Genomic DNA, 57,671 nt, shown 5'->3' with positions numbered 1-57,671 from the left:
TTGACCGGAATGAGATGAACGGGGTTCCGGATCCCGCTCATCACCGGGTTGTGACGTTCCGCGCACACCGTCCGACCGGCCTCGGGCCCGCGTCCCCGGGGTGGGGTCGCGGGCCCGTGAGCACTGGCAGGCACTGGCAGGCACTGGCGGAGACGCCGGCGAAGGCGCTGGCAACGGCACCGACGGCGCCCCTGTCGGAGGATCCGGAGGAGATCAGCCCTCGTCGGTGGCCGCGGCCTTCCCGACGGCGGTCTTCTTGGCCGCCGTCTTCTTCGCCGCGGTCGCCTTCGTCGCCGTTGCCTTCGTCGCGGTCTTCTTGGCGGCGGTCTTCTTCGCGGTCGCGGTCTTGGTGGCCGCGGTCTTGGTCGCCGTCGCCTTCTTGGCGGTCGTCTTCTTGGCCGGGGCCTTCTTCGCCGTCTTCTTCACCGGCCCGCGCGCCCGCTTCTCGGCGAGCAGCTCGTAGCCGCGCTCCGGCGTGATGGTCTCGACCTCGTCGTCCTTGCGGAGCGTGGCGTTGGTCTCGCCGTCGGTCACGTACGGTCCGAAGCGGCCGTCCTTGACAACGACGGGGCGCTCGCTGACCGGGTCGGTGCCCAGCTCCTTGAGCGGCGGGGCGGCGGCGGCCCGGCCGCGCTGCTTGGGCTGGGCGTAGATGGCCAGGGCCTCCTCCAGGGTGACCGTGAACATCTGCTCCTCACTGGTGAGCGAGCGGGAGTCGGTGCCGCGCTTGAGGTACGGACCGTAGCGGCCGTTCTGCGCGGTGATCTCCACGCCCTCGGCGTCGGCGCCGACCACACGCGGCAGCGAGAGCAGCCGCAGCGCGTCCTCCAGGGTGACGGCGTCCAGCGACATCGTCTTCAGCAGCGAGGCGGTGCGCGGCTTGACCGCGTTCTTGCCGGTCTTGGGCGTGCCCTCGGGCAGGATCTCGGTCACGTAGGGCCCGTAGCGGCCGTCCTTGGCGACCAGCATGTTGCCGCTGACCGGGTCCGGGCCGAGCTCGAAGTCGCCGCTGGGCTTGGCCAGCAGTTCCTCGGCCAGCTCGACGGTGAGCTCGTCCGGCGGCAGGTCGTCGGGGATGTCGGCGCGCTGGCCGGGCTCGCCCTCGACGTCGGAGGCGCGCTCGACGTACGGGCCGTAGCGGCCGACCCGCAGGGTGATGCCGTCGCCGATCCGGAACGAGCTGATCTCCCGGGCGTCGATCGCGCCGAGGTCGGTGACCAGTTCCTTCAGGCCGCCCAGGTGGTCGCCGTCGCCGTTGCCGGCCTCGGCGGCGCCGCCGGTCGCGTGGCCGTCGCCCTCGCCGAAGTAGAAGCGCTTCAGCCACGGCACGGACTTGGCCTCGCCGGCCGCGATCCGGTCGAGGTCGTCCTCCATCTTGGCGGTGAAGTCGTAGTCGACCAGCCGGCCGAAGTGCTTCTCCAGGAGGTTGACCACGGCGAAGGAGAGGAAGGACGGGACGAGCGCCGTCCCCTTCTTGAACACGTACCGGCGCTGGATGATCGTGTCGATGATCGACGCGTAGGTGGAGGGGCGACCGATCTCCCGGTCCTCCAGCTCCTTGACCAGCGAGGCCTCGGTGTAGCGCGCCGGCGGCTTGGTGGCGTGGCCCTCGGGGGTGAGCTGCTCGGCGGCCAGCGGGTCGCCCTCGACGACCTGCGGCAGCCGGCGCTCGCGGTCGTCCAGCTCGGCGTTCGGGTCGTCCGCGCCCTCGACGTAGGCCTTGAGGAAGCCGTGGAAGGTGATGATCTTGCCGGAGGCGGAGAACTCGACGTCACGGCCGTCCGCGGACGCGCCGCCGACTTTGACGGTCACCGACTGGCCGACCGCGTCCTTCATCTGGGAGGCGACGGTGCGCATCCAGATCAGCTCGTAGAGCCGGAAGTCGTCGCCGGTCAGGCCGGTCTCGGCGGGGGTACGGAAGCGGTCGCCGGAGGGGCGGACGGCCTCGTGCGCCTCCTGCGCGTTCTTGACCTTGCTGGCGTAGGTGCGCGGGGCGTCCGGCAGGTAGTCGGCGCCGTACAGCTGGGTGACCTGCGCGCGGGCGGCGGAGATCGCGGTCTCCGACAGCGTGGTGGAGTCGGTGCGCATATAGGTGATGAAGCCGTTCTCGTACAGCTTCTGGGCCACCTGCATGGTCCGCTTGGCGCCGAAGCCCAGCTTGCGGCTGGCCTCCTGCTGGAGCGTGGTGGTGCGGAACGGCGCGTACGGCGAGCGGCGGTAGGGCTTGGACTCGACGCTGCGGACGCTGAACGCGGTCTGCTCCAGGGCGGCGGCCAGCTGCCGGGCGGCCTGCTCGTCCAGGTGCAGCGTGTTGGCGCTGCCGGCCTTCAGCCGGCCGTCCGAGCCGAAGTCGCGGCCGGTGGCGATCCGCTTGCCGTCCACCGAGGAGAGCCGGGCGCCGAGGGTCTCCGGGTTGGCCGCGTCGGCCGGGGTGCGGCCGGTGCCGAAGGTGCCGACCAGGTCCCAGTACGAGGCGGTGCGGAAGGCGATCCGCTCGCGCTCGCGCTCGACCACCAGCCGGGTCGCGACGGACTGCACCCGGCCCGCCGACAGCTTCGGCATGACCTTCTTCCACAGCACCGGCGAGACCTCGAAGCCGTAGAGGCGGTCGAGGATGCGGCGGGTCTCCTGGGCGTCGACCAGGCGCTGGTTGAGCTCGCGCGGGTTGGCCACCGCCTCCTGGATCGCCGTCTTGGTGATCTCGTGGAAGACCATCCGGTGCACCGGCACCTTGGGCTTGAGCACCTGCTGGAGGTGCCACGCGATGGCCTCGCCCTCGCGGTCCTCATCGGTGGCGAGGAAGAGCTCGTCGGACTCCGCGAGCAGCGACTTCAACTTGCTGACCTGGGACTTCTTGTCCGCGTTGACCACGTAGATGGGGGCGAAGTCGTGGTCGACGTCCACCCCGAGGCGGCGCACCTCGCCGGTGTACTTGTCCGGGACCTCCGCCGCGGTGCTGGGGAGGTCGCGGATGTGCCCGACGCTCGCCTCGACGATGTAGCCGGGGCCCAGGTAGCCCTTGATCGTCTTCGCCTTGGCCGGCGACTCGACAATGACGAGTCGCTGTCCGTGCGCGGTCTCGCTGCTCGGGGACACCTTCGCTCTTCTCTCCCGGTCCTTATGTGGGCTGGTCGGCGCCGGCAGCACGGGCTGCGCTCCGCCCGACCCCTCCACCGTCCCGGGGCTGCCGCTGTACGACGACCCCACCAGCGGAGTGTGACCGTACCCCGGCCACCCTTGTCAAACGGAAGGATCCCGCGTTTTCACTTTGCCGGGCTCACCGACGCCACTCGAACGGTAACCCGATGACGGAGGTTCGCGCCCCGTGGAGGGGGGCTTCGGCGGGTTCCGGAGGATGGAATGACGGATTTCAAAATCTGTCAACGGAATATCGACGGCCCTGCGGAGGGCCGCGGCGGGGCCTCCCCAGAGCGCTGGCCACCGGTTCCCGGCGAGCCCGACCGGGGTCGGGCGTACGCCCCGGATTCAGCCGTTGACCACCGCGAGCAGCCCGGCGCCCGCCGCCAGACAGCCCATGCCGAGCACGCTCCACAGCAGGTCGGCGACGGCGGCCCGGCGGACCTCCCCGGCCGCCAGCACCACCCGGCTCGGGCGGCGCGGGTCGTAGCAGATCCGCACCGGGGCGCCCGGAGTGAAGCGGTCCGGACGGCGCAGCGGGGTGTGTCCGCGCGGACGGGTGAGCACCAGTTCGGCGATCCGGCCCGCCCCGGCTCCTTCGACCGGGGGCAGGACGGAGAAGGAGAGCAGCGGGGCGCTGTCGAGCTGGCCGTGCGCCTCGTCCTCGGCCACGACCGTGGCCACCGCCGACGCCCCCGAACGGCGGACCCGGTGGCGCAGGCGCACCTCGGCGGCGCACCAGAGCAGCAGCACGCCACCGAAGAGGGCGAGCACCACCCCGCCCACCGTCGCCGTCGTCGTGTCCACTCCTGGCCCCCGGCTCCCCAGCTCTGTCCACAGCCTGTGGACAGAGACTCGCAGCAGGGGGCCAACGCGCGGCGGCCGACCGGAGACCGCCGGACGAACCGGGGGGCACGGGAAGGTGAACCGGCGCCGACCGCCCCCGCCAGGTGCGCCGGGTCAGGTGCACCACCCCGAGGGCGCCGGGTCAGGTGCGCCGGGTCAGGTGCGCCGGGTCAGGTGCGCCGGGTCAGGTGCGCCGGGTCAGGTGCGCCGGGTCAGGTGCGCCGGGTCAGCCTGCCGGGCGGATGAACCCCTGCTCGGTCAGCAGCCGCAGCGACTCGGGCACCCGATCCCGCAGGACCACCCGGTCCTCGCCGAGCAACTGCGCGATGGCGTCCACGATCTCGCCCGCCGACAGCGAACCGTCACAGACCCCGACGAAACCGGCACCCACCGTGTCCACCTTGGTGGCCCGCCGCATGCCCCGGTTGTGACGCAGGATCACGTGCTCCGGGTCCTCCGCGCCCGGCTCGCCGACCTGCTCCTGGACCACCTCGTCGGCCAGCACGTAACGGGTCGCGAGCAGGCCCGCGTCGTCGTGCGAACGCAGGAAGTCCTGCCGGTCGAACCACTCCTCGATGTGCGGGCCCAGCGGCTGCTCCACCGGGTGCGGCCACTCCTCCACCCGGACGGTCGGACGCTCCGCGCCGCTCGCCCGCAGGGTGATCCAGCCCATGCCGATGCCCTCGACCCGGCCCGCCTCGAAGGCGTCCAGCCACTCGCCGTACCGGGCCTGGTAGTCGCCGCCCGGACCGCGGTGATCGCCGCCGTCCCGCAGCCACAACTCGGCGTACTGGGCGACGTCCTGGACCTCCCGCTGGACGATCCAGGCGTCCAGCCCGGTGCCCGCCACCCAGCCGGCCAGCCGCTCGTGCCAGTCCTCGCCCTTGACGTGCTGCCAGTTGGCGAGCAACTGGCAGTAGCCGCCCGGCTCCAGGTGGTCGGCGGCCGAGCGGACCAGGCTGCGGCACAGGTCGTCGCCGGCCATGCCGCCGTCGCGGTAGGTGAACCGGCCGGCCGGCGAGATCACGAACGGCGGGTTGGAGACGATCAGGTCGAACCGGCGCTCCCCGACCGGCTCGAAGAGGCTGCCGGCGAGCGCCTCCCGCCGCTCGAAACCGGACAGTGCGAGGGTCAGCTCGGAGAAGCGCAGCGCGCGAGGGTTCAGGTCGGTGGCGGTCACCTGCCCGGCGTGCCGGGCCGCGTGCAGCGCCTGCACGCCGGAACCCGAACCGAGGTCCAGCGCGGACCGGACCGGACGGCGCACGGTGATGTTGGCCAGCGTCGTCGACGCGCCGCCGACCCCGAGCACCAGGTCCTTGCGGGCCACCCCGTGCGCGGTCTCGCCGGATCCGATGCCGCCCGCGCCACCCACCGCGCAGCCCAGGTCGGACACCACCCAGGCGTCCGAACTGTCCATCCCGGCCACTTCGTTGGCGTACGGCCGGACGTCCACCGTCGCCCTTACCAGTTCACCGTCGGAGCGCAGCCAGCCGTCGGCCAGGCAGTCCTCGACCGGCAGCGCGGCCGCGGCCGCCCGGTACGGCACCGGCTGCTGGAGCAGGAACAGCCGGACCAGCGTCTCCAGCGGGCTGCCGCCCCTGGTCGCCCGCAGCGCCGGCACGGCCTCGCTACGGGCCAACGCCGCATAGCCGGTGGGCCCGAGCAGGTCGAGGCAGCCATCGGCGGTGAACGAGGCGGCGAGCAGCGCCTCACGCAACTTGGCGAGGCGGGTCTGGTCGAGAACGGGGCTACTGATCACCCCGCCATTGTCCCCCGCCCCGGACCGGGCGGCCGCCGGGTCCGGGGCGGGTCGAGGGGGTCGGGGGCGGGTCCGGGGCGGGTCGGGGGCGGGGTCGGGCACCCTCCGGACCGGCGTCGGAGGGTCCGGCCCGACGGGCCCCGGGCTCAGCTCGTGCTGGGCACGGGGGTGGTCGGGGTGGTCGGCGGGGCGGCGGGCGGGCTCGCCGGGGTGGTGTCGGTGCCCGCGGAGGGGGCGGTCGACGGGCTCGCGCCGTCCGTCGCGCCGGGCGCGGGCGTCCCGCCGGGCGCCCCGGCGCTCGGGGTGGCGGACGCGCCGCCCGGGGCCGCGGCGGCGGGCTTGCAACCGTCCTGCTTGGCCATGGCCGCACCGAGGTCGCCGCGCTGCAGCTTGCCCTGCGCCTGCGTGGACAGCGAGGCCAGCTGCTGGATCTGGTCCGAGATGCTGCGCAGGCCGTCCGCGAACTTCGACTGGTCGGTGTTGGTCACGGCGTCCAGCTTCTTCTGGATGTCCTGATAGCCGTCGGCCGCCTTGGTCAACTCGGCGACGGCGTCCTTCTGCAGGTTCGCGCCGTCCTTCACCTTGGGCACCCCGGCCGCGGTGATGGCCGCCGCGATGTCCTGGTTGGTCTTGGCCAGCCGCCCGATGTCCGTCGAGAGCCGCTTCTGCAGCTCGGTCGGGGTCTCGCCGGTCTTCACCTGGGCGGTGTCGGCGAGCGCGGCCTGCGCCTGGACGATCGGGTCCTTGGCCGAGCCGCAGACGTTCGACGCCCAGGACTCCAGCTGCTTGCCGTTGTCGTCGCCGCAGCCGACGGCACCGAACGCGAGCAGCGCGCCGAGGACGGGTACGGCCAGCAGTCGCTTGTTCACCGGGAGAGGCCTTTCGGTTTCGGTCGTCTTCGGTCGTCGAACCTACACGGCCGATGTCCGCCGACTGGCGCCCGGTTCCCGGACCTCGGGTTGTCCCCACCGGGTGCCCGGCCCCGCTCAGGCGCGCTCGACGCGGATCGGGCGGTTCGGATAGCCGGGCCGGGCCGGGCCGGACGGCGCGCGGCACGCTGACCGGCGTGCCGAAGCAGACCTCTTCGCCCCAGGTGCTCACCGAGGAGCTGATCGGCAGCTTGGCCCGGAGCGCCTTCCTTGTCACGACAGGTCCGATCACCGATCGGACCCGGTCGTGCCGGAAGCAACGAACCGCCAGGTTCAACAACGTGTCAACGCGTCCCGGAGGACTGGACCGACACCCGGACCACCCGGGGCGCACGAGGCACCCCGAAGGTCGGGGCCCTCAGACCACCACGGACTCGACCGAGACCGGCCAGCTCATCCGGATCAGGCCGCCGTCCGTGCCGTTGGTGACCTCCAGGTCCTCGACCAGGCCGGTGATCACCGCGAGGCCGAGGGTGTCCTCGTCCGGGTCCGCCTCCTCGGCGGCGCCGGGGGTCGGGACGGCGGCAGGGCCGGCCTCGTCCTCGACCTCGATGAGGAAACGCTTCTCCTGGTCGGTCAACGCGACCCGGACCGTGCCGCCGATGCCGCCGCGCTGGTGCAGGCCGACCGCGCGGGAGCAGGCCTCACCGACCGCGAGCCGTACCTCGTCGAGCACCGACTCGTCGACCCCGGCCCGTCTCGCGACGGCCGCGGCGACCAGCCGGGCCGTTCGCACGTGCTCCGGAAGCGCGCTGAATCGAAGTTCGACGGTTGCCATCTCTCCCCTTCGGGGTGCTCCGACCGGGGCCGACGATGCGGCCCCTGCGGGCCGGCGGAACCGGCCCCGGGGCGGCCGGGGAAGCACCGGGGCCCGCAGGCCCCGGCACCCCGGACGCGTGGGACGAACGGGCCGGCCTCCACGGGCACGGGCCGGCCCGGCCGCGTCAGTCGGTCGCGTTGACCGCGTCGTCCACCGAGGTGTGGATCGGGAAGACCTTGGTCAGGCCGGTGATGCGGAAAATCTTCAGGATGCGCTCCTGGTTGCAGACCAGGCGCAGCGAGCCCTCGTGGGCACGCACCCGCTTCAGACCGCCCACCAGCACACCGAGGCCGGTCGAGTCGAGGAAGTCAACGCCTTCCATGTCGACGACGAGGTGGTACTTGCCGTCGTTGACGAGCTCGACCAGCTGCTCCCGCAGCTTCGGGGCGGTGTACACATCGATCTCGCCGCCAACCTCGACGACCGTACGATCGCCGACTGAACGGGTCGACAGGGACAGGTCCACGGAACCTCCAGCACCTTGCCTTGCTACGTCATGTGCGATCCTCGGCCGGCCGGCCGCCACCGCATGGTCGCGAGCCCGGGCGCGCCCAGCCACACGTGGCAAGCCTCGGCGCTGCGACCCACGGCCATCCGGCCGTCACGGCCACATTCAACCACCTGCGACCATGCCCGCACGATGGCTTACGACGATTCTCCGTCACGCCGGTGACACACTGGGTCCTCATGCCGCCCCGACACAGCCTGCCCGAGGCACTGCTCACGACCCTGTCCACCAGCCGGGGGCGGTCCGACCGGCTCACCCATACGGAGCACCTTCCCGCCCGACCTGCACGTTATGCGCCGTGGCCCGAGTCGATCCGGCCCGAGATCGTGGCCGCCGCGCTCGCCGTCGGCGTGGAGCAGCCCTGGGCGCACCAGGCAGAAGCGATGAAACTGGCCAAAAGCGGTCAGACTGTGGTGATCGCCACAGGGACCGCCTCGGGCAAGTCGCTCGGCTACCTGGCCCCGGTCCTCAGCGACCTGCTGGAGGGCACCGAGGCCCGCAACGGCCGCGGCGCCACCGCGCTCTACCTCGCCCCGACCAAGGCGCTCGCCGCCGACCAGCGCCGCCGGGCCGCCGAACTAGCCCCGCCCCGGGTCCGACCCGCCCTCTACGACGGCGACACCCCGCCCGAGGAACGCGAGTGGGTCCGCCAGTACGCCTCGTACGTGCTCACCAACCCGGACATGCTGCACCGCGGCATCCTGCCCGCCCACGCCCGCTGGGCCTCCTTCCTCAAGGTGCTGCGCTACGTGGTCGTCGACGAGTGCCACAGCTACCGGGGCGTGTTCGGCTCACACGTCGCCCAGGTCCTCCGGCGGCTGCGCCGCGTCTGCGCCCGATACGGTTCGTCACCCACCTTCCTGCTCGCCTCCGCCACCACCGCCGACCCGGCCGCCACCGCCGAGCGTCTGACCGGCCTGCCCGCCCGGGCGGTCACCGAGGACGCCTCGCCGCGCGGGCCGATGGTCTTCGGCCTCTGGGAGCCGCCGCTGACCGAGAACGTCGGCGAACACGGCGCGCCCGTCCGCCGCACGGCCACCGCCGAGGCCGCGCACCTGCTGACCGACCTGGTCGAGCGCCAGACCCGCACCGTCGTCTTCGTCCGCTCCCGCCGGGCCGCCGAACTCGTCGCCCTCCAGACCCAGGACCAGCTCGGCCGACCGCTCGCCGACCGGGTGGCCGCCTACCGCGGCGGATACCTCGCCGACGAACGCCGGGCCCTGGAACGCGCGCTGCACACCGGCCGACTGCTCGGACTCGCCTCCACCTCCGCCCTCGAACTCGGCGTCGACGTCTCCGGCCTCGACGCCGTCCTGATGGCCGGCTACCCCGGCACCCGGGCCTCGCTCTGGCAGCAGGCCGGGCGGGCGGGCCGCGAGGCCCAGGGCGCGCTGGCCATCCTGATCGCCCGGGACGACCCGCTGGACACCTACCTGGTGCACCACCCGGAGGCGCTGTTCGCGGCGCCCGTCGAAGCCACCGTGCTCGACCCGGACAACCCCCACGTGCTCGCGCCGCACCTGTGCGCGGCAGCCGCCGAACTCCCGCTCACCGACGCCGACCTGGAGCTGTTCGGCCCCTCCACCGCACCGCTGCTGCTCGTCCTGGAACGGCGCGGCCTGCTGCGCCGGCGCAGCGACGGCTCCTGGTACTGGACCCGCCGCGAACGCGCGGCCGACGCCGTCGACCTGCGCGGCAGCGGCGGCAGCCCGGTGCAGATCGTCGAGGCCGACACCGGCCGACTGCTCGGCACGGTGGACGCCGCGGCCGCCCACACCACCGTCCACACCGGGGCCGTCCACCTGCACCAGGGCCGCACCTTCCTGGTCCGGGAACTCGACCTGGAGAACTCGGTCGCCCTGGTCGAGCCGGCCGACCCGCCGTACACCACGGCCGCCCGCGACATCACCTCCATCTCCGTGCTCGACACCGACACCACCGTTGCCTGGGGCGAGGGCCGGCTCAGCTTCGGTTCGGTGGAGGTGGTCAACCAGGTGGTCGGCTACCTCCGGAAGCGGATCTCCACCGGGGAGGTCATGGGCGAGAGCAAGCTCGACCTGCCGCCCCGCACGCTGCGCACCCGCGCGGTCTGGTGGTCCGTCACCGAGGACCAGCTGCTGGACGCGGACCTTCCGCTCGACCAGTTGCCCGGCGCCGCCCACGCCGCCGAACACGCCTCTATCGGCCTGCTGCCGCTGTTCGCCACCTGCGACCGCTGGGACATCGGCGGCGTCTCCGTCCCGCTACACCCCGACACCAAACTGCCCACCGTGTTCGTCTACGACGGCCACCCGGGCGGGGCCGGCTTCGCCGAACGCGGCTTCCAGCGGGCCGTCGAGTGGCTGACGGCCACGCGCGAGGCGATCGCCTCCTGCGAGTGCGAGCGCGGCTGCCCGTCCTGCGTCCAGTCACCCAAGTGCGGCAACGGGAACGAACCGCTGGACAAGGCCGCGGCCGTCCAACTGCTGGACGTCCTGCTGGACGGCGCCCCCAGGACGGCAGGCTCCGGGGAAGCAGGCTCCGGGACGGCAGGCTCCGGGACGGCGGACCCCTCAGCAGGCCCCTCCACAGGCCCCTCAGCGAGCTCCGAAGCGGACCACGGGACGGACTCCGAGAAGGACTAGGAGACGAACTCCGGGGCGAAGCCCGAGCCGAGCGCGGACGCTGGGCCGCCGACCGGCTCATGAGCCCGCCGCCGACCCGCCGGTCGGCCCGCCGAGGCCGTCCTCGGCGGCGGTGACCGCGGCCCGCACCGGCCCGGCCCGCGCCCTCGCCCGCGCCGGACCGACCGGCAGACGCGCCGGCAGCCCACTGACCGTCACCTCGGCCACCACCTCGACGGCGTCCCCCGTCCGGTCCACCGTGCAGGACACCAGGCCGGCGCCCTGCGCGGCGGCGATCCCCTCGGCCCGCCCGCACCCGCCGTCCGGGTCCAGCAGCAGCCGGTCCGCAGCCGCGAGCGCCGCCAGGTCGGCGGCCGACTCGGCCCGGTGCCGCGCGGCGACCACCGCTCCGACCGCGATCGTCCCGGCGAAGACCGCCGTGCCGAGCATCGCCAGGGCGAGCAGCCAGACCGTCGCCGAACCGGCGTCCGGCCCGCGCCCGCCGACGGCGGCCACCCGGGCGGTACGCGTTCTCGCCCACCGCCGCGCCCTTGACCGCACCCCGGTCAGGCCGGCCATGAACCACCACCTCCCGCGATTCCCACGAGGGTGTCCTCCCGCGCCGCCACCGCGGTCGCGCCCAGCCGTACCGCGAACAGCCCGCCGAGCCTGCCCGGCGCCCCGCACGGCGCGTCCACCTCCACCCGCACCACCTCTGCCGCCATCACCACCCGTACCTGAGCCCCCGGCGGCGCGGCCGCGCGGGCGAGTTCGGCGGCGTCCGCCTCCCCGCGTGCGGCCGCCCTGGCCCCGACCCGGGCCGCGTCCACACAGCGGATCTGCGCGGCCGCCGCCAGCACGCCCCAGATCAGCATCGCCGCGAGCAGGACGAGCGCTGGCAGGGCCACCGCGGTCTCCGCCGTGACGAAGCCCGCATCGCCGCGCCGGCCCGGCCGCAGCGACCACGCCCGCCCACCACCACGTGCCGCCGCCAGGCCGGGGTGAGCCCTCGGCCTCACGCCATCCGCCCGGAGGCGGTGCGCGGCGGCGTCGGGGTGCGTGCACCGAACGGCGGCGGAGGGGCAGGACGCGGTGGGGGCACATCCCGGCCGAAGGCCGGGGGCCGCCGGGCGGCCTACGGCAACGCGACGAGACCCGCTCCCCAACGCCGCCGCGCAGGCGGGAGTTCGTGGACGGTCGCTAGGTCGCATGAAGCGCCCGTTCCAGTGAATCGGTCAGCGCCCCCATGATGGTCGCGCTGGTCACCACCTTGTACAGCCCGGCCGCGAGGGCACACGCGGCCAAGGTGCCGACGGCATATTCCGCCGTGGTCATCCCGGCGTCCGACCGGCCCCGGCTCCGGGCCATCCCGCGCATCCGGCGGGCCGCCCAGCGGCTCCTGCGCCGCCATACCCCGGGCGCGTGCCGGAGCGCGAGCCCGCTGCCGGGCCTCGTTGCGATCACTGCGGTCATGAATCTCTCCTGTCTCCGAAATACGAAATACCGATGCCCCCGCCGTACCGATGCCCCCGGTGCCGTCTACGCGGCTGCCGCCGACGCCGCTGCCCACGGATCCGCCGCCGATCCGCTTGGCGCGGCCCTCGTTCACCCGCCCTGGGCGAAGCGGGTGGTGAGGCCGATGACGACCGGCACCACGCCGATCAGGACGAAGGCCGGGAGGAAGCAGAGTCCGAGCGGAGCGGTGGCGAGCACCCCCGCCCGGCGGACCCGGGCGTGGGCCGCCCGGGCTGCCGCCGTCCGCCGCCCCTGCGCGAGCCCGATCAAGGGCCCGGCCGCCGGAGCCCCGCCGAGGCTCGTCCGGACCAGGCAGCGCGCCAGCGGGGCCAGCGACGGGTGCTGCTCGCCCAGACGGCTCCAGCACAGTTCCGGCGGTGCGCCCAGGGCCAGTTCGGCACCGATCGCGACCAGCCGGGGCCCCATCGGTGCCCCCACGCTCCGGCCGACCGCCGACACCGCTGCCGAGGGTGAGGCCGCCGAACCGAGGCAGGCCGCCAACAGCTCCGCACTCAGCGGGAGTTGCCTGGTCAGCAGTTCCTCCTCCAGGACCGCCCGCCGCTCCGTCGGGGACCGCACCCGGGCCGACCACCGGTGCACACCCGCCGCAAGCAGCGCCCCGACGACCACCCCGACGGCGCCGCCGAGCAGCACCGCCGCGCCGGCCCCGGAGCCCACCGCCAGGGCCACGGGCCGCCACCGCCCGCCACCGCCGCCGCCACCACCACCACCACCACCACCACCACCACCACCAGAAGCCGACGCCCCCACCCCCGCCCCCGGCGACACCCGCGCCAACACCCGGCCGAGCGCCCGCCGCTGTCGCGCCCACCCGCACACCAGCACCACGCCGGCCACCACCACCGGAGCCCCGACGACCACCCACCCGACTCCCCGATTCACCCCGACACCACCTCCGCCCGTGTCCGCACCCGCGCCCGTACCCGTGAGAGCCCGCAGCTCCCGCCGCCACCAGTGCCCCGCACCCCGGCAGCCCGCCGGGGCGCCTCCAAGGCGCCCTGGGCCGCCGCCCGGACGATGCGCGCTGTCCAGAGCACGCCCAGCCCCTCCAGTGCCGCCCCCGCAGCGAGGCACCCCAGCCCGGCCGGCGTGTGCAGCAGGACGCCCACCGGCCGGGCCCCGAGCGCCGCCCCCAGCAGCAACCCGGCGGCCGGCAGAGCGGCCAGGACGGCGATCGTGGTCCGCGGGCCCGCCAGCTCCCCAGCGATCTCCTCCGCCAGCGCCCGCTCGCCGCGCAACGCCTCCGCCACCCGGTCCAGCGCGACGGCCAGCCCCGACCCGCTGTCGGACGCGACCCGCCAGCAGGCCGCGATCGCCGACGCGCCGCTCCCGCCCGGCAGTTCGGCGAGCAGGTGCAGCGCGGCGGGCACGTCCCCGCCGTACCGGCCCGCCGCGAGCCGCGCCACCGGCTCCTCGCCGAGCCTGCGCAGCCCGTCCGGGTCGGCCGCGAGGCGGGCCGTGACCAGGTGCAACGCCTGCTCCGGCGTCGCCCCGCTGCGCAACTCCCCTGCCAGCCCTGCGCAGAGCTCCACCACGGAGGCCGCCCGCCGCCCGGCCTCCACCGTCACGCGCCGCCGCAGCCGCCACCGCCGCAGCGGCAGTACGGCCAGCCCGGCGGCGAGCACCGGCAGCGGCGAGGAGGTCGCTTGCCCGACGGCCAACCCCGCGGGCAGGAGCAACAGTTCGGTCGCCCGCCAGTCGGACGGTCGCGACCGAGCGCGCCCCGCAGTCACCGCCGGCGGGCCCGGCACCGGAACGGGCGGGGGCCCGCTGCCGGCCAGCACCAGCCTGTACCGCCGCCCACCCGGCAGCTGCTCCTGCACCGCACGCCACGCAGCGAGGGCCACCAGGCACAGCACCAATGCCCAGCAGAAAGAACTCTGATCACCCATCACGTCAGGAACCTCCCGGTCGTCGGTCTTTCCTGTTCCACGCCCCGAGCAGCGTCAGGGCGCCCGCCGCACACCCGCCCAGCAGCAGGACGAACGCAAGTTCCACCGCCCGCGCCCCCGCACCCGCCAACCCGGCCACCGCCGCCGTCACGTCGGCCCCGCCGCGAGCGACACCCCGCGCACCGCCAGCAGCCCGACCAGTCGCTCCCAGCCCGCCCCGGGGACCAGACCGCCCACCACCGGGAACTCCACCGCCGGGGTGGTGACGGCCAGCCCGTCACGGCCGGCGGCCAGCGTGTGGATCTCCGCCACCCGGCGGCGCCCCGAGCCCGGCTCCCTGACCAGGTGCACCACCAGGTCGAGCGCGGCCCGGAGTTGGCTGTGCAGCGCGGGCCGGTCGAGCCCGGCGAGCGAGCCCAACGCCTCCAGCCGGACCGGCACGTCCGCCGCCGTGTTGGCGTGCACCGTGCCGCAGCCGCCTTCGTGCCCGGTGTTCAGCGCGGCCAGCAGGTCCGACACCTCGGCCCCGCGGACCTCTCCGATCACCAGCCGGTCCGGACGCATCCGTAGCGCCTGCCGGACGAGGTCCCGCAGCGTGAGCTCACCCAGCCCCTCCTGGTTGGGCGGTCTGCTCTGCAACCGGACCACGTGCGGATGGGCCGGCCGCAGTTCGGCGGAGTCCTCCACGATGACGATCCGCTCCTCCGGCCCGACCAGGCCGAGCAGGGCCGCGAGCAACGTGGTCTTGCCCGTGCCCGCCCCGCCGGACACCAGCAGCGACAGCCTGGCCCGCAGGATGCCGGCCAGCAGGCCGGCGCCCTCCGGCGGCAGCGCCCCGCCCGCCACCAGTTCGTCGAGCGTGAACGGCTGGGGCCGGCAGACCCGCAGCGAGATGTGCGTGCAGCCGGCCGCGATCGGCGGCAGCACGGCGTGCAGGCGGGTGCCGTCCGGCAGCCGGGCGTCCACCCAGGGCCGCGCGTCGTCCAGCCGCCGCCCGGCCGCGGTGGCCAGCCGGTGGGCCAGCCGCCGTACCGCCTCGGCGTCGGCGAACCGGATTCCGGTGGCCCGGTGCAGGCCGCCGCCACGGTCGACCCACACCTCGTCCGGACCGTTCACCAGGACGTCCGTGACGTCGGGCGCCGCCAGCAGCCGCTCCAGCGGGCCCGCACCCACCAGTTCGGCACGCAGCGAGCGCACGGTGTCCAGGACTTCGTCCCCGCCGAGCGGCGGCCGGGTGGCCCGCAGCACCGCCGCGACCGACCCCGCCGTCGGGGCGGCACCCGACTCGGCCAGCCGCAGCCGGACCGCGTCCACCAGCTCCGCCGTCCGCTCCTCCCGGGCGGTGCGCCCGTACGGGCAGGGGTGGCGCGGCGCTTCGGGTGACCCGCCGGGCGGCGGCACGCTCCTGAGCGGCCGGTGCTCCCGCGCACCCTCGCCCCGGCTCTTCGGACCGCCCCCCGCCCGCACGGTGGGGCCTGTTCTGCGCAGACGGACCATCAGTACACACCTCCTCCGACCGCCGGCACCGGCGGCAGCACCTCGTCCAGGAAGGTCTCGCAGAAGCGCGCGAGCGGGCCGCCGTCCCGGATTCCGGGCGGGACGCCCTTCTCGACGTCCTCCGCCAGGCCGGGTTCCGGCTCCAACTCCCCCGCGAGCTCCAGCCGCAGCCCGCGGGCGATCCGGTGGGCCGGGAGTCCGAAGGTGCGCGGCGACCGCACCACCGCCCGGACGTCCCCGAGCCGCATCCGGGTGGCCGCCGCGACCCGGTCGGCGGCGGCCACCGCGCGCAGTTCGGCCGGCACCACCAGCAGCGCCAGGTCGGACTGCTCCAGAGCCTGCCCGGCGGCCGCGTCGAGATGGCGCGGCACGTCGACGACGACCAGCCCACCGCGCCGCCGGGAGGCGGCCAGCACGCTGCGCATGGCCTCCGGCGGCACGGTCAGGGTGTCGCCGCGATCCCAGGACAGGCAGGAGAGCGCGGAGAGCCGTTTGAGCACCGGTAGCGCCCTGGCCAGTTCGACCCCGCTGACCCGCCCGCGCGAGCCGGCCAGATCGGGCCAGCGCAGCCCGCGGGCCGCCTCGCCGCCGAGCAGGATGTCGAGGCCGCCGCCCAGCGGATCTCCGTCGATGAGCATCGTCCGCCGCCCCGCCCGCGCGGCCGTGACCGCGAGGGCGCAGGCCAGGGTCGAGGCTCCGGCCCCGCCCCGGCCGCCGAGCACGGCGACGGTGAGCGCCGGGGAGCCGGCGCCCTCGGCCGCGTCGGCGATCCGGTCGAGCAGCCAGGCCTCGGCGTCGGGGAGGAACAGCACGTGTTCGGCGCCGAGTTGGACGGCTCTGACCCACACCCCGGCGTCGTCGAGGTCCAGCCCGAGCAGCAGCACCCCGCCGCGCCGGCCGAGCCCGGCGCACCGGGCGGCCTGGTCGTCCCCGATGAGCACCAGTGAGGCGCCCTCCCAGAGCTCGCGCGGCGGTGGTGCGCCCCGGATCAGCCTCGGTTCGGTGCCGGCGGCCGCGCAGAGCCGCAGCAGGTGCTCGGCCAGGCCCTCGTCCTCGGTGACGACGAGCGGGCCGCTGGCCCCGGGCCCTTCGGTGGTGGCGTGGTCGGCGATCGGCGTCGACATGGTGGGCTCCCCTCTGCGCCCCCGGCCGCCAGGGGCGGTCCGGGGCGCACGTCGGACGGTTCCGGCGAACGGCCGCCCGGCAGACCTCGTGGGAGAGAGGGAGGTGAGATCCGCCCGGCGACCGCCGCCGACCATCACGGTGGGGGGAGATCGGGATTCCGTCATCCACGATGCGAATACCTGTGGATAACTCGTGGGCTGTGGAGGAAAACGTTCACCCGGGCGAGGGATTTATCGTCAAAGAATTGACGATCGGGGATCACGGATGTGAACCGGAAGCCCGTCGCACCCTCGCCGGCCACCCGACGGACCCTCCCGGCCGCCCCCTCGGGCACCCCGCCGCAGCAGCTCTGCCCACCGATCGGAACCAGCCGAAGAGCCACGGGCAGCCATGAGCAAACAGCGACGCAGAGTGACGAAAGGTGGTCAGTGGACCAGGGTGTCGACACCCCCCGTACACCGTCGGCAGGGCGGCCGCGGCGCTCGCCGCGAGGGGCCTTCAGGGCCCAAAAATGGCCCCGGACGTGCGACGACCCCCGCCGGGGGGGAGAGCGGGGGTCGTCTATCCACGGCCCGACTCGGGGGGGAGGAGCCGGACCGGGTTAGCACGGTCGCGAACGATCCGTGACTTCCATGGTGTACCCGAGCGGCCAGAAACACAAACCCGCACGCCCACGAGTACACCGAATGGCGGCCTGTTTTGCGGCTCCCTCTATCCTCGGTTCCCGTGGACACCACCGAGAACGCCGACGACCACGCCGACGAGTCCCCGGGCGAGGCCACCGGGCCCGCGCAGACCCGCTCACCCGTTCGCCCCGGGCCGGGCGGGCCGCGCACGGCGGCCTTCTTCGACCTGGACAAGACCATCATCGCCAAGTCGAGCGCGCTGGCCTTCAGCCGCCCGTTCTACCAGGGCGGTCTGATCAACCGTCGGGCCGTACTGCGCAGCGCGTACGCCCAGTTCGTCTTCCTGGTCGGCGGCGCGGACCACGACCAGATGGAGAAGATGCGCGAGTACCTCTCCTCGCTCACCCGGGGCTGGAACGTCCAGCAGGTCCGCGAGATCGTCGCGGAGACGCTGCACAACCTGATCGACCCGATCATCTACGACGAGGCCGCCTCACTGATCGAGCAGCACCACGCGGCCGGTCGGGACGTGGTGATCGTCAGCAGTTCGGGCTCCGAGGTGGTCGAGCCGATCGGCGCGCTGCTCGGCGCGGACCACGTGATCGCCACCCGGCTCAAGGTCGAGGACGGCTGCTACACCGGCGAGATCGAGTACTACGCCTACGCCGAGAACAAGGCTGCCGCCATCCGGGAGTTGGCCGAGTCCGAGGGCTACGACCTGGCCGCGTCCTACGCCTACAGCGACTCCTCCACCGACCTGCCACTACTGGAGGCCGTCGGCCACCCGTCGGCGGTCAACCCCGACCGCGCGCTGCGGAAGGAGGCGCAGGCCCGGGAGTGGCCGGTGCTGGTCTTCGACCGGCCGGTGGAACTGCGGCGGCGGCTCCCGGAGTTCTCCGCGCCGAGCGGCTCGGTGCTGACGGCCGTGGCGATCGGGACGGCGGCCGTGACCGCCGGGGTCATCTGGTACCTGGCCCACCGGCGCCGCCCGGAGGCCTGAACCGCCCGCCTCGGGCCCCGCAACGCGGGCAACCGCAGGCCCCGCAGCGCAGGGCAAATCAGACAATCAGCACAGAGTTCTCTTTTCGGGTTCCCCTTTCGCCCGAAACGCGATACAAATGAAGCACGGCCCGCGAGACCCGGTCAGGACCCGAAGAGGTCAAACCGACAACGCAGTTAAGGCCCCACGGACCGCGTGTTCAGGTATCCGAGCACCCACATGCAGCCGACCCGCTGTCGGGCCGCTGGACCAGACGAACGGGCAGGATCCCCGTCTGATCAGCACTTCCGGTGCATGCATGGTCACCCGGTATCTGCACCAGCGGCGGCACCAGGCAGGATCGGGTGCCGCCGCATCTTCGTGCCGGAAGCGCCAGAAGCGCCCGCGGTCCCCGCCCGCGCCGCCCCCGCGGCCCCCGCCCGCTCAGACCATCCCGCGCTGCATCGCCTCGCAGACCGCCGTACTCTCCCGCACCCCGAGCCGCAGCGCCCGCCCGCAGTGCGCGATCCAGGCCGCCATCCCCTCGGGCGCGCCCGCCAGATAGCCGGCCAGGGCCCGCCGGTAGGCGTCGGTGCCGAGTTCCGCCAGCCCGACCTCGGCCGGGCAGATCGACTTCGGGTCGAGCCCCTCGGCGAGCAGCACGATCCGCTGGGCGGCCCGCGCGATCACGCCGTTGTACGCGCCGAACGGCCGCAGCGCGAGCAGTTCGCCGTGCACCACGGAGGCGACCACCAGGGCCGGCGTCCCCACGCCCTGGCCCTCGGCGCGCGCCACCAGCAGTCGGGAGAGCTGGTCGAGCCGGGCCGCGACCTCCTCGGCACCCGGGGCGGGCGGCAGCGCGGGCAGCGGTTCGTCCACCTGGACGACCTCGACGCTCTCCACCGGCTCGAGCCCCAGCGGGAACAGGTCCTCGACGCCTTCGCCCGCGCGGCGGGGCCGCCCGGCGGACGGCTCGCCGTCGCCGACGGCGAGCAGGTGCAGCCGGGCCAGCACCTGGAGCGGCGAGTGCCGCCAGATGCTGAGCAGCTGGCCGGCCTCGGCGGCGATCCGCAGGGCCGCGCCGACCGTCCGGGCCCCGGGGTCCGCGCTGAAGTCGCTGCGGCGCCGGACCTCCTCCAGCGGCCAGTCGGCCCCGGCCAGCGCCGCCGACGCGCGGGCGCCGCGCAGCGCGGACTCGGAGGTGACCTCGGCCGCGCGGCGGCGCATCACCCGGTGGCCGTAGAGCCGGTCGACGGCCTTGCGGACCTCGGCCACGGCGTCGGGCACCCCGGGGAGCTGGGCCAGCGGGGCGAGGGGATCTGTTCCAGTGCTCACCTACCCGAGAGTAATGAACAGCCGCCCCCTCCCGGAACAGCAACCCCGGATCACCCATTAGAGGCAATCCTCTCTTCCCTCCGCCGAGGAGGCCCAAACCCCGGCTAGCATGGCCGCTATCGGAGACGATAACTATTTCCACTTAGGGCGCCTCGGCATGTGCGGCCCCTGAGCAGGTGGCCCCCCGAGCGCGGGCCCAGAGCGAGAGCCGGAGTCCCAGATGAAGATCGCCTTCGTCGGCAAGGGCGGCAGCGGGAAGACCACGCTGTCCGCACTGTTCATCCGCCATCTGGCCGCCGCGGGCCGGCCGGTCATCGCCGTCGACGCCGACATCAACCAGCACCTGGGCCCGGCCCTGGGTCTGACGGATGCACAGGCCGCGGAGCTGCCCTCGCTCGGCGCGCACCTGCCGGAGATCAAGGAGTACCTGCGCGGCAGCAACCCGCTGATCCGCTCGGCCGACGAGATGATCAAGACCACTCCGCCCGGCCGGGGTTCGCGCCTGCTGCGGATCGTCGAGGAGAACCCGGTCTACGCCGCCTGCGCCCGCCCGATCGCCCTGGACGAGGGATCGGTCCGACTGCTGGCGACCGGCGCCTTCACCGAGGAGGACCTCGGGGTGGCCTGCTACCACTCCAAGGTCGGCGCGGTGGAACTGCTGCTCAACCACCTGCTGGACGGCCCCGACGAGTACCTGGTCACCGACATGACGGCGGGCTCGGACTCCTTCGCCTCCGGCCTGTTCACCCGCTTCGACCTGACCTTCCTGGTGGCCGAACCGACCCGCAAGGGCGTCTCCGTCTACCGCCAGTACAAGGACTACGCCCGCGACTTCGGCGTCCGGCTGCGGGTGATCGGCAACAAGGTGCAGGGCCCGGACGACCTGGCGTTCCTGCGCCGGGAGGTCGGCGACGACCTGCTCACCACCTTCGGGCACTCGGACTGGGTGCGCCGTCTGGAGCAGGGCGCCGAGCCGCCGCTGAAGTCGCTGGAGCCGACCAACCGGGCCGTCCTGGAGGAGCTGCGGGCCGAGGCCGAGTCCGCGTACGGGCAGCGGGACGTGCGCCGCTACACCGAGCAGGCCGTGCTCTTCCACGTGCGCAACGCGGAGAGTTGGGCCAACGCCAAGGTCGGCGTCGACCTCGCGACCCAGGTGGACGAGGCCTTCGTGCTGGGCGGGGTCGGCGGCGAGCGGCCCGCCCCGGCGGGTGCGCGCGCCTGACGCCGCTCCGCCCGAACGGGCCGTGGCCCTCCCCCCTTCCCCGGGGAGGGCCACGGCCCGTTCCGCACGTCCGGACCGCCCGGCGCCACCGAACGCCCGGCCGTCCCCGGCTCCGCCAGCAGATTCCCAGCGGTTCGAACACCACCCAATGGGGTGAATCGGGGGGTTTTCCCCTTCCCTCCCGGAATGACGCTGTGCAAAGCTTTCATTACCCTCGGTTTACCGAGTCTTGATGGTCCGTCCCGACGGCCCTCGGCGAGACGTCCCGCACCTCGCCCAGGTCCCTGGCGGGCCCTGATGGTCGAGGTCCGGCCGGTGACACCCGCACTCCCCGCCGCGCCCACGCCATCCCGCCACACCGTCGCGACCCACGACAGCCGATCCGCCCCGGAGCCCCACCCCGGACTCACCGCCGGACCTGACTGCGTTCGTTCCCCCGGACAGACGGGAAGACAATGACCCTCGACATCTCCAGCGCCCCCATCGCCTCCGACACCACCGACCACGCGCCACCGGGCCCCGGCACCAAGGCCCGCTGGGCCCAGGACCTCTCAGCCTCCCTGGTGGTCTTCCTGATCGCCGTGCCGTTCTCCCTCGGCATCGCACTCGCCACCGGCGCCCCGCTCACCGCCGGCCTCGCCGCCGCGGCCGTCGGCGGCATCGTCGTCGGGCTGTTCGGCGGCACCCCGCTCCAGGTCAGCGGCCCCTCCGCCGCGCTGACCGTGATCACCGCCGGACTGATCGTCCAGTACGGGTGGCGGGCCACCTGCGCCATCACCCTGGCCGCCGGGCTGCTCCAACTCCTGCTCGGCGTGCGCCGGGTGGCCCGGACCGCGCTCGCCGTCTCGCCCGCCATCGTGCACGGCATGCTGGCCGGGGTCGGGCTCACCATCGCCATCGCGCAGCTGCACGTCGTCCTCGGCGGCTCCCCGCAGAGCTCCGCGATCGCCAACCTCCTCGCGCTGCCAGGCCAGTTGGCCGGGCCGCACCCGCCCGCGCTGCTGGCCGGATCGGTGACCGCGGCCGTCCTGCTGGGCTGGCCCCGACTCGGCCGACTCCCCGGCCGCGCGGGCGAGTTCGGCGCCAGGCTGGCCAAGGTGCCGGGCCCGCTGGCCGCCGTCGCCACCGCGACCGCGCTCGCCCTGGCCCTGGACCTGCGGCTCGCCCACATCGGGCTGCCCGCCTGGCAGCCGCACGCCCTCGTGCCCGCGCTGCCGCACGGCCCGCTGGCCGGAGTGCTGGCCGCTGTCCTGACCGTCACCGCCGTCGCCAGCGTGGAGTCGCTGCTGTCCGCCGTCGCGGTCGACCGGATGTCCCGCCGCACCGGCGACCTCGACCGCGAACTGCGCGGCCAGGGCCTGGCCAACATCGTCAGCGGGCTGGTCGGCGGGCTGCCCGTCGCCGGCGGCGCCGTCCGCAGCACCGCCAACGTGCGGGCCGGCGGCCAGAGCAGGTGGTCCTCGGTGCTGCACGGCGTCTGGGTGCTCGCCGCCGCACTGGCGCTGACCGGCGGGCTGCGCCGGATCCCGCTGGCCGCGCTGGCCGCGCTGGTGCTGGTGGTCGGGCTGCAGATGGTGAGCTTCGCGCACATCCGCAACGTGCACCGGCACCGCGAGTTCCCGGTCTACCTGACCACCGTGCTCGCCGTGGTGGCGCTCGGCGTGCTGTGGGGCGTCGCGCTCGGCGCCGGCACCGCCGTGCTGCTCGCGCTCTACCGGCTGACCCGCGCCCACGTGGACGTGCTGGCCGGCCCGGCGGGCGCGGTCACCGTCCAGACGCACGGGCCGCTCACCTTCACCGCCGTGCCCCGGCTAAGCCGGGCGCTGGCCGGGATCCCCTCCGGCTCCGAGGTCACCGTGGTCCACGACGGCTCCTTCCTGGACCACGCCGCGTACGAGACGCTGCACAGTTGGCGGACGGGCCACCAGGCCGCGGGCGGCCGGGTCTCGATGGTGACGCGCCGCAGGGACGACGAGGTGCTCGACCCCGACGGCACCGTCCGGGCGGGGAGTTCACCCGGTCCGCACCGCTGCCGGGCCTGGACGCCCTGGGTCGGCCACCACTGCATCGAGCAGCAGGAGGATCCGCACGGCCGACTGCTGGACGGCGTCCGGGTGTTCCAGCAGCACACCGCCCCGCTGATCCGGCCCGAACTCGCCCGGCTGGCCCGGGAGGGGCAGACGCCCTCCCAGCTCTTCCTGACCTGCGCGGACTCCCGGATGGTCACCAGCATGATCACCAACAGCGGCCCGGGAGACCTGTTCACCGTCCGCAACGTCGGCAATCTGGTGCCGGCCCCGTACGAGCCCGGCGCGGCCGACGACTCGGTGGCGGCCGCGGTGCAGTACGCGGTCGAGGTCCTGGAGGTCGGCTCGATCACGGTCTGCGGCCACTCCGGCTGCGGCGCGATGAAGGCCCTGCTGGACGGCGTGCACGAGCGCCCCGGGCCGCCCACCCCGCTGGCCCGCTGGCTGCGCAACGGCCGCGGCTCGCTGGACCGGCTCCGCCGGGTCCCCGCCGGGTTCGACGCGCGGCCGGTGGTGGACCTGGTGGAGCAGCTCTGCATCACCAACGTGGTCCAGCAGCTGGACCAGCTGCTGGCCAACCCGGCCGTGGAGCGCCGGGTGGAGGAGGGCACCCTGCGACTGGTCGGGATGTACTTCGACTTCGCGACCGCCCAGGCCTACGTGCTCGACCGGGCCGAGGGGACGTTCAGTCCGATCGAGGCGCGCATCGGGACGGCAGCGGCCGGAACCACGGCCGGCCGGGCAGCGCCAGGGGCACCGCCGACCGGGTCGCCGGCGGGCGACACGCCCGAACGGGTGAATGAAGATGGCCGGGTTCCCGCCGACGGCGCCGAGGACGGCCCCCGGCTGGCCGCCTGAGAGCCGGGCCCGCGTCCCCGCCGGGCGGGCCGGGGCGCGGGCCCTCCGGCCGTCGTACGGCGCACCGCCCAGAGGCGGTACGCCGTACGATGGTCCGTTCGACTGCCGGTCAAAGGTCTACACCAATTACCCGGAGGCTCTTGTCAAGTGCCCCATTCGCCTGGTGAGCTGTGCGCTGGGACACACGGGACAATCCCCACGCACGGGATCGTCTCCGATCATGACTCGATGAGGAGTGCGCGTTGAGCAACGAGAGCCTGGCCAACCTGCTCAAGGAGGAGCGGCGATTCGCCCCGCCGGCAGAGCTCGCCGCCGCCGCCAACGTCACCGCGGCCGCGTACGCGCAGGCCTCCGAGGACCGTCTGGGCTTCTGGGCCGAGCAGGCCCGCCGCCTCAGCTGGGCCGTCGAGCCGACCGAGACGCTGGACTGGTCCAACCCGCCCTTCGCCAAGTGGTTCGCCGACGGCAAGCTCAACGTGGCCTACAACTGCGTCGACCGCCACGTCGAGGCCGGACTCGGCGACCGGGTCGCGATCCACTTCGAGGGTGAGCCCGGCGACAGCCGCTCGATCACCTACGCCCAGCTCAAGGACGAGGTCTCGCAGGCCGCCAACGCGCTGCTGGAGCTCGGCGTCCGCAAGGGCGACCGGGTCGCGGTCTACCTGCCGATGATCGCCGAGGCGGTCGTCGCGATGCTCGCCTGTGCCCGGATCGGCGCCACCCACTCGGTGGTCTTCGGCGGCTTCTCCGCCGACGCCGTCGCCTCCCGCATCGAGGACGCCCAGGCCAAGCTCGTCATCACCGCCGACGGCGGCTACCGCCGCGGCAAGCCGTCCGCGCTCAAGCCGGCCATCGACGAGGCGCTCACCAAGGTCGACGGCGTCGAGCACGTCCTGGTGATCCGCCGCACCGGGCAGGACATCTCCTGGACCGAGGGCCGTGACGTCTGGTGGCACGAGATCACCGCGCGCCAGTCCACCGAGCACACCCCCGAGGCGCACGACGCCGAGCACCCGCTGTTCATCCTCTACACCTCGGGCACCACCGGTAAGCCCAAGGGCATCCTGCACACCTCGGGCGGCTACCTCACCCAGGCCAGCTACACCCACCACGCGGTCTTCGACCTCAAGCCGGAGACCGACGTCTACTGGTGCACCGCCGACATCGGCTGGGTCACCGGCCACTCGTACATCGTCTACGGCCCGCTCTCCAACGGCGCCACCCAGGTCATCTACGAGGGCACCCCGGACACCCCGCACCAGGGCCGGTTCTGGGAGATCGTCCAGAAGTACGGCGTGACGATCCTCTACACCGCGCCGACCGCGATCCGCACCTTCATGAAGTGGGGCGACGACATCCCCGCGAAGTTCGACCTGTCCTCGCTGCGGGTGCTGGGCAGCGTCGGCGAGCCGATCAACCCCGAGGCCTGGATCTGGTACCGCGAGCACATCGGCGCCGGCAAGACCCCGATCGTGGACACCTGGTGGCAGACCGAGACCGGCGCCATGATGATCAGCCCGCTGCCGGGCGTCACCGAGACCAAGCCGGGTTCGGCCCAGCGCGCCCTGCCGGGCATCGCGGCCACCGTGGTCGACGACGAGGCCAACGAGGTCCCGAACGGCTCCGGCGGCTACCTGGTGCTCACCGAGCCGTGGCCGTCCATGCTGCGCACCATCTGGGGCGACGACCAGCGCTACATCGACACCTACTGGTCGCGCTTCGCGGGCCGCTACTTCGCCGGTGACGGCGCCAAGAAGGACGAGGACGGCGACATCTGGCTGCTCGGCCGGGTCGACGACGTCATGCTCGTCTCGGGCCACAACATCTCCACCACCGAGGTCGAGTCGGCCCTGGTCGGCCACCCGTCGGTGGCCGAGTCCGCCGTGGTCGGCGCCGCGGACGCCACCACCGGCCAGGCCATCGTCGCCTTCGTGATCCTGCGCGGCGGCGCCACCGAGAGCCCGGAGCTGGTCGAGGAGCTGCGCGCGCACGTCGGCCGCACGCTCGGCCCGATCGCCAAGCCGAAGCAGGTCAAGGTGGTCGGCGAGCTGCCGAAGACCCGCTCCGGCAAGATCATGCGCCGTCTGCTGCGCGACATCGCCGAGGGCCGCGAGGTCGGTGACACCACCACCCTCGCCGACAGCACGGTGATGAGCCAGATCCAGGCCCAGCTGCCGCCGGCGGGTGGCAACGGCTGAGCCGGCCGACACGGTGAAGCGTGCCCCGGGCGGTGGTCACCGCCCGGGGCACAGCCATGCCGTGAGTCCGAAGCCCGCTTCCGGTCGGCCGCCGGAGTGTGCCAGCGGGGCGGCCGGGGCCGGGCGGCGCCTGCGACCGACGGCAAGGGCGACGGAGACCACAGGGACGACAGAGACGACAGAGACGGCAGGGACGGCAGGGCCGCGTTCACCCGTCTGCGAGCGGCCTAGGCCATTCGGGTGCCGTGCCACTGCTCCTCCGGAGTGCAGAACCACCCCGCAGGGCTTAAGTCCTTGAATAGGACAATCCGGATGTCACCCGAACGATCCCCTAGACTGTTAACGACGCATCAAGATCCCTGAACGGGAATCCGAGCGTCACAGGGCGCGCCGGGAAGTCTGGTCGGCAACTGCACCACACGTGCATCCGTTGCCGCTCCCAGCCCCTCAGGAGGTCCTCGTGACCGAACAGCCGCCCGTCCACGAGCCGACGACCCGCCGCCGGCAGCTGCTCGGCCGGCTGTCCCTGCCCGAGCGGACGTTCATCACCGACGCCCTGCGCACCGAGACCGTCGGCGGCATCCTGCTGCTGCTCGCCGCCGTGGTCGCACTGGTGTGGGCCAACGTCTGGCCGCACGCGTACGAGAGCGTCCTCGACTACACCGTCGGGCCGTCCGCCCCGCTGCACCTCGACCTCACCCTCGGCAACTGGGCCAAGGACGGCCTGCTGACGATCTTCTTCTTCGTGGCCGGGATCGAGCTCAAGCGCGAGTTCGTCGCGGGCGAGCTGCGCACCCCGAGCGCCGCGCTGCTCCCGGTGGTGGCCGCCGTCTGCGGGGTCGCGCTGCCGGCGATCCTGTTCGCCCTCGTCAACTCGGGCAGCGGCGGTCACCCCAGCGGTTGGGCCATCCCGACCGCCACCGACATCGCCTTCGCGCTCGGCGTGCTGGCCGTGGTCGGCAGCCACCTGCCGTCCGCCCTGCGTGCCTTCCTGCTCACCCTCGCCGTGGTGGACGACCTGATCGCGATCCTGATCATCGCGGTCTTCTACAGCTCCGGTATCAAGTTCTGGGCGCTCGGCCTGGCCTTCGCCGGCCTGGTGCTGTTCTGGTTCCTGCACCGGCGCGGGGTGCACGGCTGGTACCTGTTCGTGCCGCTGGCCGTCGTGAACTGGGCGCTGATGCACGAGAGCGGCATCCACGCCACGGTCGCGGGCGTCGCGATGGGTCTGATGCTGCGCTGCCACCGGGAGGGCGACGAGCAGCACTCCCCCGGCGAGCACATCGAGCACCTGGTCCGTCCGCTCTCGGCCGGCCTGGCCGTTCCGGTGTTCGCGCTGTTCGCCGCCGGGGTGACGATCTCCGGCCCGACGCTGCGCGAGGTGTTCACCCAGGCCACGCCGCTCGGCATCGTCATCGGCCTGCTGGTCGGCAAGACGGTGGGCATATTCGGCGGCACGTGGCTGGCCGCCCGGTTCACCCGGGCCGAGCTGAACCCGAAGCTCAAGTGGGCCGACATGTTCGCGGTCTCGGTGCTCGCGGGCATCGGCTTCACCGTCTCGCTGCTGATCAGCGAACTGGCGTTCCGCGACGACCTGGCCCTCGCCGACCTCTCCAAGACGGCCGTCCTGGTCGGCTCGCTGCTCTGCGCGACGGTGGCCACCGTGCTGCTCAAGCTCCGCAACCGGCACTACCGCGAGCTGTGCGAGGAGGAGGAGCGGGACGTGGACGGCGACGGCGTCCCGGACGTCTACCAGGAGGACGACCCGGCCTGGCGGGCCCGGGCCGCCGAACTCGCCCCTCGGCCCGACGGCGAGGGGCCGGAGAAGCCCCGCTGAGGCCCGCCGGCGGCCCGGCAGCGCCCGGACACGTCCCCCCGGCGGGGCCCCGGAGTGGTGTGCGACTGACCGGTAGGGGCATGATTCTGAGCTGTCGACAGTCCACTGACGCCTCCGGGCCCCTCCGGCCCCCCGAACCGCACCACGCGGCGGCGTCACGCCGCACAGCCGCAGAGGAGAACCGCTGATGCCCGCAGGAGCCGCAGACCCGTCCAGCAACGGCCGGGCGCCCTACGAGGGCGAGCGTTCGGTGGGGCAGCTGTTCGCGGCGGCCACCGCCGACCTGTCCGCACTGGTCCACGACGAGATCGCGCTCGCCAAGGCCGAGATCCGGGCGGACGTCAAGCGCGGCGTCTCCGGGGGCGTCTCGCTGGGCGTCGCCGCCGTGGTGGCGCTGGCCGCCGTCCCGATGCTGAGCGCCGCGGCGGCCTTCGGCATCCACGCGCTGGGCCTGTCGCTCGGTTGGTCGTTCCTCATCGTGGCCGGCGCCTACCTGCTGCTCGCGGTGCTGCTCGGGCTGATGGCCTGGCGCTCGTTCAAGCGGATCGAGAAGCCGCACCGCACCATCGAGGGCGCCCAGAAGACCGCCGACGTGCTGAAGAACGCCCGGCCGCGCCCGGCCACCAAGGAGGAGATCGACCGGGCCCTGGGCCGCATCCCGTAACGGCCCTTCCGGTGGCGGCGCACAGCCGCCCGCCCGGACCCGCCGGGAGCGAGTACCGGGCGCCGTCCGGCGCACGGATGTGACACGCTCTCGGTATGCCGCTTGACCAGAAGCCCGTGCCCGCGCAGCCGTCCGCCGACTCCGGACCCGACCTGGCACCCGGGGGGGAGCCCGCCGAGGAGACCCCCGACACCGCCCCCGACGGCGGCGCCGAGGCCTGGAGCGTCCGGCAGAGCGGCCCGTGGACGCACCGCGACCTCGCGGCCAACGGCGCCCGGTTCCACATCGCCGAGCTGGGCTCGGGCCCGCTGGTGCTGCTGGTGCACGGCTGGCCCGAGTACTGGTGGGCCTGGCGCCACCAGCTGACCGCGCTCGCCGAGGCCGGCTACCGGGCGGTGGCGCTCGACCTGCGGGGCATCGGCGGCAGCGACCGCACCCCGCGCGGGTACGACCCGGGCAACCTCGCCCTGGACATCACCGGGGTGATCCGCTCGCTCGGCGAACGCCGGGCGCACCTGGTCGGGCACGCCGCCGGCGGCACGCTGGCCTGGGTGGCGGCGGTGATGCGCCCGTCGGTGATCCAGAGCCTCACCGTGGTCTCCGCCGCGCACCCCCGGGACCTGCGCCGGGCCCTGCTGACCGACCGCCGCCAGGCGGCCGCCTTCGAGCACGTGCTGGGCTTCCAGCGGCCGTGGATACCGGAACGCCGCCTGGTGGCCGACGACGCCGCGCTGGTCGGCCGCTACCTGGACGCCTGGGCCGGTCCGAACCGGCTGGACGAGGAGGCGGTGCACGCGTACCGGCAGGCCATCCAGATCCCCAGCACGGCGCACTGCTCGATCGAGCCGTACCGCTGGCTGCTGCGCTCGATGGCGCGCCCGGACGGCATCCAGTTCGCCCGGCGGATGAAGAAGCCGATCACGGCGCCGACCCTGCACGTCCAGGGCGCGGCGGACCCGGTGCTGCTGTCGCACACCGCGCTGGGCGGCGGCGAGTACGTGGCGGCGCCGTACCGCTGGCGGCTGATGCCGGGAGTCGGGCACTTCCCGCACGAGGAGGCCCCGGAGCAGTTCACCGCGGAGTTGCTGGACTGGGTCGGCCGTCACAAGGAGTGACGGTGCAGGAGCGGCGAAGGGGCCGGGCGGGAAGGGCCCTTGGTCCCAACTCCCTTGATCTGACGCACATATGACAACCGCATAGGCCAATTTCGACGCGTGCCCGGCGGTTACCCCCACCGGCCCAGGGGCATCCATTCCGGTATGACCTGGATGCCCGATCGCGGCGGCGCCCCGCGCGCCCGACGCCACAACAGCTCCCAACGCTCCGCCCACCGCCCCGACTGGGCGGACGACCTCGGCTACGACGGCCCCGACCGCCGTCCGCGCCCGGCGCAGCGGCAGCTCGGCATCCCCCGCATCCTCGGCCGGCGCGCCCGCTGGGTCGGCGCACGACTGCGGCGCGAGACCTGAGGCCTCGCGCCGCGTCATCCGGCCGGTCGGTCCCGTCGGCCGGGTCGGCCGGGTCGGCCGGCCGATCGGTTCGGCCGGTCAGGCGGGACGGTCAGTTCACGATCGTCGGCGACACCGCGGTGAACCAGAGCAGGACGAAGGTCGCCACCGACATGATCGGCACCAGCACCTTGGTCTCGACGTTGTTGCCGCTGCGCTTGATCAGCACCACCTCGTAGCGCTCCTTGTGCGGCCAGAGCAGCGGCGCGCCCTTCTTGGTCAGGCAGTCGCCCAGCAGGTGCGCCAGGGTGCCCAGCGCCACCGCGTACGGCAGCCAGCCCGGCGAGTTCGGCATCCAGGTGTTCATCCCGAAGGTGCCGAGCGCGGACAGCCCGATGACGGTGATCCAGCTCTCCGGGCCGTCCCCCGGCGGGCAGAGCCGCAGCGCCCGGATCGCGAGCGCGATCAGGAAGAACGTCAGCACCAGGGTGAAGTTGCGGCCCAGGTAGGTGACGCCCGCCCAGGTGCCGGCGCCCATCAGCGCGACGAACAGCAGCGAGTGGGTGGCGTGCCGGTGCCCGCCGGAGGCCCAGGCCACGAAGCGGCAGAGCGCTTTGGAGATCGGCCCCAGGAAGTTGGCGATCGAGCCGTCGTGGTGGTCGAGGTCCGGCAGCAGGGCCGCCCCCGCGCACAGCACCGTGCCCATCAGTATGTCCGCCGGCTGCAGCGTGGTGTGCAGCAGCAGCGGGGGCAGGAACGGTGCGGAGGCGGCGTACAGCATCGCCCCACTGACCGCGTGCGAGTGACCCATCATCGGACTACCACGACCTCCCGTAAGACTCACTCCGGGACGGCGCCCGGTTGAGCCGAACGGGTGAGCGCGGCAGAGGCTACCAGGGCGGACTGACGGTGTGACGGATATCGGATCGTCGGATCCGGCGCGTCGGAGCGCCCCGGGGCCCGGTCAGAGCGCGCAGCCCTGGGTGTCCACCCGGGTGCTCGCGGTGCCGCCCTTCTCCGCGTCCTCCCGCACCTCGGCCGCGGTCAGCACGTACCCGGTGTCGGCGCTGTCCAGCGACTTGGCGAACACCACGCCGTAGACCTGGCCGTCCGGGGTGAGCAGCGGGCCGCCGCTGTTGCCCTGGCGGACCAGCGAGCGGACCGAGTAGACGTCGCGGACCACCTGGCCGCGGTGGTAGATGTCCGGGCCGTTGGCCTGGATCCGGCCGCGGATACGGGCCGGCTGGACGTTGAAGGCGCCGTTCTCCGGGAAGCCCGCCACGATCGCGCTGTCGTTGGTCTTCGCCTCGCCCGCGAACGACAGCGGGGGCGCGTTCAGCTTGGGCACGTCCAGGACGGCGATGTCGCGCTGCCAGTCGTAGCGGACCACCGTCGCGTCGTACAGCTGGCCGACCCCGCCGATCTGCACGGTCGGCTCGTCGACCCCGCCGACCACGTGGGCGTTGGTCATCACCCGGTGCGGGGCGAAGACGAAACCGCTGCCCTCCAGGGTCTTGCTGCAGGAGGTGGCGGTGCCCACCACCTTGACCAGGCTCTGCTTGGCCCGCGCCACCGCCGGGCTGCCGGCCAGCGCCGGGTCGGGGGTGTCGACCTGGGTGATCGGCTCGTGCTCGAAGGGGTTGAAGACCTGCGGGAAGCCGTTGCGGGCCAGCACCTTGGAGAAGTCCGAGAACCAGTTCGGCGCGTCGTCGGGCAGCGCGTTCTGCACGCCGCCGAGGATCGCCGAGGAGCGGACCTGCTTGGACACCGTCGGCAGCGACGCCCCGGCCAGCGCCGAGCCGATCAGCCAGGCCACCAGCAGCATCGAGACCACGTTCACGGCCGCGCCGCCGGTCGCGTCCAGCACCCGCGCCGGACGGCGGCCGATGTGGCCCCGGAGCTTCCAGCCGAAGTGCGCGGTGACCGCCTGGCCGATCGCGGCGCACACGATCACCACCACCACGGCCACCACCGAGGCCGTCGTGCCCGGGCTGAGGTGGTCGAGCAGCAGCGGCAGCAGTTGGACGGCCAGCAGGCCGCCGCCCAGGAAGCCGACCAGGGACAGGACACCCACGACGAAGCCCTGCCGGTAGCCCGACACGGCGAATGCCACGGCAGCGGCGATCAGCAGCACATCCAGGACGTTCACCCGGACACCCTCCCACGGCCCGCGGCCCGGCCGTGCAGACGGCCCCTCACGTGGGACCGGCGTCGCCGCCGGGCAGCGCCCGGGAGTGGTCGAGATCGCCCTGCACCAGGGCCAGCGCCTCGTCCGAGAGGTCGACGATCCGGGACGGGTCCCAGGGCAGCTCCAGCCCGCCGTGGTGCAGCACCCGGTCGATCACCCCGGCCGTGAACCCCCAGACCAGCCGCCCGGCCACCGCGAAGGCCGGCCCCACGTGCCCGGACGGGTGGCGCAGCCGCACCCGGTTCGCCGGGTCGGCCAGATCGGCGACCGGCACCCGGAACACCGCGCCGGTCTCGCCCTGGTCCACCGGCCGCACCGGCGACTCCTCGCGCCACCAGCCCAGCACCGGCGTCACCACGAACCGGCTGACCGGGATGTACAGCGCCGGCAGCACCGCGAACACCTGCACCCCGGCCGGGTCCAGCCCGGTCTCCTCCCAGGCCTCGCGCAGCGCCGCCGCGACCGGGCCAGGGCCGTCCGGGTCACCGTCCTCCGGATCCAGCGCGCCGCCCGGGAAGGACGGCTGCCCGGCGTGCGAGCGCAGCGAACGGGCCCGCTCGATCAGCAGCAGGTCCGGCCCGTCCGGGCCCTCGCCGAACAGCATCAGCACCGCCGCCGCCCGGCCGCCCTCCACCGGCGGCAGGAAGCGGCTCAGCTGCTCCGGCAGCACCCGCTCGGCCGCCTCCCGCACCGGCTCCAACCAGGCCGGCAGGCCGTCCGCCTCGACCGCCCGCACCGCCGACGGCTCCGGAGTCCGCCGTGCCTCGCGGGTCACTCGCCCACCGCCAGGTCCGCGATCCGCCCCTGGTGCTCGGCGGCGTCGGCCCGGGCGGCGGCCTCCCCCGGGAAGTCCCCCGGCGGCCTCAGCCGCTGCCCGGGCTGCCCGCCCAGCTCGTACTTGAGCAGCTTGCGCGCCTTCTCCGGGTCGGTCTCGCCCTCCCCGTACGACGGGCAGAGCGGCGCGACCGGGCAGGCGCCGCAGGCGGGCTTGCGGGAGTGGCAGATCCGGCGGCCGTGGAAGACCACCCGGTGCGACAGCATCGTCCACTCCGACTTCGGGAAGATCTCGGCGACGGCCGCCTCGACCTTCACCGGGTCCTCCTCCGCCGTCCAGCCGAACCGCCGGGCCAGCCGCCCGAAATGCGTGTCCACGGTGATCCCGGGCACCCCGAAGGCGTTGCCGAGGACCACGTTGGCGGTCTTGCGGCCCACGCCCGGCAGCGTCACCAGGTCGTCCAGGCGGCCCGGGACCTCGCCGCCGAAGTCGTCGCGCAGGGCGATCGAGAGGCCGATCAGCGACTTCGCCTTGTTCCGGAAGAACCCGGTCGGGCGGATGACCTCCTCCAGCTCCTCCGGGTTCGCGGCCGCCATGTCCTCCGGCGTCGGGTACTTCGCGAACAGCGCCGGCGTCGTCTGGTTCACCCGCAGGTCCGTCGTCTGCGCCGACAGCACGGTCGCCACCAGCAGCTGGAACGGGTTCTCGAAGTCCAGTTCCGGATGCGCGTACGGGTACAGCTCCGTCAACTCGCGGTTGATCCGCCGCGCCCGCCGCACCATCGCCAGGTGCGACTCCGGCTTCCCCGGCTTCACCCCCGGCACGGCCTTCGCCTTCGGTGCCGCCGCCGCCCGGACCTTGCTCTCTGCCATGCACGAAGGCTACGCCGAACGGCCGACGGCGGGCAGCGGATCACCGGAGCCCGCGGGAGCCGCGGACCGACCTTCGGATGGGCGCGGTCTGGTGGCTCGCGACGGCGGGCTGCCCCAGGCTGAGGGCTACGACGACGCGAGGTGCCCATGTTCGACGAGAGCTTCGCCTTTCCCAGCGGCCTGCTGCGCCCGGTGACCGGCGCCACCGGACGCGTCGCGGTGATCGGGGCCGGGGTGGCGGGCCTCGTCGCCGCCTACGAGCTCCAGCGCCGGGGCTTCGGCATCGTCCTGTACGAGCGGTCGAACCAACCCGGCGGACGGGTGCGCACGCACCGCTTCTGGGACGGCACGCACGCCGACCTGGGCGCCATGCGCATCCCCGGGAACCACCACTGCGTCCTCCACTACGTGTCCCAGTTCGGCCTGCGGACCAGGCCGTTCGTCAACTTCAACCCGGACGCCTACTACCACCTGCGCGGCCGTCGTGCCCGCGTCCAGGAGGTGCACGCGCTGCACCCGGCGTACGCGCTGCGCGCCGCCGAGAAGCAGGACCCGGTGCGGATCCTGGACCGGCTGCTGACGGCCGCCTGGGAGACGCTCACCCCCGACCAGCGCCGGCGGGTGCTGGACGGCCACTGGGACGACCCGGCGCTCGACCGGCTCGTCTCGGTGTCGCTGTGGCAGTACGTCCACGAGCACCTGTCACAGGACGCCTGGGACCTCCTCGGCCACGCCAGCGGCCTGGTCCACTACGAGCAGTCCTCCCTGCTGGAGGTCCTCGTCGACTACTTCGGCCTGTTCCACGCGGGCCAGGTGGAACTGGTCGACGGCACCGACCGCCTGGTGCACGCGTTCGTACGCCGGCTGCGGCCGAGGACCCTCCAGTTGTCCACCCAGATCGACGAACTCTCGCTGACCCGCCGGGGCGTCCGGGTGCACGGGCGGCGCCTCGGCGGCACGATCACCGAGGACGTCGACTTCGTCGTCTGCTGCGTCCCCGTCCCCGCCCTCGACCAGATCAGCTTCCGGCCCGGCCTGCCCCACCACCAGCGCCACGCGATCCGCGGCATCAGCTACGCCAGCAGCACGAAGACGCTCGTGCACACCAAGCGGCGCGGCTGGGAACTGGACGACCGGATCTTCGGCGGCGGCAGCTTCACCGACATGCCGATCCAGCAGTGCTGGTACCCGTCGGACAACGCCCGGCCCGTCGACGGCCGGACCAACGGGAGCACCGTCGGCAGGCGGCGCTGGGCCGCCCGGGACCCGCAGCGCTCCCACGAGCCCGCGGTGCTCGTCGGCGCCTACCTGTGGGGGGCCAACGCCCGCCGCTTCACCACCCTGCCGCCGGCCGACCGCGACCTGCTGGTCCTGAAGTGCCTGGAACGGCTGCACCCCGGCATCCTCCGCGACGCGGACGACATCGTGCACTGGAACTGGGACGACCAGGTCGGCATGGGCGGCGGCGCCTTCGCCCACCTCGCGCCCGGCGAGCACACCCGGTACCTGACCGGGCTCGGCGCCCCGCACCCGACCGACGACCCGAGGATCTTCTTCGCCGGAGAGCACCTGTCCGGAGCGCACGCCTGGATGCAGGGCGCCGCCCAGTCGGCCCTGGCCGTGGTCGGCCAGGTGATCGACCGGGGGCAGCACGCCGACGACACCGCCCGGCTGCGGGCCGGGTGAGCGCGGCACCGGCGCCCCGGCGCCGACCCGGCGAACAGAGCGGCGGCCCGGCGACGGGAGCGGCGCTGCGCCGCGACGACCTCGGACCGCTGCTCGCCCCGGCGGCGTCCGCGACCGAGCGGATCGGGCTGGAGATCGAGAACGGCATCGTCGACCCGGAGACCGGGCTGGCCGCCCCCTACGAGGGGAGGAACGGCGTCCGGGCCGTCCTGGAGGCCGTCCTCGCCGAATGGGGCGGCACGGACCGGCGCGACAACGGTCGACTGACCGGCGTGGACCTGGCGGACACCGCCCAGATCACGCTCGAACACGGCGGCCAGGTCGAGTACTCCTCCGCCCCGGCCGCCGACCTGGCCACGGCCGTGGACGACATGCGGGCCACGATGGAGCGCCTCGCGGAACTCGTCGGGCGCTTCGGCCTGGCCCTCCTGCCCGGCGGCAACCTCCCCTTCGACCGGCTCGACACCGTCTCCTGGGTGCCGATGCTCCGCGGTGCCGTCATGCGCGACTTCTTCGACCGGATCGGCGAGGCCGGCAGCGGGGCCCCGAAGATCATGTCGATGTCGCTGTCCACCCAGGTGCACCTGGACTACCTGTCCGACGAGGACTTCACCCAGAAGCTGCGGATGCTGACCGCCGCGTCCCCGGTGGTCGCCGCACTCCTCGTCAACTCGCCGCTCCAGGGCGGCCGATCGAACGGGCTGCTCTCGCACAGGTCGCAGAACTGGCTGCGGATGGACCCGCGCCGCTGCGGCGTCCTGCCGCCCGCGCTGCGGCCCGACGTGACCGCCGACGACGTCATCGACTGGGCGCTGGGGATCCCGATGATCTACTACCGCGACCCTGACGGACGGTACCGGCTCGCCCCCGACCGGCCGTTCGCCGAGATCCTGCGGCAGGGCTTCGACGACGGCACCATGCCGACCTTCGACCACTGGGTCTCCCACATGTCGCAGATCTGGACGGACGTCAGAGTCCGCCGGACCCTGGAACTGCGGGCCGGGGACGGCCCGCCGTACCCGCACATCCCGGCCGTACCGGCGCTGTGGGCGGGGCTCGCCTACCACCCCCCGTCGCGGACGGCGGCCTGGGAACTGCTGCGCCACCACGGCGTGGCGGAGCACCGCGCGGCGAAGGCCCGGCTCCCCGCCGACGGCCTGGACACCCTGCTCGGCGGCGACCGGGTCCGTGAACTCGCGGCGGAACTCGTCCGGCTCGCCCGGGCAGGCCTGCGGGCCCGGGTTCGCGCCGGCCTGGAACAGCCGAAGGTGCTGGACTACCTCGACCCGCTCGACGAGGTGCTGCGCACCGGGCAGACCTTCGCGGAGCAGTGCACGGCCCGCTGGGACACCGACCTCCGCCGCGACCCCCACCGCTACGTCGCGGCCTTCCGCGTCTGAACCCCCGTCCGACACGGTCGTCCGACACGGTCGTCCGGCACGGCCGCCCGGGTGCGCGGGTGCGCGGGTGCGCGGGTGCGCGGCGACGCAGCCCACCGCGCCCGAGCCGGTGCAGTTCTCCGGCCGAAGGGCCTTCCTCGCCCGAACCGTCGCGGGTTAGCGTGACCGGCGGCGGCCGGCCGCCGCCTGCCCACCGAAGAACGAGGAAGCATGGACCAGGACTTCAAGGACATCCCCACCACCACCCTGGCCGACGTGCTCGGGCGCGCCCAGGTCATGGACATCGGCATCCGTCCGCTGTGGGCGGGGGCGCCGCGGGTGGCCGGCCCGGCGTTCACCGTGCAGTGCCCGCCCGGCGACAACCTGATGCTGCACGCGGCGATCCACCGGGCCGAGCCGGGCACCGTGATCGTCGTCGAGTCGGGAGACCTGGACTACGCGCTGGCCGGCGGCAACGTGTGCGCCGTCGCGCAGCGCCGGGGCGTCGTGGCGTTCGTCGCCGACGGCCTGATCCGGGATCTGGGCGAGGTGCGGGAGCTGGGCTTCCCGGTCTTCGCCCGCGGCGTGATCCCGATCCCGGGGGCCAAGCGGGAGCTCGGCACGCACGGCGCCCGGGTGCGTTGCGGCGGCGTGCTGGTGGCGGCCGGTGACATCGTGGTGGCCGACGAGGAGGGGGTCGTGGTGGTGCCCGCCGACCGACGTGCCGAGGCCCTGGAGGCGGCCCGCGCCAAGCTGGCCAAGGAGGCCGCCGAGACGCTGGACGACTGGGAGGCGGCGCACCGCACCCGGATCGAGAAGACCCTCGGCGAACTGGGCTTCACCGGCTGACCCCCTGCCCGGCGAGCCCGGCCCGGGTGAACAGGGCGGGTGAACAGGGCGGGTGAACGGGCCGGGTGAACGGGCCGGGTGAACGGGGCCGAGCGGCCGTGCTCCCGGCGGGCCCGTGGTCAGCCCCGGTACAGCCCGTTCAGCTCGCCGAAGCCGAGCGCGCCGTCCAGCTCCGCCAGCGTCCCGGCGCCGAGCAGTTCGGCGGCCGCGCGGCGCGCCGCGGTGTACGCGAGCTGGGCGAGCCCGGTGCCGACGCTGACACGCCGCACCCCCGTGGCGGCGAGTTCGGCGACGGTCGGCCCGCCCGCGACGGCCATGGCGTTCACCGGCAGCGGGGAGCGCTCGCACAGCTCGGCGAGGGCGTCGAGGTCCAGCAGCCCGGGGACGAACAGACCGTCGGCGCCCGCCTCGGCGTAGGCCTCGGCCCGGGCCAACACGTCGTCGAGACCGCCCAGCCCGAACAGGAGGACGTCGGTGCGGGCGTTGACCACCAGCTCGGGCAGCCCGGCCGCGGCCGCCGCCGTCCGGGCCGCCCGCAGCCGGTCGGCCTGCTCGGCCACCGGGAACAGCGGGCCGCCGACGGCCGTCGAGTCCTCCAGGTTGACGCCGACGGCACCCGCCCCGACCAGTGCCGCCACGGTCGCGGCCACGTCGGCGGGCGTCGGCCCGTAGCCGCCCTCGGCGTCGACGGTGACCGGCACGTCCACGGCCGCGACGATCCGGCGGGCCGCCTCGACGGCCTGCGCCCGGTCCAGCCGGTGGCCGTCGCCGTGGCCGAGCGACCAGGAGACGCCGCCGCTGGTGGTGGCGATCGCCGGGGCGCCGGCCGAGGCGATGACGGCGGCGCTGCCCGCGTCCCAGGCGTTGGGCAGGACGAGCGGGCCGTCCACGACGAGCTCCCGCAGCCGCAGCGCCCGCTCGCGCGGCGTGGGGGTGGGGGTGGGGGCCTGAGGGGGAATGGACATGCGGGGTCACCGTTCTTCCGTGCCGTCGGGTGCTGCCTCGGTTCCCCCGCATCGTGCGGCCCGGCCCGGGCGGGTCACCACTGATTAAGCTGGGCCCGAATCTTCTGGGAGGGGCCCGGCATGCGGACGGCACTGCACTTCTCCGCGAACGACCTGGCGCTGACCCGTTTCGCCCTCTCCCCCCTGCAGGAGGTGGTGACCAGCCTCCGCGCCCTCGCCCACTCCCCCGTCCCCGCGCTGCACCGCCGCTGGGCCGACCAGGTGCGCGACCGGCTGGCCGCCACCGGACTCGACCGCGGCCGGCTGGCCGTCATGGTCCCGGCCGTCGGCCACCTGCCCGACTTCCTCAACCCCGCACCGGCGGGCTTCTCCCCCGCCCTCGCCGACGAACTGGCCGCGATCGCCGCCACCGGCGCCGGGCAGGTCCGCGCCGACCTGGACATCCTCGCCGCCGAGGCCGGCGGCCGCCTGCCGCCCGTCCTGGAGCCGCTGTACCGCGACCCGGCGGCGCAGCTGCCCCGGCTCACCGCCGAGATCGAGGCGTACTGGCAGCTCGCGCTCGCCCCGTACTGGGCCCGGATCCGCGCCCTGCTGGAGGCGGACGTGTTCCACCGCTCCCGGCAGGCCGCCGAGCACGGCACCGCGCGGATGCTGGACGACCTGCACGAGACGGTCCGCTGGGACGGCGCGGCGCTGCGTCTGGAGCGGCGGCACTGCGCGGTCGCCCGGCTGAGCGCCGGGGCCGGGCTGCTGCTCCTGCCGTCCGCCTTCGCCTGGCCGCGGGTGCTGACCCGGGTGCTACCGCCGGACCCGCCGCAACTGAGCTACCCGGCGCGCGGCGCGGCCACCCTGTGGGAGCCGCGCCCGAACGGGCGCCCGGACGCGCTGGCCGCCGTCCTGGGCCGGTCCCGGGCCCGGCTGCTGGCCGAGTTGGACTCCCCGGCCTCGACCACCGAGCTGGCCCGCCGCACCGGTCTGTCCGCCGCCGGCGTATCGCAGCACCTGACCGCCCTGCGCGCGGCGGGTCTGACCAGCGCCCACCGGGCCGGTCACAGCGTCCTCTACGCCCGTACGGCGGTGGGCGATTCACTGTTCGAACCGTCCGATGACGCGTTCGACCCGGTGCCGCCCCCGCGACGCCCCACCCGGTGACCCGCCGGTACGAATGGCCCCGCACCGCACACCTCGGCACACCCCCTCCTCATATGATCGGAGCGACATGCGCCATGCTTGGTGATGCAGAGCACGGTACGGAACTTGCGCCGGACGGCCCACCCGCCGAACGGCCGAGAAGGAGGAAGCACGTGGACGACGTTCTGCGGCGCGCCGCACTCTTCGCGGCACTCGACGACGAACAGGCCGGCGAGCTGCGCGCTTCCATGACCGAGGTGACCCTCGCCCGTGGTGAGTCGCTGTTCCACGAGGGCGACCCGGGCGACCGGCTGTACGTCGTCGCCGAGGGCAAGGTCAAGCTGCACCGCGCCTCGCCGGACGGACGCGAGAACATGCTCGCCGTCCTCGGCCCCAGCGAGATGATCGGCGAGCTGTCGCTGTTCGACCCGGGCCCGCGCACCGCGACCGCCAGCGCGCTGACCGAGGTCAAGCTGCTCGGCCTGGGCCACGGCGACCTGCAGCCCTGGCTGCACGCCCGCCCCGAGGTCTCCATCGCGCTGCTGCGGGCCATCGCCCGCCGCCTGCGCCGGACCAACGACGTGATGTCCGACCTGGTCTTCTCCGACGTGCCCGGCCGCGTCGCCAAGGCCCTGCTGGACCTCTCCCGCCGGTTCGGCGTGCAGTCCGAGGAGGGCATCCACGTCGCCCACGACCTCACCCAGGAGGAGCTGGCCCAGCTGGTCGGCGCCTCCCGCGAGACGGTCAACAAGGCGCTCGCCGACTTCGCCGGCCGCGGCTGGCTGAAGCTGGAGGCGCGCGCGGTGGTGCTGATGGACGTCGAGCGGCTGTCGCGCCGCTCGCGCTGACCTCGGCGCGCACGTCTTCACGCCTTCACGCCGTAAACGCCGAAGGGCCCGTCCGCTCGGACGGGCCCTTCGGCGTTCCCCTTCGGCATTCCCCTTCGGCGTTCCGTTGCCCGCCCCGCGCGCGACGGGATCAGTCGAGGCCCGGGATCAGCCCGTGCTCCTCCAGGTACTCCAGCTGCGCCCGGACCGAGAGCTCGGCGGCCGGCCAGAGCGCCCGGTCGACGTCGGCGTAGACCCGGGCCACCACCTCGTCCGCGGTCCGGCAGCCGGCCTCGACCGCGGTCTCCACCTGGGCGAGCCGGTTGGCCCGGTGGGCGAGGTAGTAGTCGACGGCGCCGAGCGCGTCCGCGAGCGCCGGACCGTGGCCGGGCAGCACCGTCCGCACACCGTGCGCGGAGGCCATCGTGTGCAGGTGGCGCAGCGAGTCCAGGTAGTCGCCGAGCCGACCGTCGGGGTGGGCGACCATCGTGGTGCCACGGCCGAGGACGGTGTCGCCGGTGAGGATCGCGGCGTCGGCGGGCAGGTGGAAGGTCAGCGAGTCCGAGGTGTGGCCGGGGGTGGCGACCACCCGCAGGTCGAGGCCGCCGACGTCCAGCCGCTGGCCGTTGACCAGGCCCTCGGAGCCCAGCCGGTGCGCCGGGTCCAGCGCGCGCACCTCGGTGCCGGTGAGTTCGGCGAAGCGGGCCGCGCCCTCGGAGTGGTCGGCGTGGCCGTGGGTGAGCAGGGTCAGCGCGACGCGTTTGCCCTGCTGTTCCGCGAGGTCGACCACCCGGCGCAGGTGGCCCTCGTGCAGCGGGCCGGGGTCGACCACCACGGCGAGGTCCGAGCCGGGCTCGGAGAGCAGCCAGGTGTTGGTGCCGTCCAGCGTCATCGGCGACGGGTTGGGCGCCAGCACGCACAGCGCCCGGGCCGTGGCCTCGCCGTCGATGGTGGCGGCCGGGTCGCCCGGCAGGAGCCCGCTCACCGGTTGTCCCCGCCGGGCCGGTGCAGGGCCCTGAGCGGCAGGACCCGGACGAGCGGCCGCTGGGCCTCGACGAACGGGACCGGACTCTCGCAGGCCGGGGTACGGGGGATCAGGCGGCGGGCGGGCAGCTCGGGTGCCGTCCGGCGAGCCACGGCGTTGTGGGTCATCGGGCGTCGGTCCTCTCTGTTTCGAGTCTGTTCGGCGGCGTCGTCGGCGTCGTCGGCGTCGTCGGCGTCGTCGGGCGACAGTGCCGACGAGGGCGGCGCCGGTCGGTCAGGCGTCCTCGGGGAAGTCCCCGTCGATGGTCAGTTCGTCGTACCCGGGCCAGCGGACCGTCATCCGGTCGCCCCGGACCTCGGCCCGGCCCAGCACCGGCTCCAGCGACCGCCCGGAGGCCGCGGTCAGCGCCTCCGCGGCGGTGCGCACCGGCGCCAGCTCGCGCAGCACCGTCACGGTCGGCGGCAGCATCCCGAACCGGCCCTCCCGGTAGCCGAGAACGGCCTCGGCGGGCGTCAGCCAGGCCACCCGGTCGGCCTCGCCGACCTCCAGGGCCGCGCTCTGCCCGGCCGGCAGCACCGCGACGAAGAACCACGTGTCGTAGCGGCGCTCCTCGAACTCCGGGGTGACCCAGCGGGCCCAGCCGCCCAGCAGGTCGCTGCGCAGCACCAGAGCGTGGTCGCGGAGGAACTCGGCGAAGGACAGCTCGTGCGCCTCCAGCGCCGCCCGCTCGGCGCTCCAGTCGCGCGGCGCGGCGACGCTGTCCGCGTCCGGGCCGGCCAGCAGGACGCCGGCTTCCTCGAAGGTCTCGCGGACGGCCGCGCAGACCACCGCCCGTGCCGTCCGGGCGTCCACCCCGAGCCGTCGCGCCCACTCCTCGGGTGCCGGTCCGGCCCAGCCCGTCTCCACCTCGGCGTCGCGCGGATCCACCCCGCCGCCCGGGTAGGCGTACATGCCGGCCGCGAAGGCCATCGAGGTGCGCCGGCGCAGCAGGTACGCCTGCGGCCCGGCGGCCGCGTCGCGCAGCAGCACGACCGTCGCGGCGAGCCTGGGCACCGGCGGGGTCAGCACGCCGGAGTCGACCGCCCGGATCCGGGCGGGCCAACCGGGCGGCATCGGGAGCGTCGTCGCTCGATGGTCCATGCCCGGATGCTAAGCGCACGAAGGCGGGGTTGGACAGGCCCAACCCCGCCTTTCGCGATCACGCTCAGCTGCTCTTGACGCGCACCTGGAGCTCGACCTCGACCGGGGCGTCCAGCGGCAGCACCGCGACGCCGACCGCACTGCGGGCGTGCACCCCGGCCTCGCCCAGCACCTTGCCCAGCAGCTCGCTGGCACCGTTGATCACGCCCGGCTGACCGGTGAAGTCGGGGGCGGAGGCGACGAAGCCGACCACCTTCACGACCCGCTCGATCTGGTCCAGGTCACCGATCACCGACTTGATCGCGGCCAGCGCGTTCAGCGCGCAGGTCTGCGCGAGCTCCTTGGCCTCCTCCGGGGAGACCTCGGCGCCGACCTTGCCGGTGCTCGGCAGCTTGCCGCCGACGACCGGCAGCTGGCCGGAGGTGAACACGAACTCGCCCGAGCGCAGGGCCGGCACGTACGCGGCGACCGGAGCGGCCACCGGCGGCAGGGTCAGACCCAGGTCGGCGAGCTTGGCCTCGACCTTGCTCATGCGTTCTTCTCCCGCTTGAAGTAGGCCACCAGCTGCTCCGGGTTCGGGCCCGGCACGACCTGGACGAGCTCCCAGCCGTCCTCGCCGAAGTTGTCCAGGATCTGCTTGGTGGCGTGTACGAGCAGAGGCGCCGTCATGTATTCCCACTTGGTCATGGCCAGACTCTAGACGAGCGGCCACGGCGATCGGCGCCGCCCACGGACCGGCGTGTGAGGTGGCCCACAAAGGGGGCATGATTCAGGCCCGGCCCCCTGGTGCTCCGGGCATCCGGCGCGCTCCCTGGTTACCCTCGCGAGAGGGCACCGGTAGTTCGGGCCGGCCGACGGAGCGGCCCCGGCCCACGAGACGGACGGAGACGGAGCGTGGCACGCACCCCCGGCCAGGCGGCCCGGCGCGACCCCGACTGGGAGGGCGTCCGGCTGCACGTGGTCAGCGGCAAGGGCGGCACCGGGAAGACCACGCTGGCCGCCGCGCTGGCGCTGGCGCTCGCCGCCGACGGCGGCCGGGTGCTGCTGATCGAGGTCGAGGGGCGCCAGGGCATCGCCGAGCTGTTCGGCATCGCCGCCCTCCCGTACGAGGAGCGCCGGATCGCCGCGGTCTCCCGCGCCCAGCTGGGCCTGCCCCCCGACGACGGGGGCGGCGGAGGCGGCGGCGAGGTGCTCGCGCTGGCCATCGACCCCGAGCAGGCGCTGCTCGAGTACCTGGAGATGTTCTACAAGCTCGGCCGGGCCGGCAAGGCGCTGCAGAAGGTCGGCTTCGTCGACTTCGCGACCACCATCGCGCCCGGCGTCCGGGACGTCCTGCTCACCGGCAAGGCCTGCGAGGCGGCCCGGCGCAAGGGCCCGGACGGCCGCCGCCGCTACGACGCGGTCGTGATGGACGCGCCGCCGACCGGGCGGCTCACCCGGTTCCTGAACGTGAACGCCGAGGTCGCCGGGCTGGCCCGGATCGGGCCGATACACACCCAGGCACAGGCCGTGATGCGGGTGCTGAAGTCGCCGGAGACCGCGGTGCACCTGGTCACCCTGCTGGAGGAGATGCCGGTGCAGGAGACGGTCGACGGCTTCGCCGAGCTGCGCGAGGCCAGGCTCCCGGTGGGCGGGGTGATGGTCAACATGGTCCGGCCGCCGGTGCTGGACGCCGCGGCGGTGGCCGCGGTGGACGGGAACCACCGCGAGGAGGTCGCCCTGGCCCTCGGCGAGGCCGGGCTCGGCGGGCGCTCGCGCAAGCCGGAGACGGTCCGGGCGGCGGTGGAGCCGCTGCTCGACCCGCTGCTGGAGCAGGCCAGGGAGCACGCCGAGCGGGTCGAGCTGGAGCGCGAGCAGCGCGCCGACCTCCAGCAGCTGCGGCTCCCCACGTACGAACTGCCACTGCTGGGCGAGGGCGTGGACCTCGGCGGGCTGTACCGGCTGGCGGGCCAACTGAAGCGGCAGGGGGCGGCGTGACCACCAACGGAACCAACGTAACCAGCGGGAACGGCGGGGCCGGCCGGGCCCACGGCGGCGGTAGCAGCGGTGGGGTCGGCGACGGCGGCAGCGGTGTCCGGGCCGCCGGCAGCCGGCTCGCCGTCGACGGGCTGATCGACGACCCGAGGACCAGGATCATCGTCTGCTGCGGCTCCGGCGGCGTCGGCAAGACCACCACCGCCGCGGCGATCGGCCTGCGGGCCGCCGAACGCGGCCGCAAGGTCGTCGTTCTGACCATCGACCCGGCCCGCCGGCTCGCCCAGTCGATGGGCCTGACCGAGCTGGACAACACCCCCCGGGTCGTCAAGGGGGTCACCGGCAACGGCGAGCTGCAGGCCATGATGCTCGACATGAAGCGGACCTTCGACGAGGTCGTGCTCGCCCACGCCGAGCCCGAACGGGCCAAGGCGATCATGGAGAACCCGTTCTACCAGTCCCTGTCGGCCGGCTTCGCGGGCACGCAGGAGTACATGGCGATGGAGAAGCTCGGGCAGCTGCGCGATGCCGAGGAATGGGACCTGATCGTCGTCGACACCCCGCCGTCCCGCTCCGCACTGGACTTCCTGGACGCGCCCAACCGGCTCGGCTCCTTCCTCGACGGCCGGGTGATCCGGATCCTGACCGCCCCGGCCAAGGTCGGCGGCCGCAGTGCGATGAGGTTCCTCAACGCCGGCATGGGCCTGATCACCGGCACCCTGGGCAAGATCTTCGGCGCCCAGCTGCTCACCGACGTGCAGACCTTCGTCAGCGCGATGGACTCGATGTTCGGCGGCTTCCGCGAGCGCGCCGACCGCACGTACCAGCTGCTCAAGGCGCCGGGCACGGCGTTCCTGGTGGTGGCCGCGCCGGAGCGGGACGCGCTGCGCGAGGCGGCGTACTTCGTCGACCGGCTCGCCGCGGACCGGATGCCGCTGGCCGGTCTGGTGCTCAACCGGGTGCACGGCTCGGGCGCGCCGCAGCTCACCGCGGAACGGGCGCTGGCGGCCGCCGAGGCGCTGGAGGAGAACGGCTCGGAGCACGCCTCGCCCGAGGCCGAACTGCTCGCGGCCGGGCTGCTGAGGCTGCACGCCGAACGGATGCAGATCATGGGGCGGGAGCGCCGAACCCGCGACCGCTTCGTCTCCGTGTACCCGGACGTGCCGATCGTGGAGGTCGCCGCGCTGCCGGGCGACGTGCACGACCTGGACGGGCTGCGCGCCATCGGGGACCGGCTCAGCGGCACCGCGTAGGCACCGGCCCGGCCCGGGCGCCCAACACCGGTGCGCCCGGCGCGAACGTCGTCGGCACGGATGTCCTCAGCCCGAACGTCCTCGGCGCGAACGTCCTCGGCGCGGGTGCGCCGGACACGGGTGCGCTGGGCACCGATGTCCTCAGCCCGATGGCCCCCCGGCACCGGTCTGCCACGGCGCGGGTCCGCACCGCGCCGGTGTGCTCAGCCCGCCTGGGCGTAGTCCGTCAGTATCACGCCGGTCGCGAGGGACTCCTCGTACTCGGTGCGGGCCGTCTCCAGCAGTCTCCGCCACGAGATGACCGTCGGGCGGCGGCGCAGCAGCGCCCGGCGCTCGCGCTCCGTCATCCCGCCCCAGACCCCGAACTCGACCCGGTTGTCCAGTGCGTCCGCCAGGCACTCCGTGCGGACGGGGCAACCGCTGCACACCGCCTTGGCGCGATTCTGCGCCGCCCCCTGGACGAACAACTCGTCCGGATCACTCGTGCGGCAGGCGGCCTGCGCACTCCAGTCGTCAACCCAGCCCATCCCGGCGCCGTCCTCTCCCGTATCGAGGCTCCCCCACGGCGGCAACGGCATATTCACCGTTGCCAGTTGAGGACGTTACGGAAGAACGACAGCGAGCAACAGCCCCTCCGGGCTCAATCTCGAATGACCCGATTGGACTATGGGTACCGGTCAGCTCACTCGTTGGAGTGATCGCAGGTCGCAAGCCTTGTCAATCGCGACGCGGCAACTCTCGCCACGCGTGTCATCACGGAGCGCTACCGTTCACACGGGTACAGCAGGCCACAGCTGCCTCAAAAACCCTCTAATATCGGGCAATTCGGGCAAGTCTCTGCACTCACAAGAGTGAATGGTGTTGACGCACCGAAGCTGTCGCAAGCTTGTGACAAGCGTAGGGGAACACCTGCCCCTGTGGGCGGGATTCCGCGACGTAGGGTTCTCCTCATGGCACCGAAGCGCCCCCAGGCATCCCAGCCCCCAGGCAACACCGGAGCTCCGCGCGATAAGCGCCGCGAGTCGCCGCTCGACATCGCGGGACACGGAGTGAAGTTCCTGGGCGTCAGCGTGCTCTCCGGAGTCCTGCTGGCAGGCCTCGCCCTGCCCGCCGTCGGCGCCATCGGGCTGACCGCCAAGGACACGGCGGAGAGCTTCTCCAACATCTCCGACGACTTCAAGACCCCGCCGCTCACCCAGGCGACGCAGATCTTCGACGCCAAGGGCGGCCTGATCGCCAAGGTGTACGAGCGCGACCGCACCGTCCTCACCGCCGACCAGATGTCACCGTTCATGCGGCACGCCCAGGTCGACATCGAGGACGCCCGCTTCTACGAGCACGGCGCCGTCGACCTCAAGGGCGTGCTCCGCGCCATCGGCAAGAACGCCGAGAGCGGCACCACCTCGCAGGGCGCCTCGACGCTGACCCAGCAGTACGTGAAGAACGTCAACGTCGAGAAGGCCGGCGACGACCAGGCCGCGGTGCTGGAGGCGCAGCGCAAGACCCTGGGTCGCAAGATCCAGGAGCTCAAGGTCGCGATCAAGCTGGAAGAGGACCTGTCGAAGGACCAGATCCTCACCAACTACCTCAACATCACCTTCTACGGCCACCAGGCCTACGGCATCGAAGCCGCCTCCCAGCGCTACTTCAGCAAGAGCAACAAGGACCTGACCGTCGCCGAGGCCGCCACCCTGGCCGGCATGGTGCAGAACCCGTCGTCCTACGACCCGGTGCGCTACCCCGACAACACGGTCAAGCGCCGCAACGTCGTGATCGACAAGATGCTCGAGAACAAGCACATCACCCCGGACCAGGCCAAGGAGGCCAAGGCCGCCCCGCTGGGCCTGAAGTTCAAGGACCCGCAGAACGGCTGCATCACCGCCCAGGCCGGCATGGGCTTCTTCTGCGACTACGTGCGCCACGTGGTCAAGCAGGACCCGGCGTTCGGCAAGAGCGCCGCCGACCGCAAGAAGCTGTGGGACACCGGCGGCCTCAACATCTACACCACGCTGGACCCGGACAAGCAGGCCGCCGCCCAGAACGCCGTCACCAAGAAGGTCAACGTGACGGACACGGTCTCGGCCGCCGCGACCATGATGGAGCCCGGCACCGGCAAGATCCTGGCCATGGCCCAGACCCGCCCGTACGGCCTGGACCCGAACAAGAACCAGACCGTCGTCAACCTCAACGTCGACTCCGCGATGGGCGGCGGCAACGGCTTCCAGACCGGCTCGACGTTCAAGCCGATCCTCGCTGCGGCGGCCCTGGAGTCGGGCCTGTCGCCCACCCAGCCGTTCCCCTCCGAGAACAAGATCGACTACCCGCAGATGACCACCTGCACGGGCACCTGGAGGAACACCGACAAGCCCAAGGCCACGGTGAAGAACGAGTCGGCCGGCGAGATCGGCCCGTACGAGCTCAAGCAGGCCATGGCCCTCTCGGTCAACACCTACTTCGTGCAGATGGAACAGCAGGTCGGCCTCTGCGCGATGAAGCAGATGGCCAACAAGCTGGGCATCACCCAGTCCGCCAAGGGCGACGCCTTCCAGGAGGTCCCCTCGATGGTCCTCGGCACCCTGGAGCTCAGCCCGCTGACCATGTCGAACGTCTACGCGACCTTCGCGGCCCGCGGCAAGTACTGCACCCCGATCGCGATCAACAAGATCAGCACGGTCGACGGCAAGGACGTCAAGGTCCCGCAGACCACCTGCAGCCAGGCCTTCTCCGAGCAGACCGCGGACGCCCTCAACACCGTCCTGCTCAACGTGACCGAGAAGGGCACCGCGGCCGCGCTCAAGCTCGACGACGGCCGGCAGATCGCCGGCAAGACCGGTACCACCGACGAGAAGAAGGCCGCCTGGTTCAGCGGCTACACCCCGTCGCTGGCCACCTCCGTCTGGCTCGGCGGCCCGGCCGGCGGCGTCAAGATGAAGAACATCAACATCGGCGGCAAGCACTTCGACGAGGTGTTCGGCGCCGACGGCCCCGGTCCGATCTGGCAGCTCGCGATGAACCAGGCCCTCAAGGGCTCGTCCCCGGAGCAGATCCAGACCATCAACATCCCGGACCCGGCGCCCAAGACCGACCCCAACGCCAACCAGACCGGCGGGGCCACGCCGCCGGCCGACCCCGCCCAGCAGCAGCCCGGCGGCAACCCGCCGCCCCAGGGCGGGAACCCGGGCGGCAACCCCGGTGGCAACCCGGGCGGGAACCCCGGCGGCGGCAACCCGGGCGGGGGCAACCCTGGCGGCGGCAGCAACAACGCCGGCGGGATGATCGGCGGCGGGTTCACCTTCCCGCCGGGCGTCATCGGCGGGAACAACGGCGGCAACGGCGGCAACGGCGGAAACGGCAACGGCGGCAAGCACGGCGGCAACAACGGCTGACCGGCCCCCGACCCGGGCACGACACGACGAAGGGGCGCCCTCCGAGATCACTCTCGGAGGGCGCCCCTTCGGGCTCCGCGGACGGTGCCATCCGGGCCCTGGCCGCTGGCGCCCTTCGGGCCTTGCGGCGGGGCTCAGCCCGTCAGCGCCGCCCTCACCGCGGCGGCCACCCGGCCGCCCTCCGCCAGGCCGTCCACCTTCGGCTTCACCAGCTTCATCACGGCGCCCATCGCCTGCGGACCGGCCGCCCCGCTCTCGGCGACGGCGTCCGCCACGATCGCGGTCAGCTCCTCGTCGGAGAGCTGCTTGGGCAGGTACCCCGCCAGCACCTCGCCCTCCTCGCGCTCCCGGGCCGCCTGCTCCACCCGGCCGGCGGTGTCGAACGCCTCCGCCGCCTCCCGGCGCTTCTTCGCCTCGCGGCCGATCACCTTCAGCACCTCGTCATCGGACAGCTCGCGCTTCGCCTTACCCGCCACCTCCTCGCTGGTGACGGCGGCCAGCGTGAGCCGGATGGTGGACGAGCGCAGCTCGTCCCGGTCCCTGATCGCGGCCGTGAGGTCCTCGTGCAGCTTCGCCTTGAGCGTCGTCATGGCCCCGAGTCTCCCACCTGCGACGTTCGGTCGCTTGCCATTAACCGGCCCGGCGGCAGGCAACGGGCCCGCTGGCACGTAACGGACCCGCCTGCGGCCCCGTATCCGCGCACGGCCACCGGACGTTCACCGGCTGATCCACCGTCTGAGAGCATGGAGCGATGCGACCGCTGTACTCCGTTCCCCTCGGCTTCGCCGCCGCCGGCGCCGCCTGCCTCGCCTACTCCGTCGGGTACGAGGTCCGTTCCTTCCGGCTCCGCCGGGTCGAGGTCCCCGTCCTGCCCCACGGCGCCCGGCCCATCCGGGTACTGCAGGTCTCCGACATCCACATGGTGAGCGGGCAGGGCAAGAAGCAGCGCTGGCTGCAGAGCCTCGCCGGCCTGCGCCCCGACCTCGTCGTCAACACCGGCGACAACCTCTCCGACCCCCTCGGGGTCCCCGCCGCCCTGGACGCGCTCGGGCCCCTCATGGACTTCCCCGGCGTCTACGTCTTCGGCTCCAACGACTACTACGGCCCGGCCCGCAAGAACCCGGCCCGCTACCTCCAGGCGATGCGCAGCGGCGCCCACGGCCTCAACAACGCCGACGGCACCGGCCGCCGCGGCATCACCGGCGCCGTCCACAACCCGTGGGAGAAGCTCCGCGACGGCTTCGACGCGGCCGGCTGGCTCGACCTCACCAACACCCGCGGCCGGCTCACCATCGGCGGCCTCGACCTCGAATTCACCGGCCTCGACGACCCGCACATCCGCCGCGACCGCTACAGCGAGGTCGCCGGCGGCCCCTCCCCCGACGCCGACCTCTCCCTCGCCGTCGTCCACGCCCCCTACCTGCGCGTCCTCGACGCCTTCACCGCCGACCGCTACCCGCTGATCCTGGCCGGCCACACCCACGGCGGCCAGCTCTGCATCCCCTTCTACGGCGCCCTGGTCACCAACTGCGACCTCGACGCCCGACGGGTCAAGGGCCTCTCCACCCACCAGGCCGGCGGCCGCCGCTCCTACCTCCACGTCTCCGCCGGCTGCGGCACCAACCGCTACACCCCCGTCCGCTTCGCCTGCCCCCCCGAGGCAACCCTCCTCACCCTCACCCCGGCCCCCCGCTGACCTGCACCGGACGCCCGCCAAGAACCGGATTTCGTGTCTCGGCGAGCGTCCGGTAGAGTTCTACTCGTTGCGAAGGAGACGGAGCAACAAACCGCAGGACCGGGGTGTGGCGCAGCTTGGTAGCGCGCTTCGTTCGGGACGAAGAGGCCGTGGGTTCAAATCCCGCCACCCCGACCCAGTAACACCAGCTCAGGGCCGGTGACCCGCAAGGGTTACCGGCCCTGACTGCTTTCCCCAGGGCCCCCGGAGACTTTCCGGAGAAAGCCCTCAGACAGCTGGCCCCTCGGCCCAGGGCTGACCGGGCTTCAGGCGGTGGAACCGTAGCGAGCCTGTACGCGTTGCGCGAATATAGATCGCTTGGCGGATCGATCGAGGACCCGATGTCGGAGACGAGTCGGGTAAACGCCCGCTGCGCGGCAGTGGCTGTCTTGCGCGTCGACGAGTCTCCGGCCAGCCAGGTCAGCAGCAGACCGTCGACGCCTTGGTGAACCGTTTCTTTAGCGCTGAGAGGACCGACAGCTTTGCGGATAAACACCCTTCTCACTGTCCCCACCGGCTTTGACGGCTTCGGGTCGATACCGGGGATAGCGGCCGGACGCGTCTTCGTGAATCGGCGGGCTCTGAGCGAGGCAGGCGTGCACCGGCCGCTGCAGGCAGGCATCTGTGGCACCAAGAAGCTCGGTGCGGAGTCGATTGTCGTGTCTGGCGGCTATGAGGACGACCTGGACCACGGCAACGTCATCGTCTACACCGGACAAGGGGGCCGTGATGCCGACACAGGCCAGCAGGTGGGCGACCAGACGCTCACCCGCGGAAACGCTGCGCTGGCGACCAGCATGGCTACTGGCATCCCGGTGCGAGTCGTACGCGGCTCACAAGGCGATCCTCAGCACTCGCCCACCACTGGCTACCGCTACGACGGGCTCTTTCGTGTCGAAGACTTCTGGCGCGAGACCGGTCAGTCCAGCTTCGCGATCTGGCGCTACCGGCTCGCAAAGATCGCTTCTGAGGAAACCGTGAGCGAGGGTCCCACGCTTCAGGAGCCGGTCGGCAGGGAGACGCCGACGCGATTGGAAGCGACGATTCAGCGGATCGTCCGCAGTACCAAGGTGGCGAACTTCGTGAAGCGCGTCCATGACTTCACCTGCCAGGTGTGCGGCACCCGACTTGCCACGCCCACGAGTGCCTACGCAGAGGCTGCTCACATCCGGGCCCTGGGGCAGCCGCACAACGGGCCTGATCTCGCGGGCAACGTGCTGTGTCTGTGCCCCAACCACCACACGCTGTTCGACTTCGGCATGCTGTCCATCGCGGATGACCTGACGATTACCGACCGCGCCACAGGTGCCGGCCTTGGGAGGCTGCGCGAGGCTGATGGCCATCGGATCGACCAGTCGCACCTGGCGTATCACCGAGAGCACCACTCCCAGGGATGGAAGCATGCCCAGGACGGGGGCCTCGGCGACGAAGGTGGCATCGGGGCCAAGGAGTAGCGAACCGACGAGTGGAGAGCAGGGCCCTGCCGGAGGTGTTCGGGAGGGCCCTTTGGTGTGGGTGGGGTGTCAGAGGGTGGTGGGGAGGTCGGTGCGGGAGGTGATGTGGAGTTTGGGGTAGGCCTTGTAGAGGTGGTGGGCGACGGTGCGGGGGCTGAGGAAGAGTTGGGCGGCGATCTCGCGGTTGGTGAGGCCTTGGGCGGCCAGGCGGGCGATCTGGAGTTCCTGGGGGGTGAGGGGGGAGTCGGGGGTGCCGGTGGGGCTGGTGGTGGGGGCCGGGGTGCCGGTGGCGGTGAGTTCGGTGCGGGCGCGGGCGGCCCAGGGGTGGGCGGCGAGGCGTTCGAAGGTTTCGAGGGCGGCGCGCAGGTGGGGGCGGGCGTCGGTGCGGCGGCGGGAGCGGCGCAGCCATTCGCCGTAGAGGAGGGCGGTGCGGGCCTGCTCGAAGGGGCGGTGGGTGCCTTCGTGGAGGTCGAGGGCGGCGCGGTAGGCGGATTCGGCGAATTCGTCGGGGCCGAGCAGTGCCTGGCAGCGGAGTCGGAGCGCTTCGGTCCAGGGGCGGTCGGCGGCGGCGCTCCAGCGAGCGAAGCGTTCGTAGGGTTCGGCGGAGCGTTCGGGGGTGCCGAACCGGACGGCGGCTTCGACCAGGTCGGGGACGGCCCGGGTGGCGCTGACGTGGTGCCGGTGGGGGCCGGTGGTGAGGGTGTGCAGGCGGTCGGCGGCGTCGCCGGCGCGGCCGTGGCCGAGGTCGAGCAGGGCGAGTGCCCAGTGGGCCCAGGGGCGGCCGGCGGCGGGGGCGGCGGTCTGCGGGCCGGTGGTGGCGAGGGATTCGGCGGTGAGCCGGGTGCAGCGGTCGGTGTCACCGTCGAGGGCGGCCAGGTAGGCGAGGAGCGCGGTGAGTTGGCTGGTCCACTGGTGCTGGCCGGTGTCGCGGGCGAGGGCGAGGGCTTCGGTGGCGGTGACTTCGGCGTCGCGGTGGCGGCCGTGGAAGAGTTCGGCCTCGGCGAGGAAGAACTGGAGGGTGGGCATCACACCGATGGTGCCCTTGGCGCGGGCTTCGGTGACGAGTTCGCCGCCGAGTTCGGCGGTCTCGTCGTCGCGGCCGAGGATGAGGGTGGCGCCGCAGAGTTGGACGAGGTCGACGGGGGTTTCGGCGCCGGCCTTGCGGGCTGCCGCGGCGGTGTCGCGGGCGGCGGGCGGCTGTGGTGCGGGCCGGCCGAGGGCGGGGAGTACGGCGGCGGGCAGGTGGCGGGCGAGCGGGGCGAGCGGGGCGTCGTCGGCGAGCGGTAGCGCGGCCAGCCGGTCGAGGACGGCGATCACCGGTTCCTCGCCCGCGTACCAGGCGGTGTGGAAGGCCTGGAACAGCATCCGGGCGGCGTGTGGCGCCTCGATGGCGGTGCCGGCGGCGTCGAGCAGCAGCCGGTAGGCGGTCGGGTAGGAGCCGCGCCAGAAGTGCGCGGTGGCCCGGACCTGGTCGAGCAGTGCGTGTGCCAGGGGGTTGTCGGTGCGGGCCCCGGCCTCGTCGGCGAGCGTCTCGGCCCGCACCAACTTCCCTTCTTCGGTGGCGGCTTCGGCGGCCAGGACGAGGCGGCGGGTGGCGGCGTCGCGGTCCGGGGTGAGCCGGGCGGCCCGCTCGTACGCGGCGGCGGCGCCGCCGTGGGCGCCGCGGGCCTCGGCGCGGACGGCGGTGCGTTCCAGCGCGTCGGCGAGGGCGGCGTCGGGGGCGGTGGCGGCGTGGGCCTGGTGCCAGGTGCGGCGGTCGCCGTCCGGCAGTGCTCCAGCGATGGCCTGGTGAATCGCCAGCCGCTGGTGGTGCGGGGCGCGTTGCAGGATGGCAGCCCGCAGGAGCGGGTGGCGGAAGGCGATCCGGCGGTCGGGGGTGACGCTCGCCAGGCCCGATTCCTCGGCGGGGCCGAGGTGTTCGGCGGGGACGCCGAGGGCGGCCGCGGCGGGCAGGACGACGTCGAGTTCGCCGGTCTCCTCGGCGGCGGCGACCAGCAGGAGGGTCTGGGTGGCCGGGGGCAGGCCGGTGACCTGGCCGTGGAAGGCGATCAGCAGCCGGCTGGTGAGCGGCAGGCCACCGGGCGCGGGCGGCGGCGAGCCGTGGGTGTTCGCCTGCGTCCCGGCGGCGATGGGGAGTTCGGTGAGGGCGAGCGGGTTGCCGGCCGCCTCGACGAGCAGCCGCTCGCGGACGGCGGCGGGCAGGCCGGGGCCGGCCCGGTGGTCCAGGAGCCGGGCGGCGTCGGGCTCGGGCAGGCCGGTCAGCCGGAGCTCGGGGAAGCCCGTGGTCGGGAGTTCCGGTGCGCCGCCGCCGGTGCGGGCGGCGAGCAGCAGGGCGACTCCTTCGGCCTGGAGCCGGCGGGCGGCCAGCAGCAGGGCGTCGAGGGAGGCGTCGTCCAGCCACTGTGCGTCGTCGAGGACGCACAACAGGGGCTGTTCGGTGGCGAGTTCGGCGAGCAGTCCGAGGGTGGCGAGCCCGACCAGCAGCCGGTCGACCGGGGCGCTTTCCTCGGAGAGTCCAAACGCCGCCTCCAGGGCGCGCCGTTGCGGCCCGGGCAGGGCGTGCAGCCGGTCGAGGCCGGGCGCGAGCAGCAGGCTCAGCCCGGCGAAGGGCAGTTCCGCCTCGTACTCGACGCCCGCTGCCCGGATCACCCGGAACGCCTCGCCCGCCCGCCCGACGGCGTGGTCCAGCAGCGCGGTCTTGCCGATCCCGGGCTCGCCCCGGAGCAGCAGCACCCCGCTGCGGCCTTCGCGTGCCGCGTCCAACAGTCCCGCCACGACGGACTGTTCGTGTTCCCTCCCGTACAGCATGCCCCCGACCCTACCGAGGCCCTCCCGGCCGCAGGTGCGGGCGGGCCCGCCGAGCACACCTACGTACCCCCCCGCCGGACGCTACGTACCCCCATGCCGATACGTGACTGATTCGCCCGCGCCGGCCCGTCCCTACCTTGGTGAGCAGCGGGAACGAGCCGCTCAACCACCCACCGGGACACGGGAGAAGACCATGACCGAGATCACCACCACCGCCCTCCAGCAGCTCGCCGAGCGCTACCTCGCGGTCTGGAACGAGACCGACCCGGGCGCCCGCCGCAAGCTGATCGACGAGGTGTGGGCCGTGGACGGCCGGTACACCGACCCGCTGGCCGCCGTCGCCGGCCGGGACGCGATCGACGCGCTGATCGGCGCGGCCCAGGCCCAGTTCCCCGGGCTGGAGTTCACCCTCGGCCCGGTGGACGCGCACCACGACATCGCCCGGTTCACCTGGAACCTCGGGCCGGCCGGCGCCGAGCCGGTGGTGATCGGCTTCGACGTCCTGGTGGCCTCGCCGGACGGGCGGATCGGCTCGGTGTACGGCTTCCTGGACCGCGTCCCGGGCGCCTGACGGCAGGCCGGACGGGTCGGGGGCGACCCCCACCGCCCCCGACCCACTCCCCCCAACCCCACTGAGGAGAAGCCGAGATGAGCTCCGCCCTGACCGCCCGCCCATCGACCGCGACTGGCAATGCGCCCGACAATGCGCCCGGCACCGCGGGCACCGCCGCGAGCACCACCGCGCCCGGGGCCGAGGCGGCGGCCGGCGCCCCGCGCGGCCTGCTGGCGGTCGTCCTGACCGCCACCTTCATGACCGCCCTCGACTTCTTCGTCGTCAACGTCGCCGTCCCGTCCGTCCAGGCCGACCTGGGCGCCGGACCGGCCGCCGTCCAGTGGGTGATCGCCGGATTCAGCCTGGCCCTCGCGGCCGGCCTGGTCACCGCCGGCCGACTCGGCGACCGGTACGGCCGGCGCCGGGTGTTCGGGCTCGGCCTGGCCCTGTTCACCCTCGCCTCCGCGGGCTGCGGCCTCGCCCCCACCGCCGCCGCGCTGGTCGGCGCCCGGGTGGTGCAGGGTCTGGCGGCGGCGCTGATGGGCCCGCAGGTGCTGGCGATCCTGCGGACGGCGTTCAGCGGCGCGGCGCAGGCGCGGGCCTTCGCCCGGTACGGGCTGACCATGGGCGTCGGCGCGGTGTTCGGCCAGTTGATCGGCGGGCTGCTGATCCGGGCGGACCTCTTCGGCCTCGGCTGGCGCAGCTGCTTCCTGATCAACCTGCCGATCGGCCTGGCCGCTCTGGCCCTGGTCCGCCGCTGCCTGCCGGAGTCGCGCGCCCCGCAACGGCCGGGCCTGGACCCGGTGGGCGTGCTGCTGGTCACCACCGCGCTGACCGCCCTGGTGCTGCCGCTGATCCAGGGCCCCGCGCAGGGCTGGCCGCTGTGGACCTGGCTCTGCCTGGGCGGCGCGGTCGCCCTGCTGGCCGGCTTCGTGGCGCATCAGCACCGCACCCGGACCCGCGCCACCGCCCCCGGCTCCGCCCCCGACTCCGCCACCGCCCCCGACTCCGGCTCCGCCACCGACTCCGGCAGCGGCTCCGGCCCCGCCGCCCCGCTGGTCGACACCCGGCTGTTCCGGACCAGGGCCTTCGGCGCCGGTCTGCTCGCCCAGCTCGCCTTCTGGCTCGGCCAGGCGTCCTTCTTCCTGGTGCTCGCCCTGTACCTCCAGCTGGGCCGCGGCCTGGACGCGCTCGGCGCCGGGCTGGTGTTCACGGCGATCGGCCTCGGCTACCTGCTCACCTCCAACGCCACCCACCGCGTCGCCGCCCGGCTCGGCGGGGCCCGGACGATCGCCGTCGGCGGGCTGCTGATGGCCGTCGGGCTGGGCCTGCTCGCCCTCGCGGTGTACGGCGCGCCGGGCGGGAGCGTGTGGTGGCTGACGCCGGGGCTGTTCGTGGACGGCCTGGGAATGGGCCTGGTGATCGCCCCGGTGACCTCCGTGGTGCTGGCCGGGGTCGAGCCCCAGCTGGTCGGGTCGGCCGCCGGGGTGCTGGCCACCGTGCAGCAGGTCGGCGGGGCGCTGGGCATCGCACTGATCGGCCTGCTCTACTACGGCGGAGGCGACCCGGCGGCCGCGTTCGGCCGCAGCGTGACGGCGCTGGCGGCGCTGGAGCTGGTGCTGGTGGGCCTGGTCCGGCTGCTGCCGCGGAAGGGCTAGCGGGACCGAGCGGGCGCGCACGAGCGGACGGGCTCACAGGAGCGGACGGGATCCCGGGAACGGGGGTGGGAGGGACGGGGCGGGTGGGGGGGGGGGGGGGGGGGGGGGGGGCCCCCCCCCCCCCCCCCCCCCCCCCCCCCCCCCCCCCCCCCCCCCCCCCCCCCCGAGGAAGGGGGGGGGGGGCGGGGGGGGGGGCGGGTGTGGGT

General features: G+C 73.7%; 48 protein-coding genes and 1 tRNA gene. 22 read left to right on the top strand and 27 right to left on the bottom strand.

Going from position 1 to position 57,671, the window contains the following annotated elements:
• Positions 1-213: 213 nt before the first annotated feature.
• The 6 genes from topA to bldG form a co-directional block, all read right to left on the bottom strand.
• Positions 214-3,096: a type I DNA topoisomerase gene (gene topA, locus AC07AL_RS10465; protein ID WP_400327000.1), complete on the bottom strand. Its 2,883-nt coding sequence runs from the start codon at positions 3,094-3,096 to the stop codon at positions 214-216.
• A 390-nt stretch (positions 3,097-3,486) separates the two neighbouring features.
• Entirely contained in the window at positions 3,487-3,945 is a 459-nt protein-coding gene (locus AC07AL_RS10460) for a DUF3592 domain-containing protein (RefSeq protein ID WP_363587406.1), read from the bottom strand.
• 265 nt (positions 3,946-4,210) lie between these two features.
• The gene (locus tag AC07AL_RS10455; RefSeq protein WP_400327006.1) at positions 4,211-5,743 is read right to left on the bottom strand and encodes a DUF7059 domain-containing protein; all 1,533 of its coding nucleotides are present in this window, start codon (positions 5,741-5,743) and stop codon (positions 4,211-4,213) included.
• Positions 5,744-5,889: 146 nt separating this feature from the next.
• Positions 5,890-6,612, bottom strand: coding sequence for a hypothetical protein (locus AC07AL_RS10450; protein WP_400803932.1), 723 nt, complete (start codon positions 6,610-6,612; stop codon positions 5,890-5,892).
• 418 nt (positions 6,613-7,030) lie between these two features.
• A complete protein-coding gene (locus AC07AL_RS10445; protein WP_363587411.1) occupies positions 7,031-7,450 on the bottom strand; it encodes an ATP-binding protein in 420 nt (139 codons plus the stop codon).
• Between the two features lie 166 nt (positions 7,451-7,616).
• Positions 7,617-7,958, bottom strand: a complete 342-nt coding sequence (gene bldG, locus AC07AL_RS10440) for an anti-sigma factor antagonist BldG (protein ID WP_049659132.1) — start codon at positions 7,956-7,958, stop codon at positions 7,617-7,619.
• Between the two features lie 221 nt (positions 7,959-8,179).
• Between bldG and AC07AL_RS10435 the strand changes: the two genes are divergently transcribed.
• On the top strand, positions 8,180-10,624 hold the full coding sequence (locus AC07AL_RS10435; RefSeq protein ID WP_478317314.1) for a DEAD/DEAH box helicase: 2,445 nt from the start codon (positions 8,180-8,182) through the stop codon (positions 10,622-10,624).
• A gap of 57 nt (positions 10,625-10,681) precedes the next feature.
• Here the strand turns inward: AC07AL_RS10435 and AC07AL_RS10430 are convergent, their stop codons facing one another.
• The 7 genes from AC07AL_RS10430 to ssd form a co-directional block, all read right to left on the bottom strand.
• Positions 10,682-11,182: an Rv3654c family TadE-like protein gene (locus AC07AL_RS10430; RefSeq protein WP_363587415.1), complete on the bottom strand. Its 501-nt coding sequence runs from the start codon at positions 11,180-11,182 to the stop codon at positions 10,682-10,684.
• On the bottom strand, positions 11,170-11,511 hold the full coding sequence (locus AC07AL_RS10425; protein ID WP_478317313.1) for a TadE family type IV pilus minor pilin: 342 nt from the start codon (positions 11,509-11,511) through the stop codon (positions 11,170-11,172). The genes AC07AL_RS10430 and AC07AL_RS10425 overlap by 13 nt, the downstream gene beginning before the upstream one ends.
• 292 nt (positions 11,512-11,803) lie before the next feature.
• Positions 11,804-12,076: a DUF4244 domain-containing protein gene (locus AC07AL_RS10420; protein WP_350882009.1), complete on the bottom strand. Its 273-nt coding sequence runs from the start codon at positions 12,074-12,076 to the stop codon at positions 11,804-11,806.
• Between the two features lie 132 nt (positions 12,077-12,208).
• Positions 12,209-13,000 carry a type II secretion system F family protein gene (locus AC07AL_RS10415; RefSeq protein WP_478317312.1) on the bottom strand — a complete coding sequence of 264 codons (792 nt, stop codon included), beginning with the start codon at positions 12,998-13,000 and terminating at the stop codon, positions 12,209-12,211.
• A 17-nt stretch (positions 13,001-13,017) separates the two neighbouring features.
• The gene (locus AC07AL_RS10410; protein ID WP_363587419.1) at positions 13,018-13,800 is read right to left on the bottom strand and encodes a type II secretion system F family protein; all 783 of its coding nucleotides are present in this window, start codon (positions 13,798-13,800) and stop codon (positions 13,018-13,020) included.
• 378 nt (positions 13,801-14,178) lie between these two features.
• Positions 14,179-15,528 carry a TadA family conjugal transfer-associated ATPase gene (locus AC07AL_RS10405; protein ID WP_478317311.1) on the bottom strand — a complete coding sequence of 450 codons (1,350 nt, stop codon included), beginning with the start codon at positions 15,526-15,528 and terminating at the stop codon, positions 14,179-14,181.
• Positions 15,528-16,652, bottom strand: coding sequence for a septum site-determining protein Ssd (ssd, locus tag AC07AL_RS10400; RefSeq protein WP_363587423.1), 1,125 nt, complete (start codon positions 16,650-16,652; stop codon positions 15,528-15,530). The genes AC07AL_RS10405 and ssd overlap by 1 nt, the downstream gene beginning before the upstream one ends.
• 727 nt (positions 16,653-17,379) lie before the next feature.
• Here ssd and AC07AL_RS10395 point away from each other — a divergent pair.
• Positions 17,380-18,279 (top strand): HAD family hydrolase, encoded by a 900-nt coding sequence (locus AC07AL_RS10395; RefSeq protein ID WP_363587425.1) that lies wholly within the window; start codon positions 17,380-17,382, stop codon positions 18,277-18,279.
• A gap of 423 nt (positions 18,280-18,702) precedes the next feature.
• On the opposite strand, the gene AC07AL_RS10390 is transcribed toward AC07AL_RS10395, so the two are convergent.
• On the bottom strand, positions 18,703-19,593 hold the full coding sequence (locus tag AC07AL_RS10390) for a Fic family protein (protein WP_478317310.1): 891 nt from the start codon (positions 19,591-19,593) through the stop codon (positions 18,703-18,705).
• Positions 19,594-19,813: 220 nt separating this feature from the next.
• Here AC07AL_RS10390 and AC07AL_RS10385 point away from each other — a divergent pair, with 220 nt between their 5' ends.
• The 7 genes from AC07AL_RS10385 to AC07AL_RS10355 all read left to right on the top strand — a co-directional run bounded on the left by AC07AL_RS10385 (position 19,814) and on the right by AC07AL_RS10355 (position 29,868).
• On the top strand, positions 19,814-20,815 hold the full coding sequence (locus AC07AL_RS10385; protein ID WP_363587429.1) for an ATP-binding protein: 1,002 nt from the start codon (positions 19,814-19,816) through the stop codon (positions 20,813-20,815).
• Between the two features lie 455 nt (positions 20,816-21,270).
• Positions 21,271-23,700: a SulP family inorganic anion transporter gene (locus AC07AL_RS10380; protein WP_478317309.1), complete on the top strand. Its 2,430-nt coding sequence runs from the start codon at positions 21,271-21,273 to the stop codon at positions 23,698-23,700.
• Between the two features lie 242 nt (positions 23,701-23,942).
• Positions 23,943-25,898 (top strand): acetate--CoA ligase, encoded by a 1,956-nt coding sequence (acs, locus tag AC07AL_RS10375; RefSeq protein WP_400986168.1) that lies wholly within the window; start codon positions 23,943-23,945, stop codon positions 25,896-25,898.
• A 460-nt stretch (positions 25,899-26,358) separates the two neighbouring features.
• On the top strand, positions 26,359-27,735 hold the full coding sequence (gene nhaA, locus AC07AL_RS10370) for a Na+/H+ antiporter NhaA (RefSeq protein ID WP_478317308.1): 1,377 nt from the start codon (positions 26,359-26,361) through the stop codon (positions 27,733-27,735).
• A gap of 187 nt (positions 27,736-27,922) precedes the next feature.
• Positions 27,923-28,399: a phage holin family protein gene (locus AC07AL_RS10365; RefSeq protein WP_063348673.1), complete on the top strand. Its 477-nt coding sequence runs from the start codon at positions 27,923-27,925 to the stop codon at positions 28,397-28,399.
• Between the two features lie 95 nt (positions 28,400-28,494).
• A complete protein-coding gene (locus AC07AL_RS10360; RefSeq protein WP_363579681.1) occupies positions 28,495-29,514 on the top strand; it encodes an alpha/beta fold hydrolase in 1,020 nt (339 codons plus the stop codon).
• 144 nt (positions 29,515-29,658) lie between these two features.
• On the top strand, positions 29,659-29,868 hold the full coding sequence (locus AC07AL_RS10355; RefSeq protein WP_063348672.1) for a hypothetical protein: 210 nt from the start codon (positions 29,659-29,661) through the stop codon (positions 29,866-29,868).
• 91 nt (positions 29,869-29,959) lie between these two features.
• Here AC07AL_RS10355 and AC07AL_RS10350 read toward each other — a convergent pair whose 3' ends face one another.
• The 4 genes from AC07AL_RS10350 to nth form a co-directional block, all read right to left on the bottom strand.
• Positions 29,960-30,661: a metal-dependent hydrolase gene (locus AC07AL_RS10350; protein ID WP_363579682.1), complete on the bottom strand. Its 702-nt coding sequence runs from the start codon at positions 30,659-30,661 to the stop codon at positions 29,960-29,962.
• A gap of 150 nt (positions 30,662-30,811) precedes the next feature.
• Positions 30,812-31,996 carry a MarP family serine protease gene (locus tag AC07AL_RS10345; protein WP_363579683.1) on the bottom strand — a complete coding sequence of 395 codons (1,185 nt, stop codon included), beginning with the start codon at positions 31,994-31,996 and terminating at the stop codon, positions 30,812-30,814.
• 46 nt (positions 31,997-32,042) lie between these two features.
• Positions 32,043-32,810, bottom strand: a complete 768-nt coding sequence (locus tag AC07AL_RS10340) for an NUDIX hydrolase (protein ID WP_400803990.1) — start codon at positions 32,808-32,810, stop codon at positions 32,043-32,045.
• On the bottom strand, positions 32,807-33,682 hold the full coding sequence (gene nth, locus AC07AL_RS10335; protein WP_363579685.1) for an endonuclease III: 876 nt from the start codon (positions 33,680-33,682) through the stop codon (positions 32,807-32,809). The genes AC07AL_RS10340 and nth overlap by 4 nt, the downstream gene beginning before the upstream one ends.
• A gap of 147 nt (positions 33,683-33,829) precedes the next feature.
• Here nth and AC07AL_RS10330 point away from each other — a divergent pair, with 147 nt between their 5' ends.
• The 3 genes from AC07AL_RS10330 (at position 33,830) to AC07AL_RS10320 (ending at position 37,596) form a co-directional block, all read left to right on the top strand.
• The gene (locus AC07AL_RS10330) at positions 33,830-35,368 is read left to right on the top strand and encodes a flavin monoamine oxidase family protein (RefSeq protein ID WP_400803993.1); all 1,539 of its coding nucleotides are present in this window, start codon (positions 33,830-33,832) and stop codon (positions 35,366-35,368) included.
• Positions 35,365-36,768, top strand: coding sequence for a glutamate-cysteine ligase family protein (locus tag AC07AL_RS10325; RefSeq protein WP_400803995.1), 1,404 nt, complete (start codon positions 35,365-35,367; stop codon positions 36,766-36,768). Before AC07AL_RS10330 ends, AC07AL_RS10325 begins: the two co-directional genes overlap by 4 nt.
• Positions 36,769-36,978: 210 nt before the next feature.
• The gene (locus tag AC07AL_RS10320) at positions 36,979-37,596 is read left to right on the top strand and encodes an RraA family protein (protein WP_363579688.1); all 618 of its coding nucleotides are present in this window, start codon (positions 36,979-36,981) and stop codon (positions 37,594-37,596) included.
• Positions 37,597-37,715: 119 nt separating this feature from the next.
• Here AC07AL_RS10320 and AC07AL_RS10315 read toward each other — a convergent pair whose 3' ends face one another.
• On the bottom strand, positions 37,716-38,561 hold the full coding sequence (locus AC07AL_RS10315) for an isocitrate lyase/PEP mutase family protein (RefSeq protein ID WP_400803999.1): 846 nt from the start codon (positions 38,559-38,561) through the stop codon (positions 37,716-37,718).
• Positions 38,562-38,681: 120 nt separating this feature from the next.
• Here AC07AL_RS10315 and AC07AL_RS10310 point away from each other — a divergent pair, with 120 nt between their 5' ends.
• On the top strand, positions 38,682-39,713 hold the full coding sequence (locus AC07AL_RS10310; protein ID WP_363579690.1) for a winged helix-turn-helix domain-containing protein: 1,032 nt from the start codon (positions 38,682-38,684) through the stop codon (positions 39,711-39,713).
• Between the two features lie 152 nt (positions 39,714-39,865).
• Positions 39,866-40,540: a Crp/Fnr family transcriptional regulator gene (locus AC07AL_RS10305; RefSeq protein ID WP_030240972.1), complete on the top strand. Its 675-nt coding sequence runs from the start codon at positions 39,866-39,868 to the stop codon at positions 40,538-40,540.
• Positions 40,541-40,670: 130 nt separating this feature from the next.
• Here the strand turns inward: AC07AL_RS10305 and AC07AL_RS10300 are convergent, their stop codons facing one another.
• The 5 genes from AC07AL_RS10300 to AC07AL_RS10280 all read right to left on the bottom strand — a co-directional run bounded on the left by AC07AL_RS10300 (position 40,671) and on the right by AC07AL_RS10280 (position 43,331).
• A complete protein-coding gene (locus AC07AL_RS10300; RefSeq protein ID WP_363579691.1) occupies positions 40,671-41,504 on the bottom strand; it encodes an MBL fold metallo-hydrolase in 834 nt (277 codons plus the stop codon).
• On the bottom strand, positions 41,501-41,671 hold the full coding sequence (locus AC07AL_RS10295; RefSeq protein ID WP_363579692.1) for a hypothetical protein: 171 nt from the start codon (positions 41,669-41,671) through the stop codon (positions 41,501-41,503). Before AC07AL_RS10295 ends, AC07AL_RS10300 begins: the two co-directional genes overlap by 4 nt.
• A gap of 106 nt (positions 41,672-41,777) precedes the next feature.
• Entirely contained in the window at positions 41,778-42,644 is an 867-nt protein-coding gene (locus AC07AL_RS10290) for an NUDIX hydrolase (protein WP_363579693.1), read from the bottom strand.
• Between the two features lie 64 nt (positions 42,645-42,708).
• Positions 42,709-43,176 carry a RidA family protein gene (locus AC07AL_RS10285; RefSeq protein ID WP_350881963.1) on the bottom strand — a complete coding sequence of 156 codons (468 nt, stop codon included), beginning with the start codon at positions 43,174-43,176 and terminating at the stop codon, positions 42,709-42,711.
• The gene (locus AC07AL_RS10280; protein WP_094743074.1) at positions 43,173-43,331 is read right to left on the bottom strand and encodes a Sp36 family protein; all 159 of its coding nucleotides are present in this window, start codon (positions 43,329-43,331) and stop codon (positions 43,173-43,175) included. The genes AC07AL_RS10285 and AC07AL_RS10280 overlap by 4 nt, the downstream gene beginning before the upstream one ends.
• A gap of 207 nt (positions 43,332-43,538) precedes the next feature.
• Between AC07AL_RS10280 and bagA the strand changes: the two genes are divergently transcribed.
• The gene (gene bagA / locus AC07AL_RS10275; RefSeq protein ID WP_363627815.1) at positions 43,539-44,621 is read left to right on the top strand and encodes an ATPase BagA; all 1,083 of its coding nucleotides are present in this window, start codon (positions 43,539-43,541) and stop codon (positions 44,619-44,621) included.
• Between the two features lie 131 nt (positions 44,622-44,752).
• Positions 44,753-45,871, top strand: coding sequence for an ATPase BagB (gene bagB, locus AC07AL_RS10270; RefSeq protein WP_363579928.1), 1,119 nt, complete (start codon positions 44,753-44,755; stop codon positions 45,869-45,871).
• 203 nt (positions 45,872-46,074) lie between these two features.
• Here the strand turns inward: bagB and AC07AL_RS10265 are convergent, their stop codons facing one another.
• A complete protein-coding gene (locus tag AC07AL_RS10265; RefSeq protein ID WP_030240986.1) occupies positions 46,075-46,398 on the bottom strand; it encodes a WhiB family transcriptional regulator in 324 nt (107 codons plus the stop codon).
• 423 nt (positions 46,399-46,821) lie between these two features.
• Between AC07AL_RS10265 and AC07AL_RS10260 the strand changes: the two genes are divergently transcribed.
• Positions 46,822-49,257 (top strand): transglycosylase domain-containing protein, encoded by a 2,436-nt coding sequence (locus AC07AL_RS10260; RefSeq protein ID WP_478317307.1) that lies wholly within the window; start codon positions 46,822-46,824, stop codon positions 49,255-49,257.
• Between the two features lie 134 nt (positions 49,258-49,391).
• Here AC07AL_RS10260 and AC07AL_RS10255 read toward each other — a convergent pair whose 3' ends face one another.
• A complete protein-coding gene (locus AC07AL_RS10255) occupies positions 49,392-49,847 on the bottom strand; it encodes a GatB/YqeY domain-containing protein (protein WP_363627816.1) in 456 nt (151 codons plus the stop codon).
• A gap of 161 nt (positions 49,848-50,008) precedes the next feature.
• Here AC07AL_RS10255 and AC07AL_RS10250 point away from each other — a divergent pair, with 161 nt between their 5' ends.
• The 3 genes from AC07AL_RS10250 to AC07AL_RS10240 all read left to right on the top strand — a co-directional run bounded on the left by AC07AL_RS10250 (position 50,009) and on the right by AC07AL_RS10240 (position 52,446).
• Positions 50,009-50,953: a metallophosphoesterase gene (locus tag AC07AL_RS10250; RefSeq protein WP_363579697.1), complete on the top strand. Its 945-nt coding sequence runs from the start codon at positions 50,009-50,011 to the stop codon at positions 50,951-50,953.
• Positions 50,954-51,053: 100 nt separating this feature from the next.
• Positions 51,054-51,127: transfer RNA gene (locus AC07AL_RS10245), tRNA-Pro, on the top strand.
• Between the two features lie 347 nt (positions 51,128-51,474).
• Positions 51,475-52,446: a YDG/SRA domain-containing protein gene (locus tag AC07AL_RS10240; RefSeq protein WP_478317306.1), complete on the top strand. Its 972-nt coding sequence runs from the start codon at positions 51,475-51,477 to the stop codon at positions 52,444-52,446.
• 69 nt (positions 52,447-52,515) lie between these two features.
• On the opposite strand, the gene AC07AL_RS10235 is transcribed toward AC07AL_RS10240, so the two are convergent.
• Positions 52,516-55,254, bottom strand: a complete 2,739-nt coding sequence (locus tag AC07AL_RS10235; RefSeq protein WP_478317305.1) for an AAA family ATPase — start codon at positions 55,252-55,254, stop codon at positions 52,516-52,518.
• Between the two features lie 193 nt (positions 55,255-55,447).
• Here AC07AL_RS10235 and AC07AL_RS10230 point away from each other — a divergent pair, with 193 nt between their 5' ends.
• Positions 55,448-55,825 carry a nuclear transport factor 2 family protein gene (locus AC07AL_RS10230; RefSeq protein WP_363627818.1) on the top strand — a complete coding sequence of 126 codons (378 nt, stop codon included), beginning with the start codon at positions 55,448-55,450 and terminating at the stop codon, positions 55,823-55,825.
• 77 nt (positions 55,826-55,902) lie between these two features.
• Positions 55,903-57,465 carry an MFS transporter gene (locus AC07AL_RS10225; protein ID WP_478317304.1) on the top strand — a complete coding sequence of 521 codons (1,563 nt, stop codon included), beginning with the start codon at positions 55,903-55,905 and terminating at the stop codon, positions 57,463-57,465.
• The last annotated feature ends 206 nt before the right edge of the window (positions 57,466-57,671 follow it).

Source organism: Kitasatospora sp. NPDC043949 (assembly GCF_056435365.1).
Note: the sequence above shows the minus strand (reverse complement) of the source record. Positions and strands in the feature narration are given on the sequence as shown.

What these genes read in the sequence shown, in the direction of transcription:
- AC07AL_RS10235 (WP_478317305.1), bottom strand. Translation starts at nt 55,254, where the DNA reads ATGCTGTACGGGAGGGAACACGAACAGTCCGTCGTGGCGGGACTGTTG.
- AC07AL_RS10250 (WP_363579697.1), top strand. Translation starts at nt 50,009, where the DNA reads ATGCGACCGCTGTACTCCGTTCCCCTCGGCTTCGCCGCCGCCGGCGCC.
- AC07AL_RS10230 (WP_363627818.1), top strand. Translation starts at nt 55,448, where the DNA reads ATGACCGAGATCACCACCACCGCCCTCCAGCAGCTCGCCGAGCGCTAC.
- AC07AL_RS10350 (WP_363579682.1), bottom strand. Translation starts at nt 30,661, where the DNA reads ATGATGGGTCACTCGCACGCGGTCAGTGGGGCGATGCTGTACGCCGCC.
- ssd (WP_363587423.1), bottom strand. Translation starts at nt 16,652, where the DNA reads ATGTCGACGCCGATCGCCGACCACGCCACCACCGAAGGGCCCGGGGCC.
- AC07AL_RS10310 (WP_363579690.1), top strand. Translation starts at nt 38,682, where the DNA reads ATGCGGACGGCACTGCACTTCTCCGCGAACGACCTGGCGCTGACCCGT.
- AC07AL_RS10360 (WP_363579681.1), top strand. Translation starts at nt 28,495, where the DNA reads ATGCCGCTTGACCAGAAGCCCGTGCCCGCGCAGCCGTCCGCCGACTCC.
- AC07AL_RS10430 (WP_363587415.1), bottom strand. Translation starts at nt 11,182, where the DNA reads ATGGCCGGCCTGACCGGGGTGCGGTCAAGGGCGCGGCGGTGGGCGAGA.
- AC07AL_RS10260 (WP_478317307.1), top strand. Translation starts at nt 46,822, where the DNA reads ATGGCACCGAAGCGCCCCCAGGCATCCCAGCCCCCAGGCAACACCGGA.
- AC07AL_RS10225 (WP_478317304.1), top strand. Translation starts at nt 55,903, where the DNA reads ATGAGCTCCGCCCTGACCGCCCGCCCATCGACCGCGACTGGCAATGCG.
- AC07AL_RS10365 (WP_063348673.1), top strand. Translation starts at nt 27,923, where the DNA reads ATGCCCGCAGGAGCCGCAGACCCGTCCAGCAACGGCCGGGCGCCCTAC.
- AC07AL_RS10435 (WP_478317314.1), top strand. Translation starts at nt 8,180, where the DNA reads ATGCCGCCCCGACACAGCCTGCCCGAGGCACTGCTCACGACCCTGTCC.
- AC07AL_RS10295 (WP_363579692.1), bottom strand. Translation starts at nt 41,671, where the DNA reads ATGACCCACAACGCCGTGGCTCGCCGGACGGCACCCGAGCTGCCCGCC.
- AC07AL_RS10285 (WP_350881963.1), bottom strand. Translation starts at nt 43,176, where the DNA reads ATGAGCAAGGTCGAGGCCAAGCTCGCCGACCTGGGTCTGACCCTGCCG.
- AC07AL_RS10320 (WP_363579688.1), top strand. Translation starts at nt 36,979, where the DNA reads ATGGACCAGGACTTCAAGGACATCCCCACCACCACCCTGGCCGACGTG.
- AC07AL_RS10290 (WP_363579693.1), bottom strand. Translation starts at nt 42,644, where the DNA reads ATGGACCATCGAGCGACGACGCTCCCGATGCCGCCCGGTTGGCCCGCC.
- AC07AL_RS10405 (WP_478317311.1), bottom strand. Translation starts at nt 15,528, where the DNA reads ATGGTCCGTCTGCGCAGAACAGGCCCCACCGTGCGGGCGGGGGGCGGT.
- nth (WP_363579685.1), bottom strand. Translation starts at nt 33,682, where the DNA reads ATGGCAGAGAGCAAGGTCCGGGCGGCGGCGGCACCGAAGGCGAAGGCC.
- AC07AL_RS10385 (WP_363587429.1), top strand. Translation starts at nt 19,814, where the DNA reads ATGAAGATCGCCTTCGTCGGCAAGGGCGGCAGCGGGAAGACCACGCTG.
- AC07AL_RS10280 (WP_094743074.1), bottom strand. Translation starts at nt 43,331, where the DNA reads ATGACCAAGTGGGAATACATGACGGCGCCTCTGCTCGTACACGCCACC.
- AC07AL_RS10315 (WP_400803999.1), bottom strand. Translation starts at nt 38,561, where the DNA reads ATGTCCATTCCCCCTCAGGCCCCCACCCCCACCCCCACGCCGCGCGAG.
- AC07AL_RS10255 (WP_363627816.1), bottom strand. Translation starts at nt 49,847, where the DNA reads ATGACGACGCTCAAGGCGAAGCTGCACGAGGACCTCACGGCCGCGATC.
- AC07AL_RS10420 (WP_350882009.1), bottom strand. Translation starts at nt 12,076, where the DNA reads ATGACCGCAGTGATCGCAACGAGGCCCGGCAGCGGGCTCGCGCTCCGG.
- AC07AL_RS10445 (WP_363587411.1), bottom strand. Translation starts at nt 7,450, where the DNA reads ATGGCAACCGTCGAACTTCGATTCAGCGCGCTTCCGGAGCACGTGCGA.
- AC07AL_RS10330 (WP_400803993.1), top strand. Translation starts at nt 33,830, where the DNA reads ATGTTCGACGAGAGCTTCGCCTTTCCCAGCGGCCTGCTGCGCCCGGTG.
- AC07AL_RS10380 (WP_478317309.1), top strand. Translation starts at nt 21,271, where the DNA reads ATGACCCTCGACATCTCCAGCGCCCCCATCGCCTCCGACACCACCGAC.
- AC07AL_RS10355 (WP_063348672.1), top strand. Translation starts at nt 29,659, where the DNA reads ATGACCTGGATGCCCGATCGCGGCGGCGCCCCGCGCGCCCGACGCCAC.
- AC07AL_RS10265 (WP_030240986.1), bottom strand. Translation starts at nt 46,398, where the DNA reads ATGGGCTGGGTTGACGACTGGAGTGCGCAGGCCGCCTGCCGCACGAGT.